Raw genomic sequence first — 51,231 nt, 5'->3', positions numbered from 1 at the left:
TTAAGGGGGTAGAATCACTTGGTTTTAGGGGGCAGCTTACACTGGATTTTCCAGTACTGAATCACAAATACAAATACCTTAGCTTTTTCGAGCAAGTGAATGATTTGCTGACAAAACCAGCACCGGACTTTATCGAGCGAATCGAATATAAATCATCTTTCGACTTCATCGCTAGTCTGGATCGCTTTATTTTGCACATCGAAAGCCACTACTTTAGGGCAGAAGATGTGAAACTAACCAAACACATCACCGTCCCGGCTGAATTTATCGAAGAGCAATTCCAACGCTTCAACCGCTATCCCATGCGCCAGCGGTTTGAGGCAATGACGGATTATATTCTCGATATGATGAAAGTACAGTATGCTTTCACGGTGACGACTGCCGAACGGAATTTCCTTAAAAAAGAGATCAAGCGAATGTTTGCCGGAAACAATGATCTGCAAGTTTATAAAGATTTCTTCGCATGGATGGGTAAGCCGGAACTATTTAAAATGCGGAAGAACCGCACGCTTGAATATACCGACATAGCACCAATGGCGTATCTGCATATCGCTTTGGAAGGTAGTACAAAGAATTGTGTCAAACATTTGCTGGTAGATGAAATGCAAGATTATTCTCCAATCCAGTTTAAGGTGATACAAAAGCTATTCCCTTGCCGAAAAACGGTGTTGGGCGATGCCAGCCAGTCGGTCAATCCTTACGGCTCGTCTACTGCGGATATGATTCAGAAAGCTCTTGCTGCGGGCGAAGTGATGAAGCTATGTAAAAGCTACCGTTCTACTTGTGAGATCACTGCTTTTGCACAGAAAATACGGACAAATACCGATCTTGAACCAGTCGCACGGCATGGAGAGAAACCGCAAGTATTACAATTTAATAATGAGAAAGAAGAACTATCTGCTATTAAAGAATTAATTGCCACCTATCAGGAATCCGCCTATAAATCACTGGGGATTGTCTGCAAAACTGAATTGCAAGCCCGTGAGTTGGCAGATAAATTACAAATTCCCGATATTCATTTCCTATCGAGCCAAAGTTCAGCTTTTGTGCAGGGTATTGTTATCCCCTCTGCACACATGGCAAAGGGGTTGGAATTTGATGAGGTGATTATCCCACAGGTGGATGATAGGAATTATCATTCAGAGATTGACCGGAGTATGTTATATGTGGCGGTAACGAGGGCGATGCACCGTTTAACACTGACATATAGCGGAACAAAACACACGCCATTCATCTAAATTTTCGGCTTACTTTATTGTCATGCGGAGATTAACGCCTATATTTACCGCCAAGCGCACAGCAGATTAACGAAATAGCGATGAGAGAAAGCAAAGTTCTATATCCGTCACCTATACTTTCCCAATACATTAAATACTATTGGGTGCTAAAAACCGATGAAGTAGAGCCAGTAATGGTACAGACTATTCCATCGGGGTGCGTACACCTTGTTTTCCATCGGGGTGAGAATCTGAATATCCAATCAAAAGGTTTACAGCCAAAGAATTTTATCCGGGGACAGTTCTCTACTTATGGGAGTTTGATTTCAGAAGGAAATATTGATATGATTGCCGTCATATTTCATCCTCTGGGGTTAAACCCATTTGTGCGGTGTTCTATGAGTGAACTTTACAACCATTATATAGATGTAGAAGATTTGGAAGATATTGAACTGAATCACCTGAAACGAAATATTTCTGCCGAACCAACCGTTGAAACGTGCATCCAGTGGATTGAACGCTTTTTCATACAACGGTTGGTCGATGCAAATTGTAACTACCAAAGAACGCATCATGCTATCTGTCAAATAATCAATCAACCGCAAATAGATGTGAATACCCTCGCTGAAAGTGCTTGTTTGGGATATAGGCAATTCAAGCGAGTATTTACCAACTATGTAGGAATGAGCCCTAAAGAATATTATCGAGTAGTTCGCTTTCAGCGGGCACTGTATCTGTTGCAGAATCATCCGAAGATGGAGTTCGTAGACTTGGCTTATTCGTGTGGCTTTTACGATCCTTCGCACTTGGTGAAAGACTTTAAAGAGTTTACAGGCTGTTCGCCTACTCAATATCTGTCTTCCCATTCTTCGTATTCTACATTCTTTTCTGAAGATTGTAGGCTGAATATTATTAAATCGCATAGTCGTGCGTAGTCATTTGTGATAAAGTCAGTTTTTTACAAGTGGATGATAGGCAAAGAACTTACTTTTGCAGAAGTATTTAAAATTAGAAAGTTATGCAAGAAAGTAATCTTATACATATAACCGCTGGCATTGCACAGGTTATTGAAGCAGAAGAGAAATTGTTAAGTAGTCTGCCCGTAGAGGTTATCACACAAAGGCGAAATGCGCAGAATCGCACCATCAAGCAGATTCTCGGTCACTTGATTGATTCGGCATCCAACAATCATCAACGCATGGTTCGGTTGCAATATAGCAAAGACCTGCTTTTCTTCCCTGATTACACACAGGATAATGACTTGTGGATAGCTCTGCAAGATTATCAGAATGCAGACTGGACTAACTTAATCCAGTTGTGGAAGTTCTACAATCTGCACATCATTCAGGTGATTCACTCGATAAATAAGAGTAGACTGGATAGTTACTGGTGCGACTTTACAGGAGCAAAGGTTACATTAAGAGAAATGATAGAGGGATATTTGGGACATTTGCACCTGCATATAAAAGAAATCCATGAATTGATAGATTGAATTTCTTAATTTTTCATACATTTGCGCTATATCAACTAACAAATAGTATTCACTTCTTATGAAACTCTGCATATAGCTACGCTCCTGCGAATAGCCCCCTTCAAGAAAGCTATTCAGCTATTTGACAAATAACGATTTATTTGCCACAGAGATTTTATATCCTTTTATTTATGAATTTACGAGCTGGCAGACTATATTATGCAGTCTGTTCGTGTCGTGCTATTTTGCAGTTGAGCAATGAATTATACATATAAACAAATATGGCTCATCAACTTTCCGGTAATGATGAGCATCTTAATGGAGCAGTTAATCAATATAACGGATGCTGTCTTTTTAGGTCACGTAGGCGAGGTAGAATTGGGAGCATCCGCTATTGCCGGAATTTATTATCTGGCGGTCTATATGCTGGGCTTCGGGTTCAGTATTGGATTGCAAGTAATGATTGCCCGCAGAAACGGGGAGCAGAATTATAAGGCAACCGGAAAGACTTTCTTTCAGGGGCTATTCTTTTTATCGGGATTAGCCGTCTTGCTTTGCCTGCTGATTCATGCCGTTTCTCCGTATCTATTGAAACGGCTAATTTCTTCACCGGAAATTTATCAGGCAGTAGTCCACTATTTGGACTGGCGTAGCTTCGGGCTGTTGTTCTCATTTCCTTTTCTGGCTATCCGTTCTTTCTTCGTTGGAATAACGCACACAAAAGCCTTGTCGTGGTCGGCTGTTACTGCGATAATGATTAATATCCCACTGAATTACTTCTTAATTTTCAAACTGGAATTAGGTATTTCGGGAGCAGCCATCGCTTCATCTTTAGCGGAAATGGGTTCTTTGATTGTGCTTTGTATCTACACAAAAGCGAAGATTGACAAAGACAAATACGGATTGAAGCCCGTTTATGATGGACGGTTACTTATCAAAGTCCTGAATCTGTCTGTGTGGAGTATGCTCCATGCTTTTATCAGTGTAGCCCCTTGGTTTCTATTTTTCGTGGCAATCGAGCATTTAGGGAAAACAGAGTTAGCTATTTCCAATATCACCCGAAGCGTATCGGCAATTTTTTTCGTAATTGCCAATTCCTTTGCTGTCACTACAGGTTCATTGGTGAGTAATGCTATTGGAGCCGGATCGAGAAACGAGCTTTTCCCTATCTGTCACAAGGTTCTGAAATTAGGCTATGCTATTGGCTTCCCATTGGTAGGAATTGCGTTGCTCTGTAATCGTTGGATTGTGGACTTCTACACCGATAGCGAACTATTGGTGGAATTAGCATTTGCTCCTTTCGTAGTGATGCTATTGAATTACACGTTTGCACTACCCGGCTATGTATATCTCAATGCGGTCGGAGGAACGGGGAAAACCAAAATCACCTTTCTGTTTCAGGTGACAACCACCTGTGCGTATTTAGTATATCTCTATTGGTTGAGTTTCTGTATAGATGCATCTTTACCCCTCTACTTGACGGCAGAATATCTATTTGTGATCCTGCTGGCACTGCAATCTATTATTTATCTGAAAAGTAAACACTATTAAAAACGAATCAAGTTATGATGACAAAAATATATCCACGCACCGGAGATAAGCAAACAGTCTATCTGAATGCCGTGATTAAAGATCCGCAAATTGAGGTGGGCGATTATACTATTTACAATGACTTTGTAGCTGATCCCTTGCTATTTGAGAAGAACAATGTACTTTATCATTATCCCATCCATCGGGAGAAGTTAATCATTGGCAAGTTTTGTTCTATTGCCTGTGGCACGAAGTTTCTGTTTAATTGTGCGAATCATGCATTGAAGTCTCTATCTACCTATACTTTCCCTCTATTCTATGAAGAATGGGAATTGGAGAAGTCGAATATTACTACTGCATGGGATAACAAAGGCGATATTGTGATCGGCAATGATGTATGGATCGGCTACGAAGCTGTGATTATGGCAGGTGTTCATATTGGTGACGGAGCGATTATTGCCGCACGTGCCGTAGTGACGAAAGATGTCCCGTCTTATACGATTGTGGGCGGAACTCCTGCCAAAGAAATACGAAAACGCTTCGATGCAGAGATAATTGAACAACTGCTAATACTGAAATGGTGGGATTGGTCTACCGATAAGATACATCAGTGTTTGCCATATATTGCAGAGGGTAAACTAGATGAATTACTTGCCATGAAGAAAGATAGATTATGAACTATATAAAGAAACGATTGATTGACAAGGATTGATGCAAGTTTCAGTTCTTCTGTATAGCTACATTTCGCTATTTTAGAACTCATGCCAGTGGATTATATTTGTAAGAAGCAGGATTTTGAAGTTCACCATTTCTGGAATTGCGACCAATAAGGCTGAATACCCCTTGAATCATTCTGATTAGCAGAGGAACTACAAACAAAACAAGAAATCATTCAGCATACAAAGCTAGTGCTTTGATATATAATTTATTCACAATTAAATTTTATGCCTATGAATGATTTATTGAGAACGAGGTTTTTCATCTTACTGGCTGACACCTCACAAGAAGTTATTAACACAGAAATGCAAGATGCTTATGAAGATTTTGTGAAGCAAATAGTAACAATTAGTAATTCGGAAGATTACACTCATATCTTCCGAATGCTGAATCTCACCCGTATTGAGATAGCCCCTTTAAAGGGGTTGTATCAGGATGGGCAGGGGGAAAAATGCGCCTAAAAATCTATACATTCATAAAGCATTATCCTTGATTGATGCAGAATTAGAGTTACTCAACCTAAAAATTACCCATCCCGAACAGTTTAATTCGCCTGTGTCTACAGAGTTCAAATCAGACCTGTATGTAATTCCTAAGTCAAAAGACTTGGGAATTATTGGTATTGCTGAAATTGTACTTGGTTTGTTTCTTCAAGGAGAGATTATCGGAAAGAATGGAAAACCTGTTTCAGAGGCTTCTTTAGCTCGTGGCTTTGAGCAGCTTTTCAATCTTAAATTCGGTAGTATCTACGATAAGATTGGTGAAGTGTTTACTCGTAAACCGTACAATCTTACTAAAACATTGGACGCTTTGCGAAATGCTATTGGTAGAGAAGACCGTAAACGGAAGAACCGATAAAGATCAAAAAAGATACTTGTGTAAACTATTAATTTCCAGAGATTTGAAATTCTCTTTTCGGGGAGTAGTTACCTACTCCTCTTTTTCTGCAACCTTGTTTTGCAGAACTTTGCTTCATCAATCGATTGAAAACAATAATGTTGAACTAAAAATTGAAGCAAAATGTATATAGACAACGAAAACTTCGAGAAGTGGATGGAGAAGCTATCCAAAAAACTCACAGAAATCGGGCAAGATCTGAAATCTCTTATCAATACCGATACCGTATTTGATGAAAATGAAAGGCTGTTGGATAATCAAGACTTAGCCTTTCTGTTGAAAGCATCTTTCAGAACCCTACAGCGCTATCGGGCGAAAGGTGTACTTCCCTACTTTACCATTGGGCGGAAAACTTATTATAGAGCCAGCTACATCCGGGCTTTCGTTCGTAAATATGCCGATTCTCAAACTTACAAACAATTTGAAAAAGCCAATCAGTTAGCAAATCAACCCTGATAGCAAAAAGCAGCAGAGGAAAGAAGCCTGTGTTTGAGCTATTCCTTTGTGCTGCCACCCCGACTTAGCAGAAACTGCTTCACCTATCGGTTCAGCCTGTTTCGCTAAATCGAGCAAGAGGGAACTGGACAAGTCCTGTTCTTCCCTCTTGCCCTGCGGGGCAAAGCCTTCGGCTTTAGTGTGTTACAAGAACACGCTGTAATGACACCTGTAATAAGCATTTTCTTTGCAATGCTTATTATCAGGTATTTATCTATTCATATTTCTATAAAAAAGTAATTACCATGCCAAATAGCAGTCGAAAAACGATATTCACTACCATTTCCATAGACAAGGAAGCGGCAGTTTTGGTAGAGAAGCTATGCAAACGCTATTCACTGAAAAAGAGTGAAGTTGTAAAGTTGGCATTCGGGTATATAGATAAGGCGCATATCAACCCATCCGAAGCCCCTGAATCCGTAAAATCGGAACTGGCGAAAATAAATAAGAGACAGGATGATATTATCCGCTTCATCCGTCACTATGAGGAAGAACAACTAAATCCCATGATACGGGCTACAAATTCAATCGCTTTACGCTTTGATGCTATCGGCAAAACTTTGGAAACTCTTATTCTCTCTCAACTAGAAGCCAGTCAAGAGAGACAAACAGCCGTACTTAAAAAGCTAAGTGAACAGTTTGGCAATCATGCCGATGTGATAAACAACCAGTCCAAACAGATTAATGCACTCTACCAGATACACCAACGGGATTATAAAAAATTGCTTCAACTGATACAACTCTATTCAGATCTTTCTGCTTGCGGCGTGATGGATAGCAGAAAGAAAGAGAACCTGAAAGCCGAAATCAGCAATCTGATAAATATATAGGATTATGCACATAGATTTTGCCCCACCATCAAACGGAACATACAATAATGCTGGTAGTAGTCGGCAGCTAACTAATTATCTAGAGCATGAAGATTTAGAACGAATGGAAAAGGGTATCTATACCGAAGGCTTTTTCAATCTGACAGAGGATAACATCTATAAATCAACCGTCATAAAAGATATAGATAGTAATATCGGGCAACTTCTAAAATCGGATGCTAAGTTTTATGCCATTCATGTCAGCCCATCGGAAAAAGAACTCCGAGTAATGGGGAGCACAGAGCAGGAAAAAGCCGAAGCAATGAAAAGATATATTTGCGAAGTGTTTATTCCTGAATATGCCAAGAACTTTAATAAAGAGCTATCTGCTTTGGATATAAAGTTTTACGGTAAGATTCATTTTGAACGTAGTCGTTCAGATAATGAACTAAATATGCACTGTCATTTGATTGTAAGTCGTAAAGATCAAGCCAATAAAAAGAAACTGTCACCGCTTACCAACCATAAGAATACTAAAAACGGAGTAATAAAAGGTGGCTTTGACCGTGTGAATCTATTCCAACAAGCGGAACAGGGCTTTGATAAAATGTTCGGCTATAATCGTCAGCAGACAGAATCATTTGACTATCACAATACAATGAAGAACGGTTCTACACCTGAACAACTTGCTATCCAAGAACGACAATTTACTAGCGAAAAGAAAAAAGAAACATTCCAATCCAGTGAAAAAGAAAACAGTATTTCTTGTAATCTTGATAGCAAGATGAAAAAACAACATTTTAACAATCAACGAAATAACAATAGCAGTGATTCTTTGTTATCTATCTTCTCATTAGATGATAGCAATAATTATGATGGCACACTGGCAGGAGAATTACAGGCACAGAAACACAAAACAAAAAAACGAAAGAGAATAAAACGATGATTGTGAATGAAGAACTGATATAGAATGTTACCTTATAGAACGATTAAGTATCGCAAATCGCTTATACGTCTGATGACAGGAAAGTTATTGCTAGCTGAAGAAGCAGTAGGAAGATTTGTATTTGTAAGCCGATTTCTCCCTGATTATCTCATTAGCTTTAGCTAAGAACGGATAGGACGTAAAGTACACTTTACTTATATTTAGCTTTCCTCTTGATAATATATCTTATAATATTTTCGTCCATTCTCGTCTACACCTTGTTCCATCAAATCTCTACTACCATGTATATATATATCGAAATTTTTATCTAACTTTAAAACGTTTTTAAAAGCTCGTGCTTGCTTTTTTACAGCTTGTGATGAGATATTAAAACTATCAGATATATCAACTTTGTTTTCTTCACGATAAGCCTTATCAAATATTTTGAAAGAGCTTCGTAAATCATCATTTTTAAAGACTTCTTCTTCAAACTCACTTTTATTAAATACTTCACGTTTTTTAAAATATTCAACTGAACGATTTAATAAATCAATTTTATCTGCTTTACTAATATTAGAATCTACTAAAAGCCTTTTTGAAACAAAATCTTTAGTGAGATTTAAAAATTCTTTTGTTTTATAATATTCATCGTTTATTGATTGTATTTTTAAAAAGTCATCTTTCCAATATTGTGTTTCTATAGCTTTGTTTTCATTATCAGAGATTAAGACATAAAATCCCATTTCAGAATCTGTATTTAGTATAATACAACCTTTGTCTATTCCTTTAATTGCATAGCCATAATCATGACTAATTATGTATCCATCTTTTTTTGCATTCATCTTGAGATATGGAACATTATTTTCTGACTTAAATATTCCAATAGCATTGGTAACTTTATCGCCTAAACAAATATTTGAGAAATAAGCAATATTAAGTTCACCTTCTTTTATTTTCGGATGCATAGATTGTTCATAAAGAAGTTTAGCTATGTTTTGAGAATAATCAATAAAAAGTGAATCAGGATCTTTAAATAATTGTTTTGATAACAGATAAACATCATTCATGGATAACTCTACCGAATGAAAAAAAGAAAATAATTCATTTGATTTTAAAGGAAGTATAAAATACTTTAGCAAAAAACTACGAGTGCTTTCATCTAGTATTGAAACATTAGAGGAAAACGAAATCTTCTCATCCCTTAACTTATTTCCAACATGGTGAGTTATTAATTTCTCAAGCTCCAAATCTGTAAAATCAACCGTTATCATAAATTGTTAAATATTTTTACTTTCCCTTATGCTTAAGTAGATTGTATTTATCCATTTTAAATTTCTCGAACTCCTGCAGTAAATACAATTTAACTTTTTCTTTATTTATTCCCTTGTATTCATCTTTCAGATTAACAGTAGCAATATCAACTGAAAATTCTATATTACTTATTCTTTTCTTAAAATACCCATTAAACCCAAATTGCACAATACAATTACCTTCGGCTGCATGATAAGAAAAGTCATATAATGCCTCTATTCCTGCTAATTCGATGTATTGATGATTTGCTTTCTCCTTTATTAAAAAATGTTCATGCAAACTTTCTCCTGTTATTTTTAAAGTATTCACCTTTCCTGCCATGAACTTGTTTAATTCTGCTGGCATATCTTTTGTTCTGTCAGGGGCAACATCTAAATCTGTTGCACGTTGAAAGTTGAACACTTCTGAATTATCTGTCAAACTTAAAAAGAACGTAATTCTTTCTTCATTATCAAAACTATTATATAAAATTCTTTCAACATCGCTATTAGGCTTTGTATAATTTTTCTTTTTAAAATCATTTACCAAATATCTTACTCCCAAATCTGCAATATTCTGAGTTTCAGGAGATGTGTAAATTATTCGGAGATAAACTTTATCACTACCATTTACTTTTTCAATAACAATTTCTCCTTCATATTCGTTTTTTGTTCTATACCAACCTGAGTTGTAATTATTTGTTTGACAACGAAACTGCATTCGCACTTTATTCGGATTACCATCAACTGGTGCGAAATTGCTTTGAGAAATTATTTTATGACGAGATCCAGACTCTCTTAGTATCTCCTTTAAATTAATTTTATCAGGAACAACTTTTATTAAATTTTCATTATTATGCCAAGCTAAAGGTCTAGAAGCGATCTTCTTACTAACTTCTTTGCCTCTAATATTTTCTTTTATGAATTCAAATTCATAGGGAGAAAGAATTGTTGATAACAATAATGGATATGTTTCATTATCCTTAAAGTCTTCTAAGTAAATCCCTCTCATTCTCAATAAAGTTCTTAATTTAGAATCAGTGAGAGAAGGATGACTTATAACATCTTGCAGCGTTATTCCAAAGGGAATATGTCTATTTATCTCTAATTTTTCCATATTATTATCTTAAAGGTGAATTATTATAATTAGCAACTGTAAGATTGGTTGTAAATGAAGGATCGTTAAATATTTGCTTAATATTATTAACAATAGGTAAATGTTCTGTTTCAAGATAATCTGGGAAACAAATCATTGTAGAACCTTGAGAATTACATCCAATATTTTTAGCAATTCCCATATACTTCATAAGATCATCTCTATCAAATCCTTCTATAGTAAAAATAGCTACAATTGTCTTATCATTCTTGCTGATTCTTAAAGGTAATATACTGGAATTAATATATTGTACAGGCATAATTTTCCCGTTTCTAAGATTTCTTTCATCGTTATTCAATCCGTTATTAAAATAAATAAAATCAATATCGAAATCTCTATATTTCAACAAAGAGAAACAAATAGCATCATATATAAACTCAATCCGTTTATTATCAACTAGAAAAATTCCATCATGATTAACACCTGTATTCAATTCTATTTTTTCAAGTCTATTTATAATATTTTGCTCACCTTTGCCAGAGTTGTTAAGCCAAAACAAAACTCCTCTATCAAAATAGTTGTCAATATATTCATGATTGTTTATAGTCTGTTGCTTTAGCTCAGATTTCTTAAAAGACTCTATTGCTTTTGCTAATTCTGTATAGCGTTCTTTAAATAAAGGTATAATCTGAGATACAGGATAAGGGTCATTACTATATTTACATGAATACAATACATTTTCAATTGTATTACTAATCATAGGACTCAAATAATGGTAATAGCCGTCAATTCCATTAGTGTATTTCCTAAATTCAGGATCAACACTCGCAATATCATTATTCCTCATTGGGTCTTTCCATCCAATGAGACTAAGGAATTCTGTCACAACAGATTCTCCAACTTCACCCACACGTTTTGAATATTCTCCCATAATAGTCTATTTAACGTTAAATATCTGTCAAAGGTACAAAATATCTATGACATAAAACAAAAACCAAGTAATTCTTTATGCCCTATTTTTTATCAATGTGCCAAACTTGCTTCTCTTTTAGTAAAATCGAGTTATTCTTCACTACTTCTTTCATTTTTCCAATGATCCAAATAGTAAATGAGAAATCTGCAATTAATAATGTAATTAGAAAATTCTCGAATTTTGCATAGATAACAAAAAATCACTATCTTTGTCCTCAGTATTGCTCCATGAGCAAACTACCGCAAAAGCACGTAGCAAATTAGTGGGATAATTCATGGGATATGCTTGAAACTAAAAATATAAAGTTTTAAATATCAGCGTGGTAACTCCGTTAGGAGAATCCCAGGCGGATCACATAAGAACAAAGCCAAACGGTGACAAAAAAGAGACAAGTCCTACAATATCAACGTATTGTAGGACTTTTTTTATTGTTTCAGTCTTGCTTAAAAGACAAAAAAAGGGCACGAAAAGACACGGTTGAGTATCCAAATCGTACCCCCTTCCCCAAAAAACGATTAGGGGGTACGATTGTCGGAAATCACTATCCATGCAGAAGGTTTCAATCTCTGTATTGATTTTAGATATTATCATCTGAAACCTGTTTTACTGTGATTTTTTTATTAATGGTGTTTAAATTCAGTTGTTTACTCGAATACCTTTCTTTCATTTAAGAATAGCAAAGCAATACAAAAGTCATTCTGTAAAAGTAATTCAAAGTCCAAAACAGATACAGACACGATTTTTGTATATTTGCAGGATACAGATAACACCTGACAAGTATGAAAAAAGAAATCCTATATCAAGAAATAGCGAGAACTATTGCCTATCAAATTAAGAAAGGCGTGTGGAAAGCTGGTGAGAAACTACCTTCTTTACGCACTATTAGCAATGAAAATGGTGTAAGTCTTAATACTGCAATTCAGGCATATTATGAATTGGAAAAAGACGGATTTATAATATCACGCCCAAAATCAGGGTATATTGTCAATTACAAACCCATACGCCTATCTGTTCCAGCGACAACACAACCGTCTGTAAAGCCTGAGAGCAAAGAGGTGATAGATTTGATTGCTGACGTATACAGCTCGTTAGAAATAGGAGATAAATCGATCACTCGATTTTCATTAGGAATGCCCGAAGCTATTTTATTACCAATTGCAAAACTTAATAAAGAACTTATAAGAGCTATGCAGGCACTTCCGGGTAATGGAACCCGGTATGATGAAACACAGGGAAATATGCGATTACGTAAATCTATAGCTCGTTTTACGTATAGTTGGAAGGGAAACTTGACAGAAGATGATATAGTGACAACTGCTGGAGTTACTAATGCGGTTGCTTTAGCTTTATCTGTAATTACTAAGGTAGGAGATACTATTGCGGTTGAAAGTCCGGTCTATTTTGGAATGTTACAATTAGCCAATAGTATGGGGTTGCGTATATTGGAATTACCTACCAATCCAGTAACAGGGATTGATCCAGATGCGCTGAAAAAAGTTTTACCACAAATTAAAGCTTGCCTGCTTATAAGCAACTTTAATAATCCATTGGGAAGTTGTATGCCTGATGAACATAAAAGGGTAGTTGTTGATATGCTGGCCGGATATGATATACCTTTGATCGAGGATGATTTATATGGTGATTTATTTTTTGGAAATTCACGTCCTAAGCCCTGCAAGGCTTTTGACAAGAAGGGGCTTGTTTTATGGTGTGGTGCGGTATCTAAAACATTAGCGCCGGGGTATCGGGTAGGATGGATTGCTCCCGGCAAATTTAAACATGCTATTATTCGCCAAAAGAATATTCACCTTATTTCTACGCCTGCGCTTAATCAAGAAGCGGTTGCCAATTTCATGGAGAATGACAGATACGAAAACCATTTACGTAAACTGCGACAAGAATTATACGCAAACAGTATTCATTTTGCCCATTCCATCATGGATTACTTCCCCGAGAATACAAAAATTGTTACTCCACAAGGAGGATTTATGCTTTGGGTGGAATTAGACAAACAGATTGATACAACAGAACTTTATTATCGGGCTATGCAGCGAAAAATAAGCATAGCCCCCGGACGTATGTTTACATTACAAGAGCAATATACCAATTGTATGCGTTTAAGCTATGGACAACGATGGACTCCACTTCTTGAAGAACGTTTAAAACAATTGGGGGATATAATTAAAAATCACTTTAACTGATGTATGTATTCCTTTAGTACTTCCCCTATTACTTGAAGTCCTTTCATGATTCTATCTTCTGGCATATTAGAGTAATTTATTCTAAATGTATTTTCTTTGTGCTCAACAGGATAAAATGAACCGCCGGGTACAAAGGCTATTTTCTGTTCAATGCATTTTTGCAGGATGTCACGCGCTGAAATATTTTCGGGTAATTCAATCCAAGTAAATAACCCGCCTTGAGGATGAGTATATTTTATGTCATTAGGAAAATAGCGTTCAATACATTCTAATGCTATATCTCTGCGTTTTCTGTAGACTTCTACTATTTTGCTAATATGCTCATCAATATCATATCGTTTTAGATATTCGGCAATAGTCATTTGAGCTATTGTGTTACACTGCAAATCAGTGCCTTGCTTAACTAACACATACTTGCGGATAATATCTTTATCACCTGCAATCCACCCAATCCGAAAGCCCGGACAAAAGATTTTAGAAAAACTACCAGTACATAAGATATTACCTACCTTATCAAAAGACTTTATAGAGGGTAAAGACTCTCCTTCAAACCTTAATTCTCCATAAGGGTTATCTTCAATAACAGGAATATCATATAAAGCAGATAGTTCAGCCAGTTTTTTTCGTCTTTCCAAACTCCATGTTTTTCCAGTGGGATTTTGAAAGGTTGGTATTACATATATTAGTTTTATATTTTGAGTATTATTCAGTACCTCTTCCAAAGTAGCCATATCCATGTCTTCTTCATCTGTTGGAATTTCAATGAAGCCACTCCCATATGATTTGAATGCGCTAATTGCTGCTAAATAGGTGGGGCTTTCACACAATACGATATCACCATCGTCCAGAAATACTTTTCCGGATAAATCTAATCCTTGTTGCGAACCGTGAGTTATAAGAATATTATCCTTATCAAACGATGTCCCTAAGCGTTCATTCATTCGTTTGGCAATCCATTCACGTAAAGGATAATACCCTTCAGTAGTCGTATATTGAAGAGCTTTTGCTCCTGCTTCTTGCAAAACGACCTGATTCATTTTGTTAATTTCATCTATGGGGAATAGCTCAGGGGCAGGTAGTCCACCAGCAAATGAAATAACATCTTCCCGTTCTGTAACTTTGAGTATTTCTCTTATTTCCGAAGCCTTTATATAAGACATTCTCTTGGCAAATTTCAACTTCATAATCATTAAATATATTTGAAAACTAAAATAATGCAAAGTAAAGCATAATAGATAAATGAGAACAGATACAATTTGCACAATATCAGCGGGTACAGATTTTCGGAACCAAGTATTATCCCGATTGTATCGCCTACCGAAAGAATTAAACGGACAGTTATCAATAGAAAGACAGGACTGATACTTGCGTCGACAGTTATTCTAGCCGAACCTCAATTAACCAAGCGTGAGAAAGAAATACTAATATTAATTCGGCAAGGTTTTCTGAGCAAAGAGATCGCTTATAAGCTAAATCTTAGTATTTATACGGTAAATAATCACCGAAAGAATATATTGGCAAAGCTAAATGTAGATAATGCGATCGAAGCTATCAATAAGGCGGAAAATTTCGGTATTCTCTATTGATTACGATATCCAATCCAAACCACTAGCTAATATTGATATGATTGCGGTTATATTTCATCCTCTGGGGCTGAATCCATTTGTGCGATGCGCTATGAGTGAATTATACAATCATTTTTCTGCGGAAAAAGTAGTGCGGGTATCGTATGTAAAGAATACCCGCACTTTCTATTTATTTTGAAAAACGTAATTTTATAGTTCAAGATTCACTTCATTCATATTGATTTCAAGAGAGCGCCGCTATACCTGTTCCTATCAAGTTTGCGTTATTCATATTGTTGATATGGATTTCTATATCCGCTAATGCGGATTCATTAAGGAGTTCTTGTAATTTCTCCAGAACAAGAATGTTATAGTTTTTATCTTTTCTATTCTCGCTCCAAAATAGACTGCCTTCGGCTACTAGACAGATTTTTTGTATATCTTTATTATATGATCTCAGTAACTGAATAAGGCCCAGTAGCGATGCGGCGACTAATTGTGCTGATCTGTTGTAGATCCAATGAGCTACATCTACATATACGTCCTTGTGAATATCCGGATAGTTCATGATAGCGGTCAATTTTTGGGCATCGAATTTATTCTCAAACTCATCCAAAGGGAAAGTTGCTTTCAATATATCGCCTAGATACATACCCGAAACCGCTTTCTCAAACCGCTGTTTTCCAAGGCTGCCTGAAATGGCGTCAACCGTATCATCGACTGTCGTGAGGAATGGAGGATGGAAGTTGCCCGACTCTAGGTTGACAGGGACTAAGCCTTGTATATTATAGCTCGGATCTAATTTCTTTATTTTATCCGCCGGAATGAAAGTGGCCATGTTGGTGCCTGTTCCTACGATCAGACCGATATAGGCGTCATAGCTATTGTCGGTTAGGCCGGCAAACAAGCTGGCGATAGTATCGTTTAATACTTTAATACCTGTAAATTTGATTTTACAATGTTCGTTTAGGTAGTCGAGAAGTGGTTTGCCTACTAATTGCCCTACCATTTCTTTAATGTCGACTCCTTTTGTCCAACGTAACAATTTGGCGTCTCCACTGAGTACGGATTCTGCTGGATAAGAAAAACAATAGCCGATTGGCATTTCCTCATCCCGTTTTATCCCGACAATCATATCGGCTAATTCTTTAAATAGCTCCTCACGAGTATATCCCGGTGATTTCATGATCGACATGTCTTTTTTCCACCCATTGTTGGGATGGATGGTTGGTGATCCTTGTCCAAGATCGACGGTCGCTACTCTATAGTTGGTTCCTCCTAAATCGAGAACCAATGCTTTTCCATTAATATCAGAGGTTTTGGGAGAGATAAAAGTCGGTATGCATTGTATCTCCGCATTTTCATGTTTTAATCCCTCTTCAACCTTTTCCCGAAATGAACTGGCTATCTCTTTGAGTTGGTCATTTTCTAACCAGAAAATATTTTTCTCCATAAGATTGATTTTTTGATTTTGAAATATCCTTGTTAGTGAATAACAATTTAGAAAGGGATTTGACTATCCTTATTGGTTGATTAAGTTAAGGGGATAAATTTTGGATACTGTAAAATTTGTTGTGTTAAATTTAAATTTTGTATAAACAAAAGGGTGACGATGTCTGTTTAAAACACCAAACAGATGATTTTATTTATTAATCTAAATTAAGATATATGATACCGAAAGTGGAGATAGAAGCAGGCAAGGCGGATTTAATCCGTGAGATTTTAGGCGTTAATGATTTGCGGGACATTAACTTACTTGATGAGTACCGTGATATATTTATAAAATCACAAAAGTCTGCGTATGAGAATGAATCTGTTAATGATATTAATTGTACGGATTGAATTTTGTGAGAAAAATGTCTTATATACAGGGCATAGGATGAGAATATATTATTCAATATTCTGTTTACTAGCATATTACAGTTTCTTTGTATTTCTTTCTTAGGAAACTACAGTTTCCCGCTAGGATAGAAACTGCAGTTTCTTCTAGGGGAAACCGGAGTGTCTTTTAGGCTCGGTTTGTGTAAACGATAAGGAAAATCTACTACTTATCATTTACGGTCTTCCCATATTCCTCATCACTTACCGGCTCAAGCCAAGTGTTTTTATTGGTTTGGGGATTACATTCTACGGCGATATGCGAAAACCAACTGTCCGGTGAGGCGCCGTGCCAATGCTCTATGTTTGGTGCGATTTCGACAACATCCCCGGGTAGTAAACGACGGGCGCTTTTACCTCGTTCTTGATAATAACCCACACCACCTACGGCGATGAGTATTTGTCCTCCTGTATGCGTGTGCCAGTTGTTTCGGCAGTTAGGTTCAAACGTTACGTTAAACATTGGTACGTTTAAATCCTTATTGCTTGTTAATGGCGCTAGCCAAGACTTCCCCGAGAAATATTGTTCAAACCCGGTGTTTTCATTTCCTGTAGGGAATTCACTAATTTTTGGAATTTCAGTTTTCATTTCTTGTGCGTTTATATTGCCAATGGAGATTAATGTGATCAACATGGCAATGGTTATTTTCTTTATATTCATATTTGTTTTCTTGATTTTATCCATATCACAAAATTATTTAAGATATTCCATTGCTTTTGTATACCAATTACTGATAAGTGTAACAGAATTACTGATTTTACAATCTATAGAATCTTGAAGTTGATGGCTTTTAAATAAATATAGGGGAAATCTCAAATTGGCGAGATTGGACAATTGTTAGTCTGTTGGGATTATGTATTTTTGTCATCATAAGAATCTATAGGATGAAGCCTGATACGGAAAACATATATCAACGGAAAATTAATCAAGTAATTGATTATATCAATGCGAATTTGCATCTCCCTTTACGACTGGATATAATAGCCGGGCAGGTAAACGTGTCCGAGCGGCAGCTACTACGTATTATGAAAGGAGCCTTGAATGAGTCATTATATGCTTATGTGGCAAGGCAGCGTGTAGAGCGAGCGGTTCTATATATGCATACGGAAGATATGAGTCTGGCAGATCTAGCGAGTCGGGTAGGCTATGATAACCCCCAATCTTTCTCGAAAGCGTTCAAGAAACAATTCAGCGTATCTCCGAAAGCTTATATGGATAAGTTGCGAGCACGTCTGAGAGAAGAGACCGAGAAGTGGAGTAATGCTTCGGTCGGGAAGGAGATTATTCCATCGGGGATGTTCGGTACGATTCGTTTGCAGAAAGGAAAATATGCGGTTTATACCTTAAAAGGTAGTTATGCGGGATTACAAGAACTATATAATACTATAAATATAGATTTCAATTATACCAAACGGCATGGAATGGCGTTTGAGGAATATGTGAGTTATTCGGAAGAGGATGACGATACGCAAGTGACAAAGATTTATATACCAATAAAATAAATTAGTATGGAAACAAAATTTTGCCAAAGCTGCGGTATGCCGCTGCAAAAGAATGAGGAGTTTGGAACGAACCATGACGGAAGCAAGAATGAGGAATATTGTTGCTATTGTTATAAGGACGGGGCCTTCACGATGGACTGTACGATGGATCAGATGATCGATCATTGTGTCCAGTTTGTCGATGAGTTCAATAAAGATGCGGACTTTCATTATACGAAAGAGGAGGCCGTAGCGAATATGAAATTATTTTTCCCGACATTGAAGCGCTGGGCGGTACAATAAGCCTCTATAAAAAGCGTCTATTTGCGCTTCGGCCTGCTGGATTAGTTTCACTGGAATGCGGGGCTTCTTCTCGAAAAAGTCCATTTCTATTTGAATGGTGTTTTTCTTAATGGAGCGGCTCCAATTACCTATTATCTTTCCGTTATACAAGATAACCGGGTAGAAGGTGCCGAATCGGTTGAACGCTTTTGGATGATGTTCTAGCGGCAATACGTCCGTGCGGTTTTTGTAACTGATCAAGTATTCATCGAAGGCGGGGAGGAGACGCAGTACAGGTTTGCTCTCATTTTTTCCTTTCCATGATTGGTGGATGAAATATTCACGGGAATCGAACGTCTCGGTTATTAACTCCGTCTTGATCAGATTGATAGCGAGCCTACACTCGGTAGCGGTTAGCCCGGACCACCAAACAAAATCCTGTAACTGGGCAGGGGAGTGGCTTTGAAAATATCTGGATGCCAATCTCGCCAGAGCCTCTTCCCTGCAAAGTTCACGAGTAGGAGGGACACGTTCGTCCAATAAGGCGTAAGTCGTTTTCTTTCCTTTATCGATCCCGCTACAGACGATGCCTTCCACCTCACCCCATGTAAGGAAAAGGTTTACGTGATCTATGGTGGGCAAAATCCCGGATTTTTGCAATTCCGCCGTTACTTCTTGTTTGGTCAGGCTTTTGTATCCTTCCAGTATCTTTCCGATCTGATCTAGGCATCTTGTGAACAGCGTTTTTTCTATCTTCCCGAAATGTCCCTTGGCGTACGACATAACGGCAGCCTTGATACGCTCGGAAGATAGCATAAGCATCCAACGGATATCCTCGGCGGCCACGAAATGCCAAGTTGGACGCATCACATGGGTACGTAGAATATCACCTTTGTACAAAGCCTCATTTACCGTTTCAAGGGAAGAGGATCTCAAGCGAATACCGATCGCCCATTTGGCCATCTCATACTCCTGCGCCTGGATAGCGCCCATCCAAGAGACCAACTCTTTCGGGGACTCGAATCGGGGTTGTTCCAATTGTTGGCTAGCTACTCGTATATGTGTTATCATAATATATGAATATAAACGCAAATGTACGAAATAAAGCGTTAAACATCCCATAATCTTGAAGATATACTCATTCTTTTTGTACCTTCACGCTAGAAACAATTAGTGAAATTTATGACGATAGCGTATTTAAATGTGGCTACGGACCGGCAACACTTGGATATTCAAAGGGAAGAGATCTCTTCTTTTGCCGCGGCCAAAGATATCCATGTGGATAAATGGGTCATGGAAGTATCCGGAGAGAAAGCGAAACAGCCGGGACCAAAGTTAAAACTTGTTCTCGAACGCTTGAAGAAAGGGGATGCCTTGATCGTATCGGATATTACCCGTTTGTGTCTTACCTTATATGAGTTGATGGGGATACTTACCGTTTGCATGGAGAAGGACGTGACGGTCTATTGTATAAACGACCGTTATATATTCGATGACCGGATGGATCGCCAATTGATGATTAATGTCTTCAAGCAAGTAGACGAGATTGATCACAGTCTGGTTTCCATACGTACAAAAGACGCCTTGGAACAGGTGAAAAGTACGGGAAAGCGGTTGGGACGTCCTAAAGGCTCGGAATCCAAGTTGTTCTTCTTAGACGCCCATAAGGGGGAGATCATGAACATGTTGGAGCGGGGAGAATCGGTAGGATCGATTTGCGAGCATTTCAACGTCTCTAAGAATACTTTTTATAAGTATAGGAAGAAATTCTTCAGATCGTAAGGATTGGTTTTAATACCAATCCTTTCGTTTCATATATAGCCAAGTCAATACTCCGGTAGCTATCATGACGGCCCAAGCTATGAAATAACCGTAACGCCAATCCAATTCCGGCATTATCTTGAAGTTCATACCCCATACGCCCACCAAGAATGTCAAAGGGATGAAAAGGGTGGAGACAATCGTCAGCCGTTTCATGATGGCGTTCATCCTAAGATCGTTATTGGATATATAAAGATCGACAAGGGAAGAGGTGATTTCCCGGCAGCTTTCCGTTGTTTGGATAACGAATTGGAGTTGGTCTTGCAGGTCATTATAGATCGGCAGGATATCCGGGGTGATAATCCCGTTCTCTGTTCGTAATAGTTTTGAGAATTGATCTTTCAGCGGTTGGCTATTCTTACGGATAATCATGTACTCATGGCGGTGTTGTTGGATTAGGGAACCCATATTACCCTGATCGTTCTTAGGATCGAGCAAAGTCTCTTCTATATCCTCTAGTATCTCTTCTACCTTTGAGGCGGATTCTACTAGATTCGCTATGATCGTGTTTAGAAGGAAAGCGAGCAGCAATCCACTGCCTTTTTTCCGGATGTTCAGCATGTTGGATAGTAGCGCTTTATGAGCGGCCTCGAATACGGGGTTGTTGCTTTCCGTAAAAGTGATAACCGTATTGTTCGCTACCAGTATACTGATGTGCTCAGACCGCATCTCGTTATTGACATCGTAATAGCAGGAGTTTAATACGATAAGCATTCGTCCTTTGTATTCCTCTACCTTGACCACGTGTTGGGGAGTCAAGATATCCTTAGCGTCCAGATTATGCAGTCCGAAATCTTTTACGATACGGGTAATGGCATCCGCGTTGGTCAATCCGCTAACCTCGAACCAATTGATCTGATCCGGGTCGGATAGTTTGCTGAAAGAGGTGTCGGTTATCCGCACCTCTTTCGTATGCAAAGATTGTTCGTTGTATTGCGTGAGACGGATGCCGGTTGCTGTCTCATGTTCGCCGGCGTAATAATACTTGTCCGATAAATGCCGGTTGGATATATGTCTTCTCCTGTGTGTATATTCATTCCGTCTCATAATAAGGATCTCTTTTTAATCGAATTCAACAACGGTGATGCCGGCGCCTCCGAACTGCACATGCTCGTCTTGAAAACGACGGACACCGGGAACCGTGCGCAGATAATCCCGGATTAGCTGACGTAAGATACCCGTACCGGTTCCATGCAAGATGCGAACCTTGCCTGCCCCGACTTGAATGGCGTCGTCGATAAAATAGGTCACGCTTTGCAATGCCTCATCGCCCCTCATTCCTCTCACATCGATTTCTTGCTTAAAGTTTATCTTCTTCTCATGCATATTGTCAGTGGTCTGGGAGCTGACGAACGTGCTTTTCTGGATTTCCCGTTTGATCTGGCCTTTGCTTACCTTTTCCAACTGCTCCAGCTTAACCGTGCTTTTGATCATCCCGAATGCTACTACGGCCTGCTTTCCTTGTAGTTCCATAACGGTTCCGGCGGAAACCTGCCCTTTAAGGCGTACATTGTCACCGACCTCTATCACCTCTTTATTAAATATTGGCTGGGCCGTCACTTTTTGTTTCTGTTTCTTCCGTTCGTTCCGTTCCTTGAGCTTCGCCATCTTGCGTGCGATCTTATCGTCTTCTTCTTCGGTCGCCATTACGGAGTTCTTGAACTCTTCCAAGGCTTTGCGGGCCAGTTTGGTCTGTTCTTTTTCCGCTTGGGCCTCCTTGATCTCACGGACGGTATTCTCGATCTTGGCGTTAGCCTCCGCTAGAATACGTTGGGCCTCGGCCTTTGCCTCCCGGATGATCTCTTTCCGTTGCTTGTTTACGGCTTCCAAGTCTTGTTCATAACGAGAAGTGACATCTTCCAGTTTTTTCTCCTGCTGACGGATATTCTGCCGTTTGCTTTCCCAGTACCGTTTATCGCGTACGATATCTTGCAGGTATTTGTCCATATTGATATAATCCGCTCCGACGTTCGCGGAAGCGTCGGCTATCACGTCCTCGGGCAGACCGATCTTGCGTGCGATCTCTACGGCGAACGAGCTACCCGGATTTCCGATAGAAAGCTTGAACAAGGGCTGCATCAAATGGCGGTCGTACAACATGGCACCGTTTACGATACCCTCCGTATCCTCGGCGAAATGCTTCAAATTCTGGTAGTGGGTCGTGATTACCCCAAAGCTATGATTCCGGTTGAAGCGATCCAATAAAGCCTCGGCGATAGCGCCGCCAATCTGGGGTTCCGTACCGCTACCGAACTCATCGATTAGGATAATGGTCCGCTCGTTACAATTCTTCACGAAATACTTCATGTTGGTAAGGTGGGAACTGTAGGTACTCAAATCGTTCTCGATGCTTTGCTCATCGCCTATATCGATGAATATATGCTCGAAGATCCCGGTTCTTGATCGCTCATGCAAAGGAATCAATAAACCACATTGCAACATGTATTGAAGTAATCCGACCGTTTTCAGGCAAACGGATTTACCACCGGCGTTCGGACCGGATATGATCAAGATCCGTTTTCCCTCGGTCAGCTCGATATCGAGGGGAACTACCTGCTTGCCCTGTTTCTGTAAAGACAGGAATAAGAGCGGATGCACGGCACGTACCCAATCCATTTGTCGCTTATCCTCCACGATCGGCTTGATCGCCTTGACTTGCTCCGCGAATAACGCTTTCGCACGAATGAAGTCAATGTCGGCAAGAAACTCGTAAGATTGTAGGATATCCGGGGCTAAAGGACGGATCACGTTCGTGAATTCCGTCAGTATCTTAATGATTTCCCGGCGTTCTTCCCCTTCCAGTTCCCGGATGCGGTTATTCGCTTCCACGACCACCTCCGGCTCTATAAAGACCGTCTTGCCACTGGCGGACTCATCATGTACGATACCTTTTATCTTTCGTTTGAAGGCCGGGGCTACCGGGATCATCAAACGACCGTCGCGCATGGTCGGTGTCACGTCCTTATCGACAACCCCGTCTGATTGTGCCGCACGGAGGATGGATTGCAGGCTGCGGGATATACCGCTCATCGTGATCGTTATCTCCCTGCGGATTTGCGATAGGGTGGAGGAAGCACTGTCCTTGACCTTGCCGAATTTATCGAGGATGCTATCGATCTTTCCAATCAATTGGGGGAAGACAAAGATATCTCCCGCCAATTCAGTTAAGGCCGGATACTTGATTTCCTCATCGTCCATAGGCTTGAAGAAGCGTACGATGTCATTGATCGTTTGCAAGGAACGTTTGAGGTCGAACAACTCCCGTTCATCCAGCCAAGTACCTTCCGGCCGAATCCGTTTCAAGGAATAGCGCACGTCGAAGAAATAACTGGCGGGGAATTCCGTGTCTCCGTGTAGGATACGGATAAACTCATCGGTTTGTTCCAATCGCTTGGATACGACCTCGAAATCGGCGGAGAATCCCATCTCCGCTACCCGCTCTTCCCCGAGCGGGCTTAAACATTTTTCTGTGATTAAGTGACGGATCTTATCAAAGCCCGTCTTTTGTTCAAAATTTTGTGGATATATCACGTGTTTGTAAAATCTTTATTTGATCTCTACCGTCACTTCAGAGCGAATGGTAGGACGGATAATTACTTCTAATTTTGTCTTGCCACGCTTTATATTAAATGTACAGGCGTTGTTGCCGGACGGATTAATATAAGGGGCGAAATAGTATAAATAAGAGAACGCCGGCAAGTAATCGGAGCTTTGCGACGCATCCGCTATTTGGGGATATTTGAATACGTCCCAAAACATGCAATATTTGAAACCGTTCGCGTCCGTAAACATCGTCTTCGGATCACGATATTGCATCGTGTTCGTGATAAAGCGTTTGTAGGCGGATGAGAACTCCTCTGCCGAATGATCCATCTTATGGCGGCCGATCTTTTCTATAATGTCACGAGGACGGATGCCTGCCGCATAAGCGGGAGAGTTACGATCTACGTCAACCACTTGATCCAATTTATCGATATCGTAGCTGATCCCCGTATAATTATAGGTCTTCTTGCTCACCTTGAACGGTACGTTACGTCCGTATTTCGTGTATGGGTATTGCATACACATCAACGGGACATGCACCCGGGCGTATTCGTCTAAACGATAAGAGTCTTCCAGCAACTCGTTCGCCTCACATTCCCAGAGTACACGTCCGGGGATCTCTTTTTGATCGATGATACGGATACCGAATTGCAACAGATATTCGGCTTCCGCTTCGGCGGCGGCGTAATTCAAGAACGGGAATTTCTCCATCTTACTGTGCGAGAAGTTGTACCGGTAAGTCGGTTCTTTTTCTACCAATACTTTATTCGCTCCCAGATAGTTCGGGTTCTTATCGAAAAAATAGAAAGTCTGTATCAATAAATCCGGCTTCGCGATATCAACCGTAAGTCCTTTTTTGGTCAACTCGTTCTCGATGCATTCGTTGATGACCGTTTCCAGTTTACGGTTATTCTCGTCGATGGTCGAGAAGGCGAATGTCTTGAAGTTACCGAAATCTACGCCGTCGGATGTGACGGTAGTCTTGAACGGGCATACGAATTCTTGCTCATTGGTTGTCTCCAAGCTATACATCGCATAGGCGGATGCCAGCTGGTCTTCCGTGATGGCGTTACTTTTCTTGCAGTCCTTCTTTACTAATACTTGTTTAGAAGGAGAGGAAAGGTTGCTGATGGTCAATAGGACATCGTTTCTTCCGGCGGGATTCAGCAGTTGTGGGATCTCATCGACAGATATTTCCGTCACAGGTACACCGTTGATCTCCTCGATCACGTCGTATTTCTTAATACCTGCTTGCTCGGCGGATGAATAAGGGATGACGCTTTTAATGACCGGCTTGTTATTTCCCCAGTTCTTGCTCTGGCTGATATCGTATGTGAAGCCTAGTCGGCAGATGGATGTATTCCTGTTTTGGGCGGAAACCGTACAGACCGCCAATACTAATAGCAACGTTGATAAAATCACACTTCTCATCATATTCTGGAATTTTATTTACTCTAAAAATACCTGTTTCGTTTAAAACATAGGCAAAGGTAAAGATATTTTTGATGTGGTGGAATAGTTGGCAATATATTTGCTGCTATAATAGTGTATGAACTTGATATGGATGCTGTGTATATACTTTTTAAGGGTATTTATGTGGTACCGTATTTCGCTTACAATTAGTTAGTAATGAAAAAAATCAGATAGATTATGAGCAAGATGAATCCAAACGAGAAAAAAGAAAACGCTTCAAAAAACGAAAACGTGAATAATGAGGAAGCGACAAATTTGCAGGAAGAACAGTCAAATGCGGCAGATGAAACTGCCGGCTCTGACAATGTGTCGGGCGAGGTGGAAGCCTTGCAAAAGAAATATAACGAATTGAACGATTCCCACCTGCGCTTGATGGCGGAGTTTGACAATTACCGTAAACGTACGATGCGTGAGAAGGCCGATTTGATCAAGACTGGCGGCGAGGGTGCGTTAAAGAACCTTCTTCCTATTATCGACGATTTCGAGCGTGCTTTGCAGAACGTCCGCACGGCTGAGGATGTAGAGGCCGTTAAAGAAGGCGTGGACTTGATTTTCGGTAAGTTCATGGGCTATCTGTCTCAGCAAGGCGTAAAGCCGATCGAGGCCATAGGTAAGCCGTTCAACACGGAGGAGTTTGAGGCTATCGCTACGATTCCCGCTCCGGAACCGGACATGAAGGGCAAGGTATTGGATTGCGTACAAACTGGATATACCTTATTTGACAAGGTAATACGTCACGCTAAAGTAGTAGTGGGAGAATAATCGGAAAATCGGCAAATAACAAATACAAGGATGGCTAAAAGGGATTACTATGAAGTGCTGGGCGTTGAGAAGAATGCATCGGCGGATGAGATAAAGAAAGCGTACCGTAAGAAGGCGATACAATTCCACCCGGATAAGAACCCGGGCGATAAGCAAGCGGAGGAGAACTTTAAGGAGGCGGCAGAGGCATACGACGTGTTGAGCGATCCGCAAAAGCGTCAGCGTTATGACCAATTCGGCCATGCGGGTGTCGGCGGGGCTTCACAAGGTGGCGGCTTCGGTGGTGGTATGTCCATGGAGGATATCTTCTCCCAGTTCGGCGACATCTTTGGTGGACATTTTGGCGGTTTTGGTGGCTTCGGTGGTTTCGGCGGTTCTCGTGGAGGACGCCGTGTGAACCGTGGATCGGACTTGCGTGTGAAGGTGAAGCTGAACCTGAAAGAGATCGCTAACGGCGTGGAAAAGAAGATCAAGGTGAAGAAGTATGTGCCTTGTTCGCATTGTCACGGTAGCGGGGCGGAAGGCTCGGAGGGTGTGAAGACGTGTGATACGTGTAAAGGTAGCGGTGTCGTTACCCGTATCGCCAACACGATCCTTGGGCAGATGCAGACGCAGACGACTTGTCCTACTTGTGGTGGCGAGGGCAAGATCGTTGTCAAGAAATGTACGGAGTGTAACGGTGAGGGCGTCGTTCGCGACGATGAGATTATCACGATCAATATCCCTGCCGGTGTAGCCGAGGGCATGCAGCTCTCCATGAATGGTAAAGGCAACGCCGCACGACATGGTGGAATCAACGGTGACTTATTGATCCTTATCGAGGAGGAACCGCATCCGGAGTTGATTCGTGATGAGAACGATCTGTTATACAACCTGCTATTGAGTGTTCCGCAAGCAGCCTTGGGAGCCACGGTAGAGGTCCCGACCATCGACGGAAAGGCGAAATTGAAGATCGAGCCGGGTACACAGCCGGGTAAGGTGCTTCGTTTGCGTAATAAAGGACTTCCTTCCATCAATAGTTATGGTACGGGCGATTTGTTGGTGAACGTGAGTGTATATATCCCCGAGACTTTGTCGTCTACGGAGAAAGAGACGCTGAACGGATTGGAGAATTCACCGAACTTCCAGCCTAATAAGACGATGAAAGAGAAAATCTTCAGTAAGTTTAAGCACTTCTTTGATTAACGAATAGGAAAGACTACTGTGTTCGTGTGAGAACACTATAGCATTCGTGGATAAACACAGTAGTGTTTGGAAATGAATACTATAGTGTTTATCGCCGGAATACGGTAGTCTTTTTTCATAAGTCCTAAAATGAGTATCCTATGAGAATATATACCCGTGGAGGAGATAAAGGAAAAACCGGCATACATGGCGGTGAGCGTGTCGATAAGGATGACATCCGTATCGAGGCGAATGGGACGTTGGATGAGTTGAACGCCGAGATCGGCATTGTCCGTACGTTGCTGCCTCCCGATCATGAATGGCAGGTGTTGCTGGGTAGGATACAGCGTGAGATGATGGCCGTGATGTCTCATGTGGCGACACCATCGGCGATCCGTGATAAGAATCCGAATCCGCTCCCCGATGATTTGGCCGTCTTTTGTGAGTCCCATATCGATGATCTATCCGCCCAGATGGAGGATAACGGGTATTTTATCCTTCCGGGAGGCACACCTGTTTCGGCGCACCTCCAATTGGCCCGTACGATCACCCGCAGGGCCGAACGCCGCTTGTGGACATTGAATCGGAAAGACCCGGTTCCTGCCGGGATCATGGCGTTCGTGAATCGTTTATCGGATCTGTTCTTTACGATGGCACGTTATGACATGTTTCGTCAAGGGAACGCCGAGGAACGTTGGCAATCTTTCCTGTATAAGCGGAAAAATAAATCCTAGAGGGCGATATCTTGCCATTTGCCTTTCACGAGCTCACGGGTGGACTTGAAGCCGGCTTGCTTCAGCAACTTGAAAGCCTCCTTGCGACCGTCGTTCACCAAATCCGGATAATGGCAATCGGAGTTCACCATGACAGGGATATTCATTTCCCGCATCCGTGATAGGTATTCCACACGGGGGTAAAGCTCTTTTTTCTTGGTCCAGTTCTTGGTGTTGACCTCTACCATCAATCCTTTCTCCTGAACCAGATCCAGACAAGCCTCAAAAGGCTTCCGATACCAATCCTCCTCAAAATTGAAGATCTCGTATTTCTGTCCGTTCATATAGATCTTGTCCATATGCCCGACGATATCGATGCCTCCGGCCTCTATCATTTTCATCGTGGTATCGAAGAAACGCTTGACAAGCAACCGGACATCTCCCTCGAAATGACGCTCCACGGAGTGGGCGTATTCCCTGAATGAGCCGTCTATACAGACCATGTTCTCTTCGACCAGACGCTCTGATACGGGCAAGAAATGGATGGAACCGATCCGGTAGTCCAAAGGCAACTCTTGGAAATAGGGGATCGAGGCGTTATAGGTCTCGTCCAGATAATCAATCTCCAGACCGGCATATATTTCTAGTTGATCGCTGTATTTCTGTTTCAGTCGGTTTATCTCTTGCAGATACTCCGGCATATCGTCTTTAGACATATTCCAGAAGGTCTCGAACGGAAGCGGCGAGTGGGAGGAAAAACCGTACGCACGGAACCCGTGTGTTATGGCGAATCTCACGAAATCCTCCGGAATACTTCTTCCATCACAAAAAGTACAATGACTATGGTAGTTACTGAGTTGCATGATTGTTCTTAGTGATTAAAAAGCCACATCCAGATCATCTTGCCCGGATGTGGCCTTGTATGATGAATGAGAGAGGTGTTATTTGATAACGCCTAGCTCTTTTCCTACCTTGATAAACGCGGCGATAGCCTTGTCCAGATGCTCAGTCTCGTGGCCGGCGGACAATTGTACACGGATACGAGCTTGTCCCTTCGGTACTACCGGGTAATAAAAACCGGTTACGTAAATACCCTCTTCCTGCATCTTGGCGGCGAAATCTTGAGACAACTTAGCGTCGTACAACATAACGGCGCAGATAGCGGATTGAGTCGGCTTGATATCGAAACCGGCTGCCAGCATCTTGTCGCGGAAGTAACTTACGTTGTTCATTAATTTCGTATGTAAAGCGTCGCTCTCCTTCAACATCTTGAACATCTCCAAGCTTGCGCCTACGATGGCCGGAGCTACGGAGTTAGAGAACAAGTAGGGGCGAGAACGCTGGCGTAACATATCGATAATCTCCTTCTTTCCGGTCGTGAAGCCACCCATGGCACCACCGAACGCCTTACCCAGCGTACCCGTGAAGATATCTACACGTCCGTAAACATCAAACTGCTCGGCTACGCCATGACCCGTCGGGCCTACGACACCGGCAGAGTGAGACTCGTCCACCATAACCAATGCGTCATATTTCTCGGCAAGCTCGCAAATCTTGTCCATCGGAGCGACATTGCCGTCCATGGAGAACACGCCGTCCGTGGCGATGATACGGTGACGTTGGGCCTGCGCCTCTTGTAGGCAACGCTCCAAGTCCGCCATATCGGCGTTAGCGTAGCGATAACGTTTAGCCTTGCATAAACGAACACCGTCGATGATAGAGGCGTGGTTCAAGGCATCCGAGATGATAGCGTCTTCCTCGCCGAACAATGGCTCGAACAAACCACCGTTAGCGTCGAAACATGCGGCGTAAAGGATCGTGTCCTCAGTCTTGAAATAGTCGGAGATGGCTGCTTCCAATTGCTTGTGCAAATCCTGCGTTCCACAGATGAAACGAACGGACGACATACCATAACCGTGTGTATCCATGGCTTCTTTCGCGGCCTTGATCAGTCGTTGGTTATCGGACAGGCCAAGATAGTTGTTGGCGCAGAAGTTCAAAACATCACTTCCGGCATTTACTTTGATGTCGGCTCTCTGTGGCGTAGTAATGATACGCTCGTTCTTGTATAAACCAGCGGCTTTGATGCCTTCAAGTTCATTTGTCAAGAATTCTTTAAGTTTTCCGTACATAAAAACTTCGTTTTTTATTAGTATTTAGATGTGAGTAGTAGCTTCGTTGTCAAAGCGACAGACAAAGGTCTGTTTTTTTTTTGAATTTTAATACTAAAAAAGAGAAGAAATTCATGTCTAAACTGTTTTATTCTCTATACCTTTGCCGACGGAAAAAAACTTAAATCTCATTAAACGCGATGAAGAATGTATTAGTAATTGGTTCTACCGGTCAGATCGGATCAGAGTTAACCATGAAATTAAGAAGTATCTACGGTGGGAACATAGTAGCGGGTTATATCCCGGGTGCGGAACCTAAAGGCGAGTTGTTAGAATCGGGACCTTCCGCTATCGTGGATATCACGAACGAGCAGCAGATCGCTGAGACGGTATCAAAATATAATATTGATACGATCTACAACTTGGCGGCTCTTTTGTCGGCTGTAGCAGAGGCTAAACCTCAGTTGGCGTGGAAGATCGGAATGGGGGGCTTGTTCAATGTGCTTGAGGTGGCCCGTGAGATGCACTGCGCCGTATTTACGCCGAGCTCTATTGGCGTTTTCGGTAACAATACCCCGAAAGACAAGACTCCTCAAGATACGATCCGTAATCCTCGTACGATGTACGGCGTGACGAAGGTATCCGGCGAGTTGTTAAGCGATTATTATAATATCCGTTTCGGCGTGGACACACGTTCGGTTCGTTTCCCCGGATTGATCTCTTATGTGACACCTCCGGGTGGTGGTACGACGGATTACGCTGTCGATATTTACTATTCGGCCGCTAAGGGCGAGAAATTCGTTTGCCCGATCGCAGCCGGTACTTTCATGGATATGATGTACATGCCGGACGGCTTGCGTGCCGCTATCGAGATTATGGAGGCGGATTCTACGAAGTTCGTTCATCGCAACTCTTTCAACATTGCGTCGATGAGTTTCGATCCGGAGATCATCTTTAATAATATCAAGAAATATATGCCTGAATTCCAGATGGAGTATGAGGTAGATCCTTTGCGTCAGGCTATCGCCGAGTCGTGGCCGAACTCGTTGGATGATACTTGCGCCCGCCAAGAGTGGGGCTGGAAGCCGGAGTATGATTTGGATGCCATGACAAAAGACATGTTAGCTAAATTGAAAGAACGTTTCAATAAATAAGAGTGATGTTGTAGCCATGATTGTTTGTGGATAGAGGGGCCGGGGTATCATCGGGGGGATGATCCCCGGCCTTGTTTTTTAACGCTGCTATTTCAATAAATCCGGCCGGAGGCGTGCCGTACGCTCTTGTGCTTGTTGCAAGCGCCATTCTTCGATCTTGCGCTGGTGCCCGGATAATAGTACCTCGGGTACTTTCCAACCTTTGTAATCGGCGGGACGTGTATAAACAGGCGGGGCCAGTAAGTCATCTTGGAAGGAGTCGGAGAGGGCGCTTTGCTCGTCGCCGATCGCTCCCGGTATCAAGCGTACCACGGCGTCGGTTATGATAGCGGCGGCCAGCTCTCCTCCGGTAAGGACATAGTCTCCTACGGATATCTCTTTCGTTATCAAATGCTCACGGATACGATAGTCGATCCCTTTATAGTGCCCGCAGAGGATAATCATATTATTTAGTAAAGACATACTGTTGGCCATGGGCTGGTTGAGTGTCTCGCCATCCGGGGAGGTATAGATTACCTCGTCATATTCCCGTTCGCTTTTCAACGCTGAGATCGCCCGGTCTATCGGTTCGATCTGCATCACCATTCCGGCCTCTCCTCCGAACGGATAATCATCCACCCGCCTCCATTTATTAGTGGTGTAATCCCGTAGGTTATGTAAATGAATCTCCGCTAATCCTTTATCTTGCGCCCTCTTGACGATAGAGCAATTAATCATCCCCTCGATCATCTCGGGAAGTACGGTAAGTATATCTATACGCATAAAAAATAGTTGTAACGTTAAAACCTCCCGCAAAGGTACATCTTTATTCTGACTCATCGTAAAGTGAGTCTCTATTATCTATGATTCGCGATAGAAAATTAAGAATGAATGAAACGCATGCGTTGGCGCAGTTAAGAGTTCGTAGAAGTTCATGAGGATATTTTTGTATCGTTTGAATTATTATTCGTACTTTTGTCCGTCAATTCGGCGGCTATCAATAGAGGCCGTCTCTTTAGAGAATAAATTTTATAGTGATGAATATATCTTACAATTGGCTGAAAGAGTATCTTGATTTCGATCTGGAGCCAGAAGAAGTTGCTGCGGCGCTTACCTCTATCGGTTTGGAAACCGGTGGAGTAGAGGAAGTTCAAACCATTAAGGGCGGACTTGAGGGACTGGTTATCGGTGAAGTGTTAACTTGTGAGGAACACCCGAATTCTGACCATTTACATATTACGACCGTAAATGTAGGTGGCGAGGCTCCTTTACAAATCGTATGCGGTGCCCCGAACGTGGCTGCCGGACAGAAAGTGGTCGTAGCCGTGAATGGCACGAAACTGTACGACGGTGACGAATGCTTTACCATCAAGAGATCCAAGATCCGTGGCGTTGAGTCCAACGGTATGATTTGCGCCGAGGACGAGATCGGTATCGGTACCGACCATAACGGTATTATCGTACTTCCCGCCGATGCTGTTGTAGGTACGTTAGCTAAAGATTATTATAATGTAAAGAGCGACTACGTGCTGGAGGTGGATATCACCCCGAACCGTGTAGACGCTACTTCCCATTTCGGTGTCGCCCGTGACTTGGCCGCTTATTTGAAGCAAAACGGCAAGCCCGCCGAATTGAGACGTCCTTCGGTAGACGCTTTCAAGATCGATGACGAGACACCGGGCGTAGAGGTCGTGGTAGAGAATACGGAGGCTTGTCCCCGTTATTCCGGTGTTACGATCAAGGGCGTTACGGTGAAGGAGAGCCCGGAGTGGTTACAAAACCGTTTGCGTGTGATCGGCCTTCGTCCCATCAATAACGTAGTGGATATAACGAACTTTATCCTGCATGAGTTAGGGCAGCCTTTACACTCTTTTGACGCGGGTAAGATCAAAGGAAATAAAGTGATTGTCAAGGCGGCCGAGGCTGGTACGAAATTCGTCACGTTGGATGGCGTGGAGCGTACGTTGACCGATCGTGACTTGATGATTTGTAACGTCGAGGAACCGATGTGTATCGGTGGCGTGTTCGGCGGTTTGGATTCCGGCGTGACGGAGGAGACTACCGACGTATTTTTGGAATCCGCTTGTTTCCATCCGACGTGGATTCGCAAGACCGCCCGTCGTTTTGGCTTGAATACGGACGCTTCTTTCCGCTTCGAGCGTGGTTTGGATCCGAACAATACGATGTATGTATTGAAACGTGCCGCCTTGTTGATACAAGAGTTGGCGGGAGGTAAGATCACGGGTGCTGTACAGGATGTTTATCCTGCCGTGGCGGAACCGTATACGGTTGAGGTGACTTACGAGAAGATCAATACGTTGATCGGTAAGGATATTCCGGTAGAGACCGTGAAAAGTATCTTGGCAAGCCTTGAGATGGAGATCGTATCCGAGACTGCCGAGGGCTTGACTTTGCATGTTCCCGTATATCGTATCGATGTGCAGCGTGATGTAGACGTGATCGAGGACATTCTTCGTATCTACGGATATAATAACGTGGAGTTCAGCGATAACGTGAAGTCCAATTTAAGTTACCAGACTCCTACGGATCGTAGCTGGAAATTGCAGAACTTGATCTCGGAGCAACTTTGCGGTTGTGGTTTCAACGAGATCATGAACAATTCCTTGACACGCTCCGCTTATTATACGGATCTGTCTGTTTATCCGGAAGCGCATTGTGTCATGTTGATGAACCCGTTAAGCGCTGATTTGAACTGCATGCGTCAGACCTTGTTGTTCGGAGGCTTGGAGAGCATCGAGCATAACATGAAGCGTAAGAATGGCAATGTCCGTTTCTATGAGTTCGGTAATTGCTATGATTATAATATCGATAACAAGAAGGAAGATGAGACCTTGGCGCAGTTCAGCGAGGATTACCGTCTAGGCATCTGGGTAGCCGGCAACCGGGTGGAGAACAACTGGGCGCATCCTGACGAGAAATCTTCCGTTTATGAGTTGAAGGCTTACGTAGAGAATATCTTAGCCCGCTTGGGCGTGGATATGAAACGGGTTATTTTCGGTAACTTGACGAATGATATCTATTCTTCGGGCCTAAGCATCACGACCGGTTCCGGACGTCAATTGGGTACGATGGGTATCGTAAGCAAGAAACTTCGTAAGATGCTGGATATCGATATGGAGGTTTATTACGCTGAGTTGTCGTGGACCCAATTGATGAAGGAGATCAAGAAGGCGAAAGTAACCTTCTCCGAGATTTCCAAGTTCCCGGCCGTTAAACGTGACTTGGCGTTGTTGCTTGATAAGAGCGTACAGTTTAGCGAGGTCGAGAAAATCGCTAAGGATAGCGATCGCAAGCTATTGAAGGAAGTATCTCTGTTCGACGTTTACGAGGGCAAGAACCTTCCGGCGGGCAAGAAGTCTTATGCCGTAAGCTTCTTCATGCAAGATGAGAGCAAGACTTTGAACGATAAGCAGATCGACGCTATCATGAAGAAGATCCAGACGAATCTGGAACAAAAGCTAGGTGCTCAATTGAGATAAGAATTTAATTACATAAAATAAAGATAAACTGATAAACATATGGGAAGAGCGTTTGAGTTTCGTAAAGCGAGAAAGTTTAAGCGTTGGGGCAATATGGCCCGTGTATTCACGAAGTTAGGTAAGGAAATCACGATCGCGGCAAAACAAGGTGGGCCGGAGCCCGAGAATAATCCTCGTTTACGTGTGTTGATGCAGAACGCCAAAAAGGAGAATATGCCGAAGGAGAACGTGGAGCGTGCCATTAAACGTGCCGTATCCAAGGATTTCACGGATTATAAGGAGATGAACTATGAGGGATATGGTCCTTTCGGTATCGCTATCTTCGTTGAGACCGCTACGGATAATACGACTCGTACGGTAGCCAACGTTCGTAGTTATTTCAATAAGAACGGTGGTTCTCTGGGAACATCCGGTAGCTTGGAGTTCTTGTTCGATCATAAATGCGTATTCCATATCGCTAAAAAAGAGGATCTTTCTTTAGAAGACCTAGAGTTGGAGTTGATCGACTTCGGTGTAGATGAGGTTGAGGAAGACGAGGACGAGGTTGTTCTTTATGGTGAGTTCGCGCAGAATTCGGCGATCCAGAAATATTTGGAGGAGAATGGTTTCGAGATCTTGAGTAGTGAGTTCGTACGTATTCCGAACGATTTGAAGGAGGTTACTCCGGAACAGCGTGAGTCTATCGAGAAGATTATCGAGAAATTAGAGGAAGACGAAGACGTTCAAAACGTATTCCATAATATGAAGGAAGACGATTCTGAGGAGGAATAACGTACGCTTATACGTAAAATAGTATACTTTATCCGTAAAAAAGCGACATCGAGGCAAATTCGATGTCGCTTTTTCTTTTTTACAACGAATGTTTCATGTTTTTTATTTATTTTTGTGAGTCTAGGGTGAATAACAATTTAACTTATATGGTGAAAATGAAAAGACTATTTCTTCTTTGTGCGTTCGTGAGCATGTTTGCGACGTGTAATTTTATCTCAGCTCAAAAGGAGTTAGGGATTTTCAATTCTGTTTCGGCAGGAGTGGGTGTTGGTTTGACGGGTGTAGATGTGGAGGTCGCTACTCCTATTACGCCTTATCTGGCGTTGAGAGGTGGTCTTACCTTTATGCCGGGTTTCAGCATTAATACGGACGTGGATGTAGATGTTAACGATCTGCGAGCGGGTGTGTATAATGATACATACTCCATGGATGTCAAAGGTAGCTTGAAACGTACTTCCGGACAGTTGTTGGTGAATGTTTACCCGTTTCCTCACGCTTCTTCGTTCTTCGTTGCGGCCGGCGCCTATTTCGGTGGTTCTTCCTTGGTGAAGATAGAAGGGCATAGTGATAAGCTGAAAGACCTGATCGCCCAAGGAGAAAGTGCGGGCATAGTTATCGGTGATTATACGATTCCGGTGGATTGAAAGTGTCCGGTTTTCGTCCTTATCTAGGTCTTGGATTCGGTCGTGCGGTTCCTAAGAAACGGGTTGGCGTGATGTTTGAGCTGGGTGTGCAATTCCATGGCAAACCGGAGGTGTATACGGATTCAGGGGATGTAAAGGACTTGTTGAATGAGATAGACGAGGATGATACCTTTACGAAGATCATGGACAAGCTAACGGTTTATCCGGTCATGAAGATTCGTATTTGCGGAAGAATATTTTGATTGTCAAAGATAGTATAAGCTAAGAGTGGCGTTAATAATACGATGCCACTCCTTTTTTATGGCTAAACTTTCATTTATTTTGTTTATTTTTGCGCGCTGTTAGGGTCATAATTTTGATAAAAATAACTTTATATGAAAAACAAACATTTAGTGATGCTATTGCTATCATCTTGCTGTTTAGCGGCATGTGTGGATAGTAAGTATGATTTAAGCGATGTCAATACGGACGATGCGGTAATGGGTGAGTCTTGGATAGCTCCCCTCGGTACGGGTTATGTAACGTCGGATGACGTTGTGAATGTAGAGAAAGTCCCTTCCATTCGGGAAGTCGACGGGGCTTACGTCATGATCTATGATGGAGAGATGAAGATTAAGGGGAAAAGCTTACGGGCCGCCTCTGATAAAGTGGAGATCGCCTCGGAAGATATAACGACTGGGGATATCGATGGTTTGTTTGATGGCGATTTCGTTTTGGCGTTAACGAATCCCCATATTACATTAAAGTCGAATGTAAAGAATGCCTCTTTGGATTGTAGCTTGTCTATCGAGGCTGAGAACGCAAGTAAAAAGGAGGCTACTTCCTCTGGTTTTACCTTGTCAACGGTGTCTCCTAATATTTGGATCGGCCCTCTTGATCCGAAGACGGATGCTTTTAAGTTTGTCAAGAACGAGAAGTTACCGGGAATCGTACAGATTGTTCCTCAAAAAATACATTTGTCTTTGTCCGCCGATAGCAAACAATGGGCGAACGCTCCTATGGATGCCTTGAGCGAGTTACGCTATGCGGTAGAGCTTCCGTTGACTCCGGCACCGGAATTTAGCGCCGTATCCGTCGAGCGGATCGAGGACGCTTTTGATGAGGATTTCGTAGACTATATTTTCTCGGACGGAAGCGCGAAGATCTATGGAGAGGTTACGAACGAGATGCCGTTCGATATGTCTATCGAGATGGTGATCATGGATGAGAACAATGTACCGGTAGATATCCAATTCCCGGCGCAAGAGGTAAAAGGACAATCCGGAGAGGTTGTCTTCGAGATCACGAAGGAGGATATGCCGAAAATGAAGGACGCACGTCATATAGACCTGAATTTACATTTAACGGGTAGAGATCAAAGCGAGGCTTTGAAGAAAGGCCAGAAAACGACCTTCAACTTGAAACTTAAGAAAGAAGGCGGAATTTCTATTTGATCCCAGTACTAACCATTTAAATTACGAAAAAGAAAGATGAATACTATATATAATATGTATAAGAGAGGTCTGTGCGCTTTATGTTTATTGACCACTGTGGGGATGTCGGTATCCGCCCAGCAAATACGAACTTCTTACTTCATGTAATCCTCTACGGCACGCACGACGATGAATCCGGCGTATCGTCCCGAGAGAGGCTATGTTTCCATTCCGGTATTAGGAGCGGTTGGCGCTTCGTATGGTACGAACGGAATAGCTGTGGATAATTTTATTTATCCGAAGAATGGTGAGACCGTTACGTTCATGGATAACTCCGTGAATACCGAGTCTTTCCTGAATGGCTTGAAGGACGAGAATCAGGTAAACATGGATTTTGGTACGCAGGTTCTATCCGGTGGCTGGTACGCCGGCAAGGGATTCTGGACGGTTGATGTTTCTATCAAGGGATTGGCGAATATTCGTGCTCCGAAGACATTGTTCGAGTTCATGAAAAAGGGTAATGGATCTCAGAGCACGTATGATATCCGTAATATCAGGGCGTATGCCGAGGCTTATTTGGAGACAGGTGTAGGATATTCTCGTCCTATCACGGATAAGTTGACAGTCGGAGGTAAGGTTAAATTGTTATGGGGCGTAGGTTCTATGGACGCTACGATCGATCAGATGCATGCAGAGATGGGAGAGACTAGCTGGAAAGTTACCTCTACCGGTACATTGCAGACGAATATGAAAGGCTTGGTTCCGGAAATGGAAGTAGACGAGCAAGGCCGTGATTATTATAATAGCTTTGATTTCGATTCTCCGGGTCTTAGCGGTTTCGGTATGGGAGTGGACTTGGGTGCTACGTACCAATTGACCGAGAATATCATGTTATCCGCCGCTGTCCTTGATTTAGGTTTTATCAGCTGGAGCAAGGGAGGTAGCACGCTAGGTAAGTTGGATGGAACTTTCGACTTTAACGGCTTTGATCTGGCTATTGGCGAGAATAACGGTGATATACCGAGCATGGGCGATCAGTTTGACGCTATCAAGGAAGATTTCGAGAACTTGCTTCATTTCAAGAAAGAGGGTGAGTCCGGAAGCACTACCCGTCTTCGTTCGACAATCAATATCGGTGGCGAGTACCGTTTACTGGAAAACAAGTTAGGTATCGGTTTATTGTCGAGCACTCGTCTTTATTCCCCGAAAGCCTATACGGAACTGACATTGTCCGGTAATTACCGTCCGGTGAAATGGTTTGAGGCTACGCTGAGCTACTCATTTATCCATAGTAAGTTCAAGACGTATGGTATCGCCTTGAATTTCTCACCGTCTTGGATCAATTTCTTTATCGGATCGGATTATATGTTGACAAAGGTAACTCCACAATGCTTACCGGTCAGCGGTAACGCCATGAATCTTTACATGGGAGTAAGTGTTCCTTTGAAATCATTCGCTAATTAATAGGGAATACTCAGAATAGAGTCTGTATCATAAAGGAAAAGGCTGTCCGGGTTATATACCCAGACAGTCTTTTCTTTTTTATTAGGCTCGTTTTATTAGGTTTTTTATCTTTGTGGACTGATTGAAAGGAAGAAATTGGATATGAGATTAAAGACTTTAGCCACCCATCCGGTATGGAGAGAGCCCCGGGCTGTATTCGGGGTATGGATGCTAACAGGTGTTATTTTTGCTATTGTCAAGTTGTTGATCGGGAAATATAATAATTATAAGATATTTGAAGGAGTCTACTGGCATGCTATCGAAGGCTTAACCTTATATGGGGATCATTATCCGGAATATTATGATTCAAACCATTATGGAGTCTTATTCAGTCTTATCATAGCTCCTTTCGCCCTGTTACCGGAATGGCTGGGTATGATCTTATGGATAGCGGGGAATACCGCCCTATTATTTTATGCGATTAGCCGATTGCCATTGTCGAGTACCCAAAAAATCATTATTTATTGGTATTCGTATTGTGAGTTGATGACGGCTCAAGGAGTACAGCAATTCAATATATCAGTAGCGGCCTTTATCTTATTATCGTTTGTCTTGATACTGGAGAAAAAGGATTTCTGGGCGGCAGGCATTATTATGCTCGGAACATTTATCAAGATCTATCCAATCGTGGGATTGGCATTCTTTTTCTTCTCAAGGCAGAAAGTGAGATTATTAGTCTCTTGTCTTTTCTGGGGATTGGTTTGCTTTGTGATCCCGGTACTTTATACACCGGGGATTGAGTATGTGATCTCTCAGTATATAGATTGGTTTGAGCGATTGAAGGTGAAAAATATGTTGAATATGTTCGCTGATCCACAAAATATATCATTATTGGGAGTGGTTCGAAAGATATCCGGGAATCCGGACTATAGCGATATGTGGCTTATCATACCGGGCTTGATTTTATTTTGCATTCCATATTTAAGGATCTCGCAATATAAATATCCGGCTTTTCGCTTTATGCTATTAGCTAATGTTTTATTGTTTGTCGTATTATTCAGTACGGGAAGCGAGGCGAGTGGGTATATCATAGCGATGATAGGAGTCGCTATCTGGTATATATGCAGTGTATCGCCCCATAAGAAATATACTTATTGGCTTTGGATAACTACCTTGGTGATTGTTGGCTTATCCACTACAGAGCTGGTTCCATCGATTGTCCGGAATGGACTGATCCGTCCGTATGTGATAAAAGCTTGGCCTTGCATTGTAGTGTGGCTGACCATTTGCTATGAGATGTGTTTCTTGGATTTTAGTCATTCTCCCTATAAGCATATCACGACTTAGGCAGAGTGAATATCGCCTGTTTTTTAATAGAAGGTTACATAATAAAACGAGACTACTCCCGACAGGCGATGAGAGTAGTCTCGTTTTAAACTACTTTTTATCGATCTCTTTCAGCAATTCATTTACCGCTGTTCTCAATTGCGTATCTTCCCCTTTGACAACAGTTTCCGGAGAATTAGCGACTTTAACATCCGGTTCCAGCTGTGTGTTCTCTAAGTAACTACCGTCCGACAGGCGATAACCGGTAATAGGTGTGCCGAATACCAGCGTCGGATCTTGCAGGGTTTCCCAAGAGACGGTAGTCATTGTCCCCGGTACGGGCATACCAACTAAACGTCCGATGTGTTGATGCTTATAAACCCACGGGGTTCCATGTGCGTTACTATAATTAGCCTCGCATTGGAGCATGATGGAAGGTTTATTCCAGCGGCGGCTAGGCATATCGCAAGCCTCCCGGCCACGTGTCACTTGGGTGAGGTATTTCTCTCCGCTGAACAAGATCTCGATATCCTCATGCAAACGTCCACCACCATTAAAGCGGGTATCAATGACGATGCCCTCCCGGTCGTTATACTTACCTAGGATATCGGAGTAGACAGAGCGGAAACTAGGATCTCCCATGGATTGGATATGGACGTATCCCAATCGTCCGTTCGACCATTTATCCACGTCGGCGGCACGTTGCTTCACCCAGCGGGTATAAAGCAAGTTATTTAACTCACCGTTACTGATAGGCAAGACTACCTCTTCCCAGCGTTCCTTGGTTTGTGGATCGTAGAGGGAAACCAAGGTCTTCTTTTTGGTCTTATTGTTTAATAGCTTGGAGTAATCCATATCCGGGGTTATTTCTTGCCCGTCTATTTTCTCCATGACGGTACCGGCTTTTACCTTGGAACGTGCGTGATCGAACGGGCCTTTTTCCACTACCTCAGCGATTAATAAACCTTTGCCGCTATGGTTCCAATCGAAAAGTAGGCCTAGGTTGGCGGTAACATTGCCGCTTGTTTGCGGACGGAAGCGTCCTCCGGTATGAGATACGTTGAGTTCTCCCAGATATTCGCTTAGCAACTCTGCGAAGTCATAGTTGTTATTGATATGTGGCAAGAACTTACGGTAGGCGGCGGTCATAACGTCCCAATTTACGCCGTGCATATTCACGTTGTAGAACCGTTTTTGCTCTTGTTTATAGACATGGTCGAACATATACTCACGCTCGGCGGCCAAGTCCATTTTTAAGTTCGCTTGGTAATGAATCGGTGTTAGTTTCTCCGATCCCATATCCATTTTTTGCATGGAATTACTACCCAACAAGAACAGGTTCTTACCTTCCTTATCCATTTCCATGTTCGCCCATCCGGTATTCATCTTGTGGAGTAGCTTGGTCTCTTTCTTGCGCAAGTCCATTTTCCACAGGTCGTATTTGTCTTCGAAAGCCGAGAAATAATATAAGGTCTCGCCATTCTTCGAGATGACGGCGCTACCCATTTCGGAGGAATTAGGAGTAAGACGTAGGATACGATCTTGGATTCCTTTCAGTTCCACTACGATATCCTTGGGCTTTTCGTCTTTCTTTTCATCGGCTTTATCTTCTTTTTTCTTGTCGTCGATTTTGTCCCCGGTTACCTCTTTCTGCTCCTTTTCCAGTTCCTTTTGCAACTCATAATCCTCTTTGCTCAAGCGGAATTTATCATAAGCGTCTTGATTCATGAATACCAGCATGGCATCATTCAAGGAGCCCCATGAAGCATGCGCACGCATTCCATAACGCTCGGTGGTGAATAAGATGGCGTTTCCATCCAGTACCCATTGTGGGGAGGTGCTGGTGTAACCGCTATTGGTCAGGTTGGTAATCTCCCCGCCTTGCGCGCTAACCAAGCCGATATCCGAATAAGGATCGTGCTTGTTTCCGATAAACCGGAGCGTGAACCATTTACCGTCCGGCGACCATGAGTAATCGAAACCGCCGGCTGTACTATACCATGTGGAGCCATCCGTGACTTGGCGTACTTTCTTCGTCTCAAGGTTGACTACCATCAGCCGCATACGATCTTCTATGAAAGCGAGTTCCTTAGCATCCGGCGAGAATTGAGGATAATTACGCTCTACGGTCTTAGAAGGCAGGAGAACTTCCTCTTCGATAATCGTCGCGTTCGGGAAATTAGCTTCTTCCTTACGGGCGATCTTAGCCAAGTAAAGTTGCCAATTACCACCACGCTCGCTGGCGTAAGCCAAGGTACGGTTATCCGGCGAGAAGCATACGCCTGTTTCGGCGGCCGGGGTATGGGTGATTTGTTTGGTCGTGTTGTAATCGGCCGAGGTGACGAATACCTCGCCTCTTAGGGTTAAGGCGATCTGCTTGCCATCGGGGGATACGGTGGCTGAGGTAGCTCCTTTGCTGGAATTCAGATCGCTGATTTGCTCTTGATCGTCACGGATCAAATCAATCCGCACTTTCTGCGGATTGACTCCCGGACGTTGTGTATAGATCTCGCCATCGTATGTGTAGCATAATGTATTGTCGCTACCTGTAGAGAGGAAACGTACGGGATGTGTCTTGAACTTAGTAACCGCCGTTATAGATTGTGGGGTGTTGAGAGGGAATGAATATACATTGAAAGAACCTCCGTTGCGTTCGCTCAGAAAGTAAACCGTCTGTCCATCCGGGGTAAATACGGCGTTGCGGTCTTCTCCCGCATGGTCGGTCAAATTGGTATGTTTTCCAGTTTGCGTATCGTACATCCATATATCCCGGGTGACGGACGAGGTATGATGTTTACGCCATTCATCCTCGAAGCCCTTACGGTCTTGGTATAAGAATGTCTTTCCGGACTTATCGAAGCAAACCATCTCGGCGGGTGTTCCCAATACTTGCTCCGTACGTCCGCCACCGATCGGCACTTTATAAAGTTCCGTCATGGCCGAGGTCGGGAATAAGGCACTCTGGGCGGGATCTTGTATGGATGCGGAGAAGAGTACGTATTTACCGTCGGGAGTAAAGGCCGATGGAATCTCGGAGGCGGAATGAGTGGTGAGGCACTGTGCCGTTCCACCGTTGGAGGGCATTACGAATAAATCGAAATTGCCGTTACGATCGCTGGCGAAAGCGATTTGTTTTCCGTCCGGAGACCAGATTGGCGTGCATTCATACGATGCTTGGGTGGTAAGTTGTGTCGCTGTTCCTCCTTTGGCCGGTACTTTATAGATATCTCCTTTGTAACAAAACGCTATCTCTGTTCCATCAGGAGAAATTTGTACATCACGCATCCACAAAGGGGTTACAGCGTAGCTGGTAGTCGCAAAGCCCAAGGCAATGCAGGTTAAAAGTTTTTTCATGTACTTAATGCTTTTTTAGAATGGTACGAAGATACATATTATTTTGTACCCATCAGTCTGCTCTCTATTGAAATATTAACTGGATTTACCCTTTCAATTTCACGATAAATAACACGAGGCTTTCCCCTTGGGCCTGTGCGGGGAAAGTATTTCGCAGATCCTCTCCGGATTTGCTGAAACAATAGGAATGGCAATAGGGATCGATAGGGTCCATTCGTCGCACATTACCGGTTTGATAAAAATTATCTTTTAATCCTTCTTTTACCTGCCAGCATTCTTCCTTCTCCGTATCATAACAGAAGGTGTAATTTCTGGACTCATCCTCTGCGTTATAGTAAGTAGATACCCAGAAACGGCTACCCATGCGGATCGGTAGCAAAGGCAGTGTATTCTTTCCTGCAAGGTTCTCCAAGGCTTGGCTTTGCCGCTTTTGCTTAATATATAAAGTGTCCCGTAATAAGTTCCCGGGTTGATAGGAGGGGGCGTAGGCATAAACCGTTCCGCTTCCGGGCTCCACGGCTACTTCCGGGGCGAGACAACCGATCGGGCATGCGGAACGTTCCAGATCGACCGGACGGATCGTATGAGATTGTAATTTATGGAAAGAGGAATCGTATTCAACGATTTGTTTCTCAATCGTGGCAGTTTTCCCTGCCGTATCCCCATGAACACATTCCTCGGTGGTAAATATCCGGTTATTGTGCATGGATATGGATAGCATATGCCTATTCTCCGGAAGGTCGCATTTCAGTTTCTTACGGGTAAGGAGATCACCATTGAATGAGTAATAGAAAATATCGTCCGTGTTTCCAAGTACGATCAGCTGCTGGTTGGCCGGGTTCACTACATACCCCGCTACCCGTATGTCATCCGGATGGGTGATGCGACAGATAAATTCTCCCTTGCGATTGAAACGATAAAGCGTCTCATTGCTGATAAGGAATAGGTTATCTCCCTCTTGACGGATATACTTGGCCTCCCTGATCGAATGCGTCCCTGAGTCCTGTAATGGAATGGCGATTACCTCATCCGCGATGTCAGACAAGGCTCCGGTAGGGTTGCTCCGGATCGATTCATTCGAGATTAACAGGTTATAGGCTTGCTTTCCGCAAACCAATAGAACAAGTAGTAATAAATATGTAAAGGTTCTTTTCATATCACCGCTAAATTAAAGAAGGATAAACCTTTTTATGATTTTTACGAATTGTTTTTATAAAACGTAGATCATCTGATTTTATTGGATAAGCCTAGAATTATTCTTGTAGAAATACCCAATTATCCCCCTCGGACATGGATTCTTTATAGGAAAAGCCTTCCCATGTGAATGCTTTTAATGCCTCCGGGTCAGAAATCCGGTTCTTTATGAGATAGCGGCTCATTTGTCCCCGGCACATCTTGGCATAGATCACGATCGTCTCCGCTTTGCCGTTCTTCCAGATCTTGAACTCGGGCGTGATGATCCGGACGGATCGCTCCACCTCCTTCCACTGGAAAGAGGGTTGGATATCCAAGCTGGCTAGATTCAGTAGGATTCCGTCTCCCTGTCGGACGTCATGGATTAATATATTTGTTTGCCTGTCCTTCCAGAAGGTGTACATATTCCCGTCGCCTAGTTCCGGGATTTTTACGTCGAACTCCATCCGGTAAGGCTTGATAAGGTCTAATGGGCGAAGTAACCCGTAGCATCCCGATACGAAACGCATATGTTCTTGCGAGAAAAGAAAATCCTCCTCCGTGAAGTCTTTCGGGCTGATATTCTTGAATACGACACCGGTATAGGCGAGTATCGCTTGCAAGGGCTGGTTGTCTTCCGCATGAAAATCTTGGTATCTGCGGTAACATTCCGCCGCCAGTTTCGGGCTGAGCTTGAGGATACGACTTAATTCGTCAATGGGAAATTGGGTCATATGCAGGGCGATCTCGTTCGCCTCTTGCTGGAAACGTGGAGTCGTGCCTTGCGGCGCTTTTATCTTGGATGTCCCGGTCATTGTCTTAGCCGGAGATAATAATATCAACATATCTATATTGGATTTGGATTGATCGCATAAAGGTAATCCATATTAAGATTCAAATAGGGTATAAGCATCCCAATAAATCTTAAAGTATCTCGACTCGAATGGGGGATTTAATGGAGGAATGAGTCTTGGTGATAGAAATGTAATGAGGATTATGAAGATGAGAGACGTGAAGATGCGACCTATATTCCTTTTGATAGTATTCATCCTACCTACGATGGCCCATGCGCAGTGGACGGAACAGGATTCTTTGCGCCTGCAAGAATTTTTATCCGGCAAGGAGGAGATACGTTTGAATCCTGAGTTTCAGAAGGCGATAGAAAGCGGGACTTTTCTACGACCCGATCAACCGGGAACCCATATGTTATCCTCGCCAGGTGAGTTGCCGATTACAAAAGACTTCTCGGAATATGTACAGTTAGATACTTTACGTAGGTTGACTAATTATGATTCGATTACCCCAGTCCTATTCATGCTGCTGAATTTTAAGTCACCTTCCCGTTCATTGGCCATACAGAAGCAAGCGCACACGATTAGGCTCCCTAAGAATCAGGATTGGAAAGAGTTTAAGGTAGGTAAGGTTCCTATGGCTGCCAACGTAAAACTGACTAATATATACTCGGATGTCGTGAAGGATGGCCAGCGAAGGGGAGGGGTACTTGCTACCATAAGAGTCTATTTCGACGCAGAGGATTTACTAGAGACTATTTTCTGGAAAAGTGCCCGTGACAAGAAGAGAAACAGGAAACGGGAGAATACGTGGAAGTATTATAATGACTATCCGTAAATTGTTGGATTTATAGGATATAACCACTCGAAAAAAACACGTACGTGAATTTCAAAAAACATGTACGTGTTTCCGGAAAAACTCGTACGTGTTTTTTTGAGAACATTGACTGTTTTTACCTAGATACTGTGTGTTTACTATCAAAACCTTTTTCTCTCTCTTTTGTTCTTTCTGAAAAGATACGTCCTAATGACATCCGAAATGGACGGTTTGACGGGGAGTTTTCTATTCTGTTTTATAATATTAAGACAAAATGTCATATTTTCGTTTTGGTATTTCTTTTGTAAGGATATAAGTGTAAAATAAATTAGAAAAGAATATAAGAAAGGAGCTTAAATATATGAATTTAAACAATTTTACAATCAAGGCGCAGGAGGCTGTTCAACAAGCCGTACAGTTGGTTACCAAAAATAATCAACAGGTTATCGAACCGGTTCACTTGTTGAAAGCTGTCATTATGACGGGTGAGAGTGTTACTAATTTTATCTTTCAGAAATTAGGGGTAAACGCTCAAAACCTGAATATGGTACTGGATCGCCAAATCGAATCTTATCCTAAGGTTTCGGGAGGCGAACCCTATCTCTCTAGCGAGTCGAACGCTGTCTTACAGAAGGCGATCGATTATTCCTCTAAGATGGGGGATCAATATGTATCGTTGGAGCCGATCATCTTGGCGTTGTTCACGGAAAAGAGCACCGCTTCACAGATATTGAAAGACGCCGGCGTGACAGAGAAAGAGTTACGCCAAGCGATCGAGGAATTGCGTAAAGGAAATAAGGTGACAAGCCAATCCGCCGAGGAGACGTACGATGCCTTAGGAAAATACGCCATCAATTTGAACGAGCGTGCCCGTAGCGGTAAACTGGACCCCGTGATCGGACGTGACGAGGAGATCCGCCGTGTCTTGCAGATCTTGAGCCGCCGTACGAAGAACAATCCGATCTTGATCGGTGAGCCGGGTGTAGGTAAGACTGCTATCGCTGAGGGGTTGGCCCATCGTATCGTTCGGGGTGACGTTCCCGAGAACTTGAAGTCTAAACAGATCTTCTCGTTGGATATGGGCGCGTTGATCGCCGGAGCTAAATATAAAGGCGAGTTCGAGGAACGTTTGAAAGCGGTGGTGAACGAGGTTACGAAATCCGAGGGTGAGATCATCCTCTTTATCGATGAGATTCATACCTTGGTAGGAGCCGGTAAAGGCGAAGGCGCCATGGATGCCGCTAACATCTTGAAACCGGCCTTGGCTCGTGGTGAGCTACGTTCGATCGGTGCCACGACGTTGGATGAGTATCAGAAGTATTTTGAGAAGGATAAGGCGCTTGAGCGTCGGTTCCAGACCGTTATCGTAGATGAGCCGAGTGAGTTGGATACGATCTCCATCCTTCGTGGTCTGAAGGAGAAATACGAGAATCACCATAAGGTACGTATCAAGGATGATGCGATTATCTCTTCCGTGCAGTTGTCTACCCGTTATATCACGGATCGTTTCTTGCCGGATAAGGCGATCGATTTGATGGATGAAGCCGCCGCCCGTCTGCGTTTGCAGATCGATTCCGTACCGGAGTCGTTGGATGAGGTTTCCCGGCGTATCAAACAGTTGGAGATCGAGCGTGAGGCGATCAAGCGTGAGAACGACAAGTCGAAATTAGAGCTACTGAATAAGGAGATCGCCGACTTGAAGGAGGAGGAGACTAAGCAAAAGGCTCAGTGGCAGAGCGAGAAGGAGCAGATCAATAAGATCCAGCAAAATAAGATCGATATCGAGAACCTAAAGTTTGAGGCTGATAAGGCGGAGCGTGAGGGGGATTACGGTAAGGTCGCTGAGATCCGTTACGGTAAGATCAAGCAAAAGGAAGAGGAGATCAGGGAGGTACAGGCTAAGTTGAAGACGATGCAAGGTGCCGCGGCTATGATCAAGGAGGAAGTGGATAGCGACGATATCGCCGATGTGGTATCCCGTTGGACTGGAATTCCAGTCAGCAAGATGATGCAGAGCGAGAAAGATAAGTTATTACGTCTGGAGTCCGAGCTTCATACCCGTGTGATCGGTCAGGAAGAGGCGATCAACGCTATCGCCGATGCGGTTCGTCGTAGTCGTGCCGGCTTACAGGATCCGAAACGACCGATCGGTTCTTTCATCTTCCTCGGTACTACCGGTGTGGGTAAGACGGAGTTGGCCAAGGCGTTGGCCGAGTATCTGTTCGATGACGAGAATATGATGACCCGTATCGATATGAGTGAGTATCAAGAGAAATTCAGCGCGACTCGTTTGATCGGTGCGCCTCCGGGATATGTGGGTTACGATGAGGGTGGACAGTTGACGGAGGCGATTCGCCGGAAACCTTACTCAGTTGTCTTGTTCGATGAGATCGAAAAGGCGCATCCGGATGTATTCAACATCTTGTTGCAAGTCTTGGATGATGGACGGCTGACGGATAACAAAGGCCGTGTTGTCAACTTCAAGAACACGATCATTATCATGACAAGTAACCTAGGTTCTTCCTTGATTCGTGAGAACTTCGAGAAGATGACACCCGCCACGCATGACAAGGTGGTAGACGAGACGAAGATCCAAGTACTGGAACTGTTGAAGAAGACGATCCGTCCGGAGTTCTTGAACCGTATCGACGATATCATCATGTTTACTCCGCTGAACGAGGAGGAGATTCGCAAGATCGTATCCTTGCAGTTGAACAGCGTGAAGAAGATGTTGGCTACGAACGGTGTCGCCTTGGACTTCACGAACGAGGCCTTGGACTTTATCGCCGACAAGGGCTTCGATCCTCAATTCGGTGCCCGTCCGGTAAAACGTGTCATTCAGAAGTATGTCTTGAACGAGTTGTCAAAGGCTTTGCTGGGTGGAACGGTAGACCGTAACCGCCCGATCGTGATCGATAGGAAAGACGATGGTCTGGAATTTAAGAACTAAAGTAGACTTGAACGCTTGACGTTAAGCGTGGTGTTTCTATAAAATAATGAAGGTGGAATGATCCTATGTGAATCATTCCGCCTTTTTATTTTTCACTAATAGGTAGATACGGCTTGGTGCGATTATTTCCGGGTGGGAACCGTGCACCAAAATGTAGATCCTTTTCCAACGCTTGACTCCACGCCGATCTCTCCACCTAAATGTTTAATGATTAATTCACAGATAGACAGCCCGAGCCCCGTACCTTGGGTGAAGGAATCTAATTTAGCGAATCGCTCGAAAACACGGGAGATATTTTCTTCCGCTATCCCTTTTCCCGTATCGGTAACAAAGAAATAAATATCGTCTTTCCTTATTTCATATCCGATCGTTATCATTCCCTCGAAAGTGTATTTGCAAGCATTATTGATGAAATTAGCCAGTACTTGGGATAAACGGTTTCTCTCAGTATGGATAATGTAGCTTTCCGCAGGCAGTTCCGTGCGGAATTCTACTCCTTCCTTGATCTTGAATCGGTAACTCCGCCATAGGGTTTGTATAAGCTCGTTAATCTCTACTTCCGTATAAAGGAAATCCAATATACCGGCTTCTATTTTTGACATATCGAGTATGTCATTGATTAAATTAAGGAGTAGCTCATTGTTTGCGTGAATGATTTTAGCGAATTCTTTGATCTCCTCTTTATCCTCACTTTCGCTGATAAGGGTCGAGAAACCTACGATCGCATTCAATGGGGTCCGTATCTCATGGCTCATATTGGCGAGGAAAGCACTTGTCAACCGGTTTGATTCTTCCGCCTTCTCACGTAAGCGGATCACTTCTTCGGCCATATTTCGTTCGGTGTCAAGAATGTCTTTCTTATGCCGATGTTCCCTCATCGAAAGGAGGATAAGTAGAAAGGCGATAAGAGCTATCGCCACTACCTCGAATGGGGACTCTATCATGAAACTCGGGACTACTACGAGGCTCATTTGCTTAAAGGTAGAAATAGGGTAAAGTTTGGGGTTGATTGTTGACGTGGAATGGCCGTATGCTTGATCGGTTTTAGACAGGAATGATTTGTAGGCACCTTTCATGGAATGTTTAAGATCGCTTGGCGTGATTGGACTGATTACATATGAGGTCTTGAATAAGTAAGCCTTGATAGGCCCGATTTTGCTCCTGAGAGCTCGGGTACTTGTGGTACTTTGTATTTTAGGTTCCATTGTAATCATAATTTAATACATTTAATGAGTTCTAAAAGAACTTGAGTATCAAATGACTATATGTAAATAAATGATGGAGTGTATTTTGATTTTAACACAAATAAGACTGGCTTTAGTGTTTTTTGTGATCCATAAAGATATTGGAAGTCTCTTTGGGGTACTCGGTTGGAAATATATTCTTTCAAAGAAAATATCATGCGGAACAGTAAATTGCCCGGAAGCTATAAAAAATAATAGGTCTATATGATAATCAAGTATTTTTATTACCTTTGCTTCCTATAAAACCTAAGCTCTTTTA

The 51,231-nt window shown here is 42.6% G+C and carries 43 protein-coding genes and 2 pseudogenes; 28 read left to right on the top strand and 17 right to left on the bottom strand.

Going from position 1 to position 51,231, the window contains the following annotated elements; genetic code table 11:
• The 10 genes from DWY79_RS13265 to DWY79_RS13215 all read left to right on the top strand — a co-directional run.
• On the top strand, window positions 1–1,238 hold a 1,238-nt coding region (locus tag DWY79_RS13265), incomplete at its 5' end, for a 3'-5' exonuclease (RefSeq protein WP_158593850.1).
• Window positions 1,239–1,318: 80 nt separating this feature from the next.
• Window positions 1,319–2,152, top strand: a complete 834-nt coding sequence (locus DWY79_RS13260) for a helix-turn-helix domain-containing protein (protein ID WP_122369477.1) — start codon at window positions 1,319–1,321, stop codon at window positions 2,150–2,152.
• 83 nt (window positions 2,153–2,235) lie between these two features.
• The gene (locus DWY79_RS13255) at window positions 2,236–2,709 is read left to right on the top strand and encodes a DinB family protein (protein ID WP_122369476.1); all 474 of its coding nucleotides are present in this window, start codon (window positions 2,236–2,238) and stop codon (window positions 2,707–2,709) included.
• A 237-nt stretch (window positions 2,710–2,946) separates the two neighbouring features.
• Window positions 2,947–4,239 (top strand): MATE family efflux transporter, encoded by a 1,293-nt coding sequence (locus DWY79_RS13250; protein ID WP_122369475.1) that lies wholly within the window; start codon window positions 2,947–2,949, stop codon window positions 4,237–4,239.
• A gap of 14 nt (window positions 4,240–4,253) precedes the next feature.
• Window positions 4,254–4,895: a CatB-related O-acetyltransferase gene (locus DWY79_RS13245; protein ID WP_122369474.1), complete on the top strand. Its 642-nt coding sequence runs from the start codon at window positions 4,254–4,256 to the stop codon at window positions 4,893–4,895.
• A 267-nt stretch (window positions 4,896–5,162) separates the two neighbouring features.
• Complete coding sequence (locus DWY79_RS13240) at window positions 5,163–5,396, top strand: hypothetical protein (RefSeq protein ID WP_017141558.1); 234 nt, start codon at window positions 5,163–5,165, stop codon at window positions 5,394–5,396.
• The gene (locus tag DWY79_RS13235; protein WP_122369473.1) at window positions 5,371–5,793 is read left to right on the top strand and encodes a hypothetical protein; all 423 of its coding nucleotides are present in this window, start codon (window positions 5,371–5,373) and stop codon (window positions 5,791–5,793) included. The genes DWY79_RS13240 and DWY79_RS13235 overlap by 26 nt, the downstream gene beginning before the upstream one ends.
• Window positions 5,794–5,955: 162 nt before the next feature.
• The gene (locus tag DWY79_RS13230; protein WP_122369472.1) at window positions 5,956–6,288 is read left to right on the top strand and encodes a helix-turn-helix domain-containing protein; all 333 of its coding nucleotides are present in this window, start codon (window positions 5,956–5,958) and stop codon (window positions 6,286–6,288) included.
• A 284-nt stretch (window positions 6,289–6,572) separates the two neighbouring features.
• Window positions 6,573–7,157, top strand: coding sequence for a BfmA/BtgA family mobilization protein (locus DWY79_RS13220; RefSeq protein WP_122369471.1), 585 nt, complete (start codon window positions 6,573–6,575; stop codon window positions 7,155–7,157).
• Window positions 7,158–7,161: 4 nt separating this feature from the next.
• Window positions 7,162–8,082, top strand: a complete 921-nt coding sequence (locus DWY79_RS13215) for a DUF5712 family protein (protein WP_122369470.1) — start codon at window positions 7,162–7,164, stop codon at window positions 8,080–8,082.
• A 200-nt stretch (window positions 8,083–8,282) separates the two neighbouring features.
• Here DWY79_RS13215 and DWY79_RS13210 read toward each other — a convergent pair whose 3' ends face one another.
• The 3 genes from DWY79_RS13210 to DWY79_RS13200 are packed head-to-tail and all read right to left on the bottom strand — an operon-like array spanning window position 8,283 to window position 11,377.
• On the bottom strand, window positions 8,283–9,332 hold the full coding sequence (locus DWY79_RS13210) for a nucleoid-associated protein (RefSeq protein ID WP_122369469.1): 1,050 nt from the start codon (window positions 9,330–9,332) through the stop codon (window positions 8,283–8,285).
• Window positions 9,333–9,348: 16 nt separating this feature from the next.
• Complete coding sequence (locus DWY79_RS13205) at window positions 9,349–10,467, bottom strand: hypothetical protein (RefSeq protein ID WP_122369468.1); 1,119 nt, start codon at window positions 10,465–10,467, stop codon at window positions 9,349–9,351.
• 4 nt (window positions 10,468–10,471) lie between these two features.
• On the bottom strand, window positions 10,472–11,377 hold the full coding sequence (locus DWY79_RS13200; protein WP_122369467.1) for a hypothetical protein: 906 nt from the start codon (window positions 11,375–11,377) through the stop codon (window positions 10,472–10,474).
• An 821-nt stretch (window positions 11,378–12,198) separates the two neighbouring features.
• Here DWY79_RS13200 and DWY79_RS13190 point away from each other — a divergent pair.
• A complete protein-coding gene (locus DWY79_RS13190; protein ID WP_122369465.1) occupies window positions 12,199–13,620 on the top strand; it encodes a PLP-dependent aminotransferase family protein in 1,422 nt (473 codons plus the stop codon).
• On the opposite strand, the gene DWY79_RS13185 is transcribed toward DWY79_RS13190, so the two are convergent.
• A complete protein-coding gene (locus DWY79_RS13185) occupies window positions 13,608–14,804 on the bottom strand; it encodes a PLP-dependent aminotransferase family protein (protein WP_122369481.1) in 1,197 nt (398 codons plus the stop codon). The two genes, DWY79_RS13190 and DWY79_RS13185, sit on opposite strands and share 13 nt — an antisense overlap.
• A gap of 117 nt (window positions 14,805–14,921) precedes the next feature.
• Between DWY79_RS13185 and DWY79_RS13180 the strand changes: the two are divergent.
• A pseudogene (locus DWY79_RS13180) lies at window positions 14,922–15,206 on the top strand (response regulator transcription factor); the annotation flags it as partial.
• Window positions 15,207–15,429: 223 nt separating this feature from the next.
• Here DWY79_RS13180 and DWY79_RS13170 read toward each other — a convergent pair.
• Window positions 15,430–16,638, bottom strand: a complete 1,209-nt coding sequence (locus DWY79_RS13170; protein ID WP_121772898.1) for a hexokinase — start codon at window positions 16,636–16,638, stop codon at window positions 15,430–15,432.
• 215 nt (window positions 16,639–16,853) lie between these two features.
• Between DWY79_RS13170 and DWY79_RS22775 the strand changes: the two genes are divergently transcribed.
• Complete coding sequence (locus DWY79_RS22775) at window positions 16,854–17,027, top strand: hypothetical protein (protein WP_172681326.1); 174 nt, start codon at window positions 16,854–16,856, stop codon at window positions 17,025–17,027.
• A 202-nt stretch (window positions 17,028–17,229) separates the two neighbouring features.
• On the opposite strand, the gene DWY79_RS13165 is transcribed toward DWY79_RS22775, so the two are convergent.
• A complete protein-coding gene (locus tag DWY79_RS13165) occupies window positions 17,230–17,748 on the bottom strand; it encodes a cupin domain-containing protein (RefSeq protein ID WP_022192111.1) in 519 nt (172 codons plus the stop codon).
• A gap of 200 nt (window positions 17,749–17,948) precedes the next feature.
• On the opposite strand from DWY79_RS13165, the gene DWY79_RS13160 reads away from it, so the two are divergent.
• Together DWY79_RS13160 and DWY79_RS13155 are read left to right on the top strand one after the other, a co-directional pair.
• Window positions 17,949–18,566, top strand: a complete 618-nt coding sequence (locus DWY79_RS13160; RefSeq protein WP_005862072.1) for a helix-turn-helix domain-containing protein — start codon at window positions 17,949–17,951, stop codon at window positions 18,564–18,566.
• Between the two features lie 6 nt (window positions 18,567–18,572).
• Window positions 18,573–18,848, top strand: a complete 276-nt coding sequence (locus DWY79_RS13155) for a zinc ribbon domain-containing protein (RefSeq protein WP_122369464.1) — start codon at window positions 18,573–18,575, stop codon at window positions 18,846–18,848.
• On the opposite strand, the gene DWY79_RS13150 is transcribed toward DWY79_RS13155, so the two are convergent.
• Window positions 18,810–19,898: a winged helix DNA-binding domain-containing protein gene (locus DWY79_RS13150; RefSeq protein ID WP_122369480.1), complete on the bottom strand. Its 1,089-nt coding sequence runs from the start codon at window positions 19,896–19,898 to the stop codon at window positions 18,810–18,812. The two genes, DWY79_RS13155 and DWY79_RS13150, sit on opposite strands and share 39 nt — an antisense overlap.
• Before the next feature lie 111 nt (window positions 19,899–20,009).
• Between DWY79_RS13150 and DWY79_RS13145 the strand changes: the two genes are divergently transcribed.
• Window positions 20,010–20,609 carry a recombinase family protein gene (locus DWY79_RS13145; protein ID WP_005856646.1) on the top strand — a complete coding sequence of 200 codons (600 nt, stop codon included), beginning with the start codon at window positions 20,010–20,012 and terminating at the stop codon, window positions 20,607–20,609.
• 9 nt (window positions 20,610–20,618) lie between these two features.
• Here the strand turns inward: DWY79_RS13145 and corA are convergent, their stop codons facing one another.
• Genes corA through DWY79_RS13130 form a run of 3 tightly spaced genes read right to left on the bottom strand, consistent with a single transcriptional unit; the run spans window position 20,619 to window position 25,625 of the window.
• Window positions 20,619–21,695 carry a magnesium/cobalt transporter CorA gene (gene corA, locus DWY79_RS13140; protein ID WP_122369463.1) on the bottom strand — a complete coding sequence of 359 codons (1,077 nt, stop codon included), beginning with the start codon at window positions 21,693–21,695 and terminating at the stop codon, window positions 20,619–20,621.
• Window positions 21,696–21,710: 15 nt separating this feature from the next.
• A complete protein-coding gene (locus tag DWY79_RS13135) occupies window positions 21,711–24,179 on the bottom strand; it encodes an endonuclease MutS2 (protein ID WP_036617931.1) in 2,469 nt (822 codons plus the stop codon).
• A gap of 15 nt (window positions 24,180–24,194) precedes the next feature.
• On the bottom strand, window positions 24,195–25,625 hold the full coding sequence (locus DWY79_RS13130; RefSeq protein WP_122369462.1) for a DUF4136 domain-containing protein: 1,431 nt from the start codon (window positions 25,623–25,625) through the stop codon (window positions 24,195–24,197).
• 216 nt (window positions 25,626–25,841) lie between these two features.
• Between DWY79_RS13130 and DWY79_RS13125 the strand changes: the two genes are divergently transcribed.
• From DWY79_RS13125 to DWY79_RS13115, 3 genes are all read left to right on the top strand, one after another.
• Window positions 25,842–26,426, top strand: coding sequence for a nucleotide exchange factor GrpE (locus DWY79_RS13125; protein WP_005862085.1), 585 nt, complete (start codon window positions 25,842–25,844; stop codon window positions 26,424–26,426).
• 30 nt (window positions 26,427–26,456) lie between these two features.
• A complete protein-coding gene (gene dnaJ / locus DWY79_RS13120; RefSeq protein WP_005856657.1) occupies window positions 26,457–27,611 on the top strand; it encodes a molecular chaperone DnaJ in 1,155 nt (384 codons plus the stop codon).
• 140 nt (window positions 27,612–27,751) lie between these two features.
• Window positions 27,752–28,324 (top strand): cob(I)yrinic acid a,c-diamide adenosyltransferase, encoded by a 573-nt coding sequence (locus DWY79_RS13115; protein WP_008780537.1) that lies wholly within the window; start codon window positions 27,752–27,754, stop codon window positions 28,322–28,324.
• On the opposite strand, the gene DWY79_RS13110 is transcribed toward DWY79_RS13115, so the two are convergent.
• Window positions 28,321–29,166: a histidinol-phosphatase gene (locus DWY79_RS13110; protein ID WP_005862089.1), complete on the bottom strand. Its 846-nt coding sequence runs from the start codon at window positions 29,164–29,166 to the stop codon at window positions 28,321–28,323. The genes DWY79_RS13115 and DWY79_RS13110 overlap by 4 nt on opposite strands.
• A 78-nt stretch (window positions 29,167–29,244) precedes the next feature.
• Window positions 29,245–30,435 (bottom strand): glycine C-acetyltransferase, encoded by a 1,191-nt coding sequence (kbl, locus tag DWY79_RS13105; protein WP_005856664.1) that lies wholly within the window; start codon window positions 30,433–30,435, stop codon window positions 29,245–29,247.
• Window positions 30,436–30,614: 179 nt separating this feature from the next.
• Between kbl and DWY79_RS13100 the strand changes: the two genes are divergently transcribed.
• Window positions 30,615–31,568, top strand: coding sequence for an NAD-dependent epimerase/dehydratase family protein (locus tag DWY79_RS13100; protein WP_005856666.1), 954 nt, complete (start codon window positions 30,615–30,617; stop codon window positions 31,566–31,568).
• A gap of 87 nt (window positions 31,569–31,655) precedes the next feature.
• On the opposite strand, the gene trmD is transcribed toward DWY79_RS13100, so the two are convergent.
• Window positions 31,656–32,330: a tRNA (guanosine(37)-N1)-methyltransferase TrmD gene (trmD, locus tag DWY79_RS13095; RefSeq protein WP_008772076.1), complete on the bottom strand. Its 675-nt coding sequence runs from the start codon at window positions 32,328–32,330 to the stop codon at window positions 31,656–31,658.
• 254 nt (window positions 32,331–32,584) lie between these two features.
• Here trmD and pheT point away from each other — a divergent pair, with 254 nt between their 5' ends.
• From pheT to DWY79_RS13065, 6 genes and pseudogenes are all read left to right on the top strand, one after another.
• Window positions 32,585–35,047, top strand: a complete 2,463-nt coding sequence (gene pheT, locus DWY79_RS13090) for a phenylalanine--tRNA ligase subunit beta (protein ID WP_122369461.1) — start codon at window positions 32,585–32,587, stop codon at window positions 35,045–35,047.
• A gap of 39 nt (window positions 35,048–35,086) precedes the next feature.
• On the top strand, window positions 35,087–35,818 hold the full coding sequence (locus DWY79_RS13085; RefSeq protein ID WP_005856672.1) for a YebC/PmpR family DNA-binding transcriptional regulator: 732 nt from the start codon (window positions 35,087–35,089) through the stop codon (window positions 35,816–35,818).
• A 146-nt stretch (window positions 35,819–35,964) separates the two neighbouring features.
• Window positions 35,965–36,704 (top strand): annotated as a pseudogene (locus tag DWY79_RS13080) (hypothetical protein).
• Window positions 36,705–36,836: 132 nt separating this feature from the next.
• Window positions 36,837–37,895, top strand: a complete 1,059-nt coding sequence (locus DWY79_RS13075; protein ID WP_022192116.1) for a DUF4621 domain-containing protein — start codon at window positions 36,837–36,839, stop codon at window positions 37,893–37,895.
• 168 nt (window positions 37,896–38,063) lie between these two features.
• Window positions 38,064–39,338 carry a DUF5723 family protein gene (locus DWY79_RS13070; protein ID WP_233563976.1) on the top strand — a complete coding sequence of 425 codons (1,275 nt, stop codon included), beginning with the start codon at window positions 38,064–38,066 and terminating at the stop codon, window positions 39,336–39,338.
• A gap of 141 nt (window positions 39,339–39,479) precedes the next feature.
• Window positions 39,480–40,664 (top strand): glycosyltransferase family 87 protein, encoded by a 1,185-nt coding sequence (locus DWY79_RS13065; protein WP_122369460.1) that lies wholly within the window; start codon window positions 39,480–39,482, stop codon window positions 40,662–40,664.
• A gap of 90 nt (window positions 40,665–40,754) precedes the next feature.
• Here the strand turns inward: DWY79_RS13065 and DWY79_RS13060 are convergent, their stop codons facing one another.
• The 3 genes from DWY79_RS13060 to yaaA form a co-directional block, all read right to left on the bottom strand.
• Window positions 40,755–43,997 carry a S41 family peptidase gene (locus DWY79_RS13060; RefSeq protein ID WP_122369459.1) on the bottom strand — a complete coding sequence of 1,081 codons (3,243 nt, stop codon included), beginning with the start codon at window positions 43,995–43,997 and terminating at the stop codon, window positions 40,755–40,757.
• Window positions 43,998–44,082: 85 nt separating this feature from the next.
• Window positions 44,083–45,153 carry a 6-bladed beta-propeller gene (locus tag DWY79_RS13055; RefSeq protein WP_122369458.1) on the bottom strand — a complete coding sequence of 357 codons (1,071 nt, stop codon included), beginning with the start codon at window positions 45,151–45,153 and terminating at the stop codon, window positions 44,083–44,085.
• A 97-nt stretch (window positions 45,154–45,250) separates the two neighbouring features.
• Window positions 45,251–46,015, bottom strand: a complete 765-nt coding sequence (gene yaaA / locus DWY79_RS13050; protein ID WP_122369457.1) for a peroxide stress protein YaaA — start codon at window positions 46,013–46,015, stop codon at window positions 45,251–45,253.
• A 151-nt stretch (window positions 46,016–46,166) separates the two neighbouring features.
• On the opposite strand from yaaA, the gene DWY79_RS13045 reads away from it, so the two are divergent.
• Both DWY79_RS13045 and clpB read left to right on the top strand, forming a co-directional pair.
• Window positions 46,167–46,799: a DUF4858 domain-containing protein gene (locus DWY79_RS13045; protein ID WP_122369479.1), complete on the top strand. Its 633-nt coding sequence runs from the start codon at window positions 46,167–46,169 to the stop codon at window positions 46,797–46,799.
• A 340-nt stretch (window positions 46,800–47,139) separates the two neighbouring features.
• Entirely contained in the window at window positions 47,140–49,728 is a 2,589-nt protein-coding gene (clpB, locus tag DWY79_RS13035; RefSeq protein WP_121961895.1) for an ATP-dependent chaperone ClpB, read from the top strand.
• 122 nt (window positions 49,729–49,850) lie between these two features.
• Here the strand turns inward: clpB and DWY79_RS13030 are convergent, their stop codons facing one another.
• Window positions 49,851–50,933, bottom strand: a complete 1,083-nt coding sequence (locus DWY79_RS13030; protein WP_230327927.1) for a HAMP domain-containing sensor histidine kinase — start codon at window positions 50,931–50,933, stop codon at window positions 49,851–49,853.
• Window positions 50,934–51,231 lie beyond the last annotated feature (298 nt).

Source organism: Parabacteroides sp. AF27-14, from assembly GCF_003635425.1.
Taxonomy (GTDB): Bacteria; Bacteroidota; Bacteroidia; order Bacteroidales; family Tannerellaceae; genus Parabacteroides; species Parabacteroides distasonis.
The sequence above is the reverse complement of the archived record's forward strand: the minus strand, read 5'-3'. Positions and strand labels throughout refer to the sequence as shown.

Excerpts from the sequence above, each read along its gene's own strand:
- DWY79_RS13260 (WP_122369477.1), top strand. The coding sequence starts at position 1,319 with ATGAGAGAAAGCAAAGTTCTATATCCGTCACCTATACTTTCCCAATAC.
- DWY79_RS13255 (WP_122369476.1), top strand. The coding sequence starts at position 2,236 with ATGCAAGAAAGTAATCTTATACATATAACCGCTGGCATTGCACAGGTT.
- DWY79_RS13250 (WP_122369475.1), top strand. The coding sequence starts at position 2,947 with ATGAATTATACATATAAACAAATATGGCTCATCAACTTTCCGGTAATG.
- DWY79_RS13245 (WP_122369474.1), top strand. The coding sequence starts at position 4,254 with ATGATGACAAAAATATATCCACGCACCGGAGATAAGCAAACAGTCTAT.
- DWY79_RS13240 (WP_017141558.1), top strand. The coding sequence starts at position 5,163 with ATGCCTATGAATGATTTATTGAGAACGAGGTTTTTCATCTTACTGGCT.
- DWY79_RS13235 (WP_122369473.1), top strand. The coding sequence starts at position 5,371 with ATGGGCAGGGGGAAAAATGCGCCTAAAAATCTATACATTCATAAAGCA.
- DWY79_RS13230 (WP_122369472.1), top strand. The coding sequence starts at position 5,956 with ATGTATATAGACAACGAAAACTTCGAGAAGTGGATGGAGAAGCTATCC.
- DWY79_RS13220 (WP_122369471.1), top strand. The coding sequence starts at position 6,573 with ATGCCAAATAGCAGTCGAAAAACGATATTCACTACCATTTCCATAGAC.
- DWY79_RS13215 (WP_122369470.1), top strand. The coding sequence starts at position 7,162 with ATGCACATAGATTTTGCCCCACCATCAAACGGAACATACAATAATGCT.
- DWY79_RS13210 (WP_122369469.1), bottom strand. The coding sequence starts at position 9,332 with ATGATAACGGTTGATTTTACAGATTTGGAGCTTGAGAAATTAATAACT.
- DWY79_RS13205 (WP_122369468.1), bottom strand. The coding sequence starts at position 10,467 with ATGGAAAAATTAGAGATAAATAGACATATTCCCTTTGGAATAACGCTG.
- DWY79_RS13200 (WP_122369467.1), bottom strand. The coding sequence starts at position 11,377 with ATGGGAGAATATTCAAAACGTGTGGGTGAAGTTGGAGAATCTGTTGTG.
- DWY79_RS13190 (WP_122369465.1), top strand. The coding sequence starts at position 12,199 with ATGAAAAAAGAAATCCTATATCAAGAAATAGCGAGAACTATTGCCTAT.
- DWY79_RS13185 (WP_122369481.1), bottom strand. The coding sequence starts at position 14,804 with ATGAAGTTGAAATTTGCCAAGAGAATGTCTTATATAAAGGCTTCGGAA.
- DWY79_RS13170 (WP_121772898.1), bottom strand. The coding sequence starts at position 16,638 with ATGGAGAAAAATATTTTCTGGTTAGAAAATGACCAACTCAAAGAGATA.
- DWY79_RS22775 (WP_172681326.1), top strand. The coding sequence starts at position 16,854 with ATGATACCGAAAGTGGAGATAGAAGCAGGCAAGGCGGATTTAATCCGT.
- DWY79_RS13165 (WP_022192111.1), bottom strand. The coding sequence starts at position 17,748 with ATGGATAAAATCAAGAAAACAAATATGAATATAAAGAAAATAACCATT.
- DWY79_RS13160 (WP_005862072.1), top strand. The coding sequence starts at position 17,949 with ATGAAGCCTGATACGGAAAACATATATCAACGGAAAATTAATCAAGTA.
- DWY79_RS13155 (WP_122369464.1), top strand. The coding sequence starts at position 18,573 with ATGGAAACAAAATTTTGCCAAAGCTGCGGTATGCCGCTGCAAAAGAAT.
- DWY79_RS13150 (WP_122369480.1), bottom strand. The coding sequence starts at position 19,898 with ATGATAACACATATACGAGTAGCTAGCCAACAATTGGAACAACCCCGA.
- DWY79_RS13145 (WP_005856646.1), top strand. The coding sequence starts at position 20,010 with ATGACGATAGCGTATTTAAATGTGGCTACGGACCGGCAACACTTGGAT.
- corA (WP_122369463.1), bottom strand. The coding sequence starts at position 21,695 with ATGAGACGGAATGAATATACACACAGGAGAAGACATATATCCAACCGG.
- DWY79_RS13130 (WP_122369462.1), bottom strand. The coding sequence starts at position 25,625 with ATGATGAGAAGTGTGATTTTATCAACGTTGCTATTAGTATTGGCGGTC.
- DWY79_RS13125 (WP_005862085.1), top strand. The coding sequence starts at position 25,842 with ATGAGCAAGATGAATCCAAACGAGAAAAAAGAAAACGCTTCAAAAAAC.
- dnaJ (WP_005856657.1), top strand. The coding sequence starts at position 26,457 with ATGGCTAAAAGGGATTACTATGAAGTGCTGGGCGTTGAGAAGAATGCA.
- DWY79_RS13115 (WP_008780537.1), top strand. The coding sequence starts at position 27,752 with ATGAGAATATATACCCGTGGAGGAGATAAAGGAAAAACCGGCATACAT.
- DWY79_RS13110 (WP_005862089.1), bottom strand. The coding sequence starts at position 29,166 with ATGCAACTCAGTAACTACCATAGTCATTGTACTTTTTGTGATGGAAGA.
- kbl (WP_005856664.1), bottom strand. The coding sequence starts at position 30,435 with ATGTACGGAAAACTTAAAGAATTCTTGACAAATGAACTTGAAGGCATC.
- DWY79_RS13100 (WP_005856666.1), top strand. The coding sequence starts at position 30,615 with ATGAAGAATGTATTAGTAATTGGTTCTACCGGTCAGATCGGATCAGAG.
- trmD (WP_008772076.1), bottom strand. The coding sequence starts at position 32,330 with ATGCGTATAGATATACTTACCGTACTTCCCGAGATGATCGAGGGGATG.
- pheT (WP_122369461.1), top strand. The coding sequence starts at position 32,585 with ATGAATATATCTTACAATTGGCTGAAAGAGTATCTTGATTTCGATCTG.
- DWY79_RS13085 (WP_005856672.1), top strand. The coding sequence starts at position 35,087 with ATGGGAAGAGCGTTTGAGTTTCGTAAAGCGAGAAAGTTTAAGCGTTGG.
- DWY79_RS13075 (WP_022192116.1), top strand. The coding sequence starts at position 36,837 with ATGAAAAACAAACATTTAGTGATGCTATTGCTATCATCTTGCTGTTTA.
- DWY79_RS13070 (WP_233563976.1), top strand. The coding sequence starts at position 38,064 with ATGAATCCGGCGTATCGTCCCGAGAGAGGCTATGTTTCCATTCCGGTA.
- DWY79_RS13065 (WP_122369460.1), top strand. The coding sequence starts at position 39,480 with ATGAGATTAAAGACTTTAGCCACCCATCCGGTATGGAGAGAGCCCCGG.
- DWY79_RS13060 (WP_122369459.1), bottom strand. The coding sequence starts at position 43,997 with ATGAAAAAACTTTTAACCTGCATTGCCTTGGGCTTTGCGACTACCAGC.
- DWY79_RS13055 (WP_122369458.1), bottom strand. The coding sequence starts at position 45,153 with ATGAAAAGAACCTTTACATATTTATTACTACTTGTTCTATTGGTTTGC.
- yaaA (WP_122369457.1), bottom strand. The coding sequence starts at position 46,015 with ATGTTGATATTATTATCTCCGGCTAAGACAATGACCGGGACATCCAAG.
- DWY79_RS13045 (WP_122369479.1), top strand. The coding sequence starts at position 46,167 with ATGAAGATGAGAGACGTGAAGATGCGACCTATATTCCTTTTGATAGTA.
- clpB (WP_121961895.1), top strand. The coding sequence starts at position 47,140 with ATGAATTTAAACAATTTTACAATCAAGGCGCAGGAGGCTGTTCAACAA.
- DWY79_RS13030 (WP_230327927.1), bottom strand. The coding sequence starts at position 50,933 with ATGGAACCTAAAATACAAAGTACCACAAGTACCCGAGCTCTCAGGAGC.